58 protein-coding genes (2 of these 58 running past the window's edge) are annotated in these 56,340 nt (G+C 70.4%); 24 read left to right on the top strand and 34 right to left on the bottom strand.

The genetic code is table 11. From position 1 onward, the window contains the following. Together DN771_RS01925 and DN771_RS01920 are read right to left on the bottom strand one after the other, a co-directional pair. Positions 1-158 carry the start of an FAD:protein FMN transferase gene (locus tag DN771_RS01925; RefSeq protein ID WP_116995618.1) on the bottom strand. The gene continues 790 nt to the left of window position 1, outside the view, so the window shows 158 of its 948 coding nt (coding positions 1-158); it begins with the start codon at positions 156-158; the stop codon falls past the left edge of the window. A gap of 344 nt (positions 159-502) precedes the next feature. Continuing rightward, positions 503-1,066, bottom strand: a complete 564-nt coding sequence (locus DN771_RS01920; RefSeq protein ID WP_116995617.1) for an ATP-binding protein — start codon at positions 1,064-1,066, stop codon at positions 503-505. Positions 1,067-1,167: 101 nt separating this feature from the next. On the opposite strand from DN771_RS01920, the gene DN771_RS01915 reads away from it, so the two are divergent. From DN771_RS01915 to DN771_RS01895, 5 genes are all read left to right on the top strand, one after another. Further along, entirely contained in the window at positions 1,168-1,839 is a 672-nt protein-coding gene (locus DN771_RS01915) for a response regulator transcription factor (protein ID WP_116995773.1), read from the top strand. Further along, entirely contained in the window at positions 1,836-3,212 is a 1,377-nt protein-coding gene (locus DN771_RS01910) for a sensor histidine kinase (protein WP_116995616.1), read from the top strand. The genes DN771_RS01915 and DN771_RS01910 overlap by 4 nt, the downstream gene beginning before the upstream one ends. A 159-nt stretch (positions 3,213-3,371) precedes the next feature. Further along, on the top strand, positions 3,372-3,845 hold the full coding sequence (locus tag DN771_RS01905; RefSeq protein WP_162941436.1) for a pyridoxamine 5'-phosphate oxidase family protein: 474 nt from the start codon (positions 3,372-3,374) through the stop codon (positions 3,843-3,845). Positions 3,846-3,986: 141 nt separating this feature from the next. Further along, complete coding sequence (locus DN771_RS01900) at positions 3,987-4,376, top strand: translational machinery protein (protein ID WP_116995614.1); 390 nt, start codon at positions 3,987-3,989, stop codon at positions 4,374-4,376. Positions 4,377-4,488: 112 nt separating this feature from the next. After that, on the top strand, positions 4,489-4,953 hold the full coding sequence (locus DN771_RS01895; RefSeq protein WP_162941435.1) for a pyridoxamine 5'-phosphate oxidase family protein: 465 nt from the start codon (positions 4,489-4,491) through the stop codon (positions 4,951-4,953). Here DN771_RS01895 and DN771_RS01890 read toward each other — a convergent pair. Next, positions 4,928-6,511 (bottom strand): aspartate-alanine antiporter-like transporter, encoded by a 1,584-nt coding sequence (locus DN771_RS01890; protein ID WP_162941434.1) that lies wholly within the window; start codon positions 6,509-6,511, stop codon positions 4,928-4,930. The two genes, DN771_RS01895 and DN771_RS01890, sit on opposite strands and share 26 nt — an antisense overlap. Before the next feature lie 191 nt (positions 6,512-6,702). Between DN771_RS01890 and DN771_RS01885 the strand changes: the two genes are divergently transcribed. From DN771_RS01885 to ligD, 3 genes are all read left to right on the top strand, one after another. Beyond that, positions 6,703-7,908 (top strand): NAD-dependent epimerase/dehydratase family protein, encoded by a 1,206-nt coding sequence (locus DN771_RS01885; protein WP_116995611.1) that lies wholly within the window; start codon positions 6,703-6,705, stop codon positions 7,906-7,908. A gap of 179 nt (positions 7,909-8,087) precedes the next feature. Next, positions 8,088-8,855 carry a DUF72 domain-containing protein gene (locus DN771_RS01880; RefSeq protein ID WP_116995610.1) on the top strand — a complete coding sequence of 256 codons (768 nt, stop codon included), beginning with the start codon at positions 8,088-8,090 and terminating at the stop codon, positions 8,853-8,855. A 58-nt stretch (positions 8,856-8,913) separates the two neighbouring features. After that, entirely contained in the window at positions 8,914-10,476 is a 1,563-nt protein-coding gene (ligD, locus tag DN771_RS01875) for a non-homologous end-joining DNA ligase (protein ID WP_116995609.1), read from the top strand. A gap of 11 nt (positions 10,477-10,487) precedes the next feature. Here the strand turns inward: ligD and DN771_RS29135 are convergent, their stop codons facing one another. From DN771_RS29135 to DN771_RS01860, 4 genes are read right to left on the bottom strand one after another with little or no spacing between them, the layout of a single operon-like run. Continuing rightward, positions 10,488-10,658, bottom strand: coding sequence for a hypothetical protein (locus tag DN771_RS29135; protein ID WP_162941433.1), 171 nt, complete (start codon positions 10,656-10,658; stop codon positions 10,488-10,490). Between the two features lie 9 nt (positions 10,659-10,667). Further along, positions 10,668-11,450 carry a metallophosphoesterase family protein gene (locus tag DN771_RS01870; RefSeq protein ID WP_116995608.1) on the bottom strand — a complete coding sequence of 261 codons (783 nt, stop codon included), beginning with the start codon at positions 11,448-11,450 and terminating at the stop codon, positions 10,668-10,670. Beyond that, a complete protein-coding gene (locus tag DN771_RS01865) occupies positions 11,447-11,728 on the bottom strand; it encodes a hypothetical protein (RefSeq protein ID WP_162941432.1) in 282 nt (93 codons plus the stop codon). The genes DN771_RS01870 and DN771_RS01865 overlap by 4 nt, the downstream gene beginning before the upstream one ends. Further along, positions 11,725-12,309, bottom strand: coding sequence for a nucleotidyltransferase (locus DN771_RS01860; RefSeq protein WP_116995606.1), 585 nt, complete (start codon positions 12,307-12,309; stop codon positions 11,725-11,727). Before DN771_RS01860 ends, DN771_RS01865 begins: the two co-directional genes overlap by 4 nt. A 153-nt stretch (positions 12,310-12,462) precedes the next feature. Here DN771_RS01860 and DN771_RS01855 point away from each other — a divergent pair, with 153 nt between their 5' ends. Further along, positions 12,463-13,389 (top strand): exodeoxyribonuclease III, encoded by a 927-nt coding sequence (locus DN771_RS01855; RefSeq protein WP_116995605.1) that lies wholly within the window; start codon positions 12,463-12,465, stop codon positions 13,387-13,389. On the opposite strand, the gene DN771_RS01850 is transcribed toward DN771_RS01855, so the two are convergent. The 6 genes from DN771_RS01850 to DN771_RS01825 all read right to left on the bottom strand — a co-directional run bounded on the left by DN771_RS01850 (position 13,309) and on the right by DN771_RS01825 (position 18,245). Then, the gene (locus DN771_RS01850; RefSeq protein WP_116995604.1) at positions 13,309-13,656 is read right to left on the bottom strand and encodes a hypothetical protein; all 348 of its coding nucleotides are present in this window, start codon (positions 13,654-13,656) and stop codon (positions 13,309-13,311) included. The genes DN771_RS01855 and DN771_RS01850 overlap by 81 nt on opposite strands. Positions 13,657-13,702: 46 nt before the next feature. Then, positions 13,703-15,373: an alpha-amylase family protein gene (locus DN771_RS01845; RefSeq protein WP_116995772.1), complete on the bottom strand. Its 1,671-nt coding sequence runs from the start codon at positions 15,371-15,373 to the stop codon at positions 13,703-13,705. Then, on the bottom strand, positions 15,370-16,329 hold the full coding sequence (locus DN771_RS01840) for a TIGR03885 family FMN-dependent LLM class oxidoreductase (RefSeq protein ID WP_116995603.1): 960 nt from the start codon (positions 16,327-16,329) through the stop codon (positions 15,370-15,372). Before DN771_RS01840 ends, DN771_RS01845 begins: the two co-directional genes overlap by 4 nt. Then, complete coding sequence (locus DN771_RS01835) at positions 16,329-16,994, bottom strand: UdgX family uracil-DNA binding protein (RefSeq protein WP_116995771.1); 666 nt, start codon at positions 16,992-16,994, stop codon at positions 16,329-16,331. The genes DN771_RS01840 and DN771_RS01835 overlap by 1 nt, the downstream gene beginning before the upstream one ends. Before the next feature lie 65 nt (positions 16,995-17,059). After that, on the bottom strand, positions 17,060-17,356 hold the full coding sequence (locus DN771_RS01830; protein ID WP_116995602.1) for a hypothetical protein: 297 nt from the start codon (positions 17,354-17,356) through the stop codon (positions 17,060-17,062). Positions 17,357-17,450: 94 nt separating this feature from the next. Beyond that, a complete protein-coding gene (locus DN771_RS01825; protein ID WP_162941431.1) occupies positions 17,451-18,245 on the bottom strand; it encodes a YbaY family lipoprotein in 795 nt (264 codons plus the stop codon). Positions 18,246-18,326: 81 nt separating this feature from the next. Between DN771_RS01825 and DN771_RS01820 the strand changes: the two genes are divergently transcribed. Both DN771_RS01820 and DN771_RS01815 read left to right on the top strand, forming a co-directional pair. After that, on the top strand, positions 18,327-19,136 hold the full coding sequence (locus tag DN771_RS01820; protein WP_116995600.1) for an enoyl-CoA hydratase/isomerase family protein: 810 nt from the start codon (positions 18,327-18,329) through the stop codon (positions 19,134-19,136). 50 nt (positions 19,137-19,186) lie between these two features. Beyond that, positions 19,187-19,975, top strand: coding sequence for a tyrosine-protein phosphatase (locus DN771_RS01815; RefSeq protein WP_116995599.1), 789 nt, complete (start codon positions 19,187-19,189; stop codon positions 19,973-19,975). Between the two features lie 348 nt (positions 19,976-20,323). On the opposite strand, the gene DN771_RS01810 is transcribed toward DN771_RS01815, so the two are convergent. From DN771_RS01810 to DN771_RS01785, 6 genes are all read right to left on the bottom strand, one after another. Next, entirely contained in the window at positions 20,324-20,956 is a 633-nt protein-coding gene (locus DN771_RS01810; RefSeq protein ID WP_116995598.1) for a TetR/AcrR family transcriptional regulator, read from the bottom strand. Positions 20,957-21,033: 77 nt separating this feature from the next. After that, positions 21,034-21,819: an SDR family NAD(P)-dependent oxidoreductase gene (locus tag DN771_RS01805; RefSeq protein WP_116995597.1), complete on the bottom strand. Its 786-nt coding sequence runs from the start codon at positions 21,817-21,819 to the stop codon at positions 21,034-21,036. Beyond that, entirely contained in the window at positions 21,819-23,117 is a 1,299-nt protein-coding gene (locus tag DN771_RS01800; protein WP_116995596.1) for an acyl-CoA dehydrogenase family protein, read from the bottom strand. Before DN771_RS01800 ends, DN771_RS01805 begins: the two co-directional genes overlap by 1 nt. A gap of 24 nt (positions 23,118-23,141) precedes the next feature. Continuing rightward, positions 23,142-24,143: a phosphotransferase family protein gene (locus tag DN771_RS01795; RefSeq protein ID WP_116995595.1), complete on the bottom strand. Its 1,002-nt coding sequence runs from the start codon at positions 24,141-24,143 to the stop codon at positions 23,142-23,144. Positions 24,144-24,273: 130 nt separating this feature from the next. Then, positions 24,274-24,861, bottom strand: a complete 588-nt coding sequence (locus DN771_RS01790; protein WP_162941430.1) for a MarR family transcriptional regulator — start codon at positions 24,859-24,861, stop codon at positions 24,274-24,276. Positions 24,862-24,887: 26 nt separating this feature from the next. After that, complete coding sequence (locus tag DN771_RS01785; RefSeq protein ID WP_162941429.1) at positions 24,888-26,138, bottom strand: ABC transporter substrate-binding protein; 1,251 nt, start codon at positions 26,136-26,138, stop codon at positions 24,888-24,890. Positions 26,139-26,341: 203 nt separating this feature from the next. Between DN771_RS01785 and DN771_RS01780 the strand changes: the two genes are divergently transcribed. Genes DN771_RS01780 through DN771_RS01765 form a run of 4 tightly spaced genes read left to right on the top strand, consistent with a single transcriptional unit; the run spans position 26,342 to position 30,518 of the window. Then, a complete protein-coding gene (locus DN771_RS01780) occupies positions 26,342-28,444 on the top strand; it encodes an ABC transporter permease (RefSeq protein WP_162941428.1) in 2,103 nt (700 codons plus the stop codon). Next, positions 28,441-29,145: an ABC transporter ATP-binding protein gene (locus tag DN771_RS01775; RefSeq protein ID WP_116995591.1), complete on the top strand. Its 705-nt coding sequence runs from the start codon at positions 28,441-28,443 to the stop codon at positions 29,143-29,145. The genes DN771_RS01780 and DN771_RS01775 overlap by 4 nt, the downstream gene beginning before the upstream one ends. After that, complete coding sequence (locus DN771_RS01770) at positions 29,142-29,894, top strand: ABC transporter ATP-binding protein (RefSeq protein ID WP_205528362.1); 753 nt, start codon at positions 29,142-29,144, stop codon at positions 29,892-29,894. Before DN771_RS01775 ends, DN771_RS01770 begins: the two co-directional genes overlap by 4 nt. 51 nt (positions 29,895-29,945) lie before the next feature. Further along, positions 29,946-30,518, top strand: coding sequence for a TetR/AcrR family transcriptional regulator (locus DN771_RS01765; protein ID WP_162941427.1), 573 nt, complete (start codon positions 29,946-29,948; stop codon positions 30,516-30,518). 61 nt (positions 30,519-30,579) lie between these two features. Here DN771_RS01765 and DN771_RS01760 read toward each other — a convergent pair whose 3' ends face one another. From DN771_RS01760 to DN771_RS01740, 5 genes are all read right to left on the bottom strand, one after another. Then, on the bottom strand, positions 30,580-31,590 hold the full coding sequence (locus tag DN771_RS01760; protein ID WP_116995589.1) for a DUF7064 domain-containing protein: 1,011 nt from the start codon (positions 31,588-31,590) through the stop codon (positions 30,580-30,582). Then, on the bottom strand, positions 31,587-33,200 hold the full coding sequence (locus DN771_RS01755; RefSeq protein ID WP_116995588.1) for a PEP-utilizing enzyme: 1,614 nt from the start codon (positions 33,198-33,200) through the stop codon (positions 31,587-31,589). The genes DN771_RS01760 and DN771_RS01755 overlap by 4 nt, the downstream gene beginning before the upstream one ends. After that, a complete protein-coding gene (locus DN771_RS01750; RefSeq protein WP_116995587.1) occupies positions 33,197-34,423 on the bottom strand; it encodes an amidohydrolase family protein in 1,227 nt (408 codons plus the stop codon). The genes DN771_RS01755 and DN771_RS01750 overlap by 4 nt, the downstream gene beginning before the upstream one ends. Positions 34,424-34,588: 165 nt before the next feature. Further along, positions 34,589-35,560 carry a hypothetical protein gene (locus tag DN771_RS01745; RefSeq protein ID WP_116995586.1) on the bottom strand — a complete coding sequence of 324 codons (972 nt, stop codon included), beginning with the start codon at positions 35,558-35,560 and terminating at the stop codon, positions 34,589-34,591. A gap of 68 nt (positions 35,561-35,628) precedes the next feature. Then, complete coding sequence (locus DN771_RS01740) at positions 35,629-37,254, bottom strand: alpha/beta fold hydrolase (protein WP_116995585.1); 1,626 nt, start codon at positions 37,252-37,254, stop codon at positions 35,629-35,631. 48 nt (positions 37,255-37,302) lie between these two features. Here DN771_RS01740 and DN771_RS01735 point away from each other — a divergent pair, with 48 nt between their 5' ends. After that, positions 37,303-39,174, top strand: coding sequence for an ABC transporter ATP-binding protein (locus DN771_RS01735; protein ID WP_227462243.1), 1,872 nt, complete (start codon positions 37,303-37,305; stop codon positions 39,172-39,174). Next, a complete protein-coding gene (locus DN771_RS01730; protein ID WP_116995584.1) occupies positions 39,171-40,310 on the top strand; it encodes a CaiB/BaiF CoA transferase family protein in 1,140 nt (379 codons plus the stop codon). Before DN771_RS01735 ends, DN771_RS01730 begins: the two co-directional genes overlap by 4 nt. A 134-nt stretch (positions 40,311-40,444) precedes the next feature. Here the strand turns inward: DN771_RS01730 and msrA are convergent, their stop codons facing one another. The 4 genes from msrA to DN771_RS01710 form a co-directional block, all read right to left on the bottom strand. Beyond that, complete coding sequence (gene msrA / locus DN771_RS01725; protein WP_116995583.1) at positions 40,445-41,092, bottom strand: peptide-methionine (S)-S-oxide reductase MsrA; 648 nt, start codon at positions 41,090-41,092, stop codon at positions 40,445-40,447. A gap of 226 nt (positions 41,093-41,318) precedes the next feature. Then, on the bottom strand, positions 41,319-41,525 hold the full coding sequence (locus DN771_RS29935) for a hypothetical protein (protein WP_205528361.1): 207 nt from the start codon (positions 41,523-41,525) through the stop codon (positions 41,319-41,321). A 140-nt stretch (positions 41,526-41,665) separates the two neighbouring features. After that, on the bottom strand, positions 41,666-42,880 hold the full coding sequence (locus tag DN771_RS01715) for a pyridoxal phosphate-dependent aminotransferase (RefSeq protein ID WP_227462242.1): 1,215 nt from the start codon (positions 42,878-42,880) through the stop codon (positions 41,666-41,668). Continuing rightward, the gene (locus DN771_RS01710; RefSeq protein WP_116995582.1) at positions 42,880-44,043 is read right to left on the bottom strand and encodes a GGDEF domain-containing protein; all 1,164 of its coding nucleotides are present in this window, start codon (positions 44,041-44,043) and stop codon (positions 42,880-42,882) included. The genes DN771_RS01715 and DN771_RS01710 overlap by 1 nt, the downstream gene beginning before the upstream one ends. 122 nt (positions 44,044-44,165) lie before the next feature. Here DN771_RS01710 and DN771_RS01705 point away from each other — a divergent pair, with 122 nt between their 5' ends. Next, positions 44,166-44,945, top strand: coding sequence for a hypothetical protein (locus tag DN771_RS01705; protein WP_162941426.1), 780 nt, complete (start codon positions 44,166-44,168; stop codon positions 44,943-44,945). An 18-nt stretch (positions 44,946-44,963) separates the two neighbouring features. Here DN771_RS01705 and DN771_RS01700 read toward each other — a convergent pair whose 3' ends face one another. Continuing rightward, positions 44,964-45,671, bottom strand: coding sequence for a 5' nucleotidase, NT5C type (locus DN771_RS01700; RefSeq protein ID WP_116995580.1), 708 nt, complete (start codon positions 45,669-45,671; stop codon positions 44,964-44,966). Between the two features lie 93 nt (positions 45,672-45,764). Between DN771_RS01700 and DN771_RS01695 the strand changes: the two genes are divergently transcribed. From DN771_RS01695 to DN771_RS01675, 5 genes are all read left to right on the top strand, one after another. Continuing rightward, positions 45,765-46,148: a PASTA domain-containing protein gene (locus tag DN771_RS01695; RefSeq protein ID WP_162941425.1), complete on the top strand. Its 384-nt coding sequence runs from the start codon at positions 45,765-45,767 to the stop codon at positions 46,146-46,148. Positions 46,149-46,409: 261 nt separating this feature from the next. Then, complete coding sequence (locus DN771_RS01690) at positions 46,410-48,185, top strand: methylmalonyl-CoA mutase family protein (protein WP_116995578.1); 1,776 nt, start codon at positions 46,410-46,412, stop codon at positions 48,183-48,185. After that, entirely contained in the window at positions 48,182-50,356 is a 2,175-nt protein-coding gene (scpA, locus tag DN771_RS01685; RefSeq protein WP_116995577.1) for a methylmalonyl-CoA mutase, read from the top strand. The genes DN771_RS01690 and scpA overlap by 4 nt, the downstream gene beginning before the upstream one ends. A 91-nt stretch (positions 50,357-50,447) precedes the next feature. Beyond that, positions 50,448-51,479 carry a methylmalonyl Co-A mutase-associated GTPase MeaB gene (meaB, locus tag DN771_RS01680; RefSeq protein ID WP_116995576.1) on the top strand — a complete coding sequence of 344 codons (1,032 nt, stop codon included), beginning with the start codon at positions 50,448-50,450 and terminating at the stop codon, positions 51,477-51,479. A gap of 132 nt (positions 51,480-51,611) precedes the next feature. Then, on the top strand, positions 51,612-52,742 hold the full coding sequence (locus DN771_RS01675) for a hypothetical protein (RefSeq protein WP_116995575.1): 1,131 nt from the start codon (positions 51,612-51,614) through the stop codon (positions 52,740-52,742). Between the two features lie 17 nt (positions 52,743-52,759). On the opposite strand, the gene DN771_RS01670 is transcribed toward DN771_RS01675, so the two are convergent. The 5 genes from DN771_RS01670 to DN771_RS01650 form a co-directional block, all read right to left on the bottom strand. Next, entirely contained in the window at positions 52,760-53,659 is a 900-nt protein-coding gene (locus DN771_RS01670; protein WP_116995574.1) for a hypothetical protein, read from the bottom strand. Next, positions 53,644-54,105 carry a hypothetical protein gene (locus DN771_RS01665; RefSeq protein ID WP_116995573.1) on the bottom strand — a complete coding sequence of 154 codons (462 nt, stop codon included), beginning with the start codon at positions 54,103-54,105 and terminating at the stop codon, positions 53,644-53,646. Before DN771_RS01665 ends, DN771_RS01670 begins: the two co-directional genes overlap by 16 nt. An 80-nt stretch (positions 54,106-54,185) precedes the next feature. Further along, positions 54,186-54,737, bottom strand: a complete 552-nt coding sequence (locus tag DN771_RS01660) for a TIGR03086 family metal-binding protein (RefSeq protein WP_116995572.1) — start codon at positions 54,735-54,737, stop codon at positions 54,186-54,188. After that, the gene (locus tag DN771_RS01655; protein ID WP_116995571.1) at positions 54,738-55,223 is read right to left on the bottom strand and encodes an SRPBCC domain-containing protein; all 486 of its coding nucleotides are present in this window, start codon (positions 55,221-55,223) and stop codon (positions 54,738-54,740) included. Beyond that, positions 55,220-55,606 carry an ArsR/SmtB family transcription factor gene (locus DN771_RS01650; protein ID WP_116995570.1) on the bottom strand — a complete coding sequence of 129 codons (387 nt, stop codon included), beginning with the start codon at positions 55,604-55,606 and terminating at the stop codon, positions 55,220-55,222. The genes DN771_RS01655 and DN771_RS01650 overlap by 4 nt, the downstream gene beginning before the upstream one ends. A 264-nt stretch (positions 55,607-55,870) precedes the next feature. Here DN771_RS01650 and DN771_RS01645 point away from each other — a divergent pair, with 264 nt between their 5' ends. Next, positions 55,871-56,340 carry the 5' portion of a prenyltransferase/squalene oxidase repeat-containing protein gene (locus DN771_RS01645; RefSeq protein WP_116995569.1) on the top strand. The gene runs 757 nt beyond the window's last position, so the window shows 470 of its 1,227 coding nt (coding positions 1-470); its start codon is at positions 55,871-55,873; its stop codon lies beyond the right edge, outside the window.

Raw genomic sequence — 56,340 nt, 5'->3', positions numbered from 1 at the left:
ATCCGAGCGACGTCGCTCGATGGCACGAACCTGCTCCAGCGCTGCTCGAGCTCGGAGAGTCGGCCGACCGCCATCGAGACGTGACCGTCGTCGCCGCCGACCACGACGACGTGGGCCTCGCTGGCCATGCAGCGGAAGCGCCCCTCAACGACTGCCATGAGTCCTCGCCACGGGCGGAGCCGTCGAAGCTGGTACCAGATGAACCGTCGGCGCCGTCGAACCGCCGACGACCGAAGCGACGCTGCCGGCAGCGGGCGGCGTCGCCTTCGTCGGCGTCGTCGTCGGCGTCGACCCGTCGCCGCGCGGGGGCGACGCCTGCGATGGCGGAGCGAGCAGGGCCATCGTCCCGACGAGCCCGAACACTCCCGTCAACCCGACGCTTGCGGCCACGACCCTGGCACGAGCCGCGACGTGTCGGCGGCGGCCGCTCGGCCGGCTGGGCCGGCTGAGCCGGCTGGGCCGGTTCGTCGCAGCGCGACGCGACCCGGCCGGGCTGTTCGGCTCAGTCATCGTCCTCGCCACCCTCGTGCTCGTGGTCCTCGTCCTCGTGCTCGTCCTCGTCGTCCTCGTCGTCGCTGTCGTGCTCGTCGAACCCATCCGCCGGCGACGCCACGGCACTCTCGCTGGTCGCCTCCACGTTGGCCGCCAGTGAGCCGTCGGTGTTTCGCCGCGCCGTGAACAGGAGGTGCTGTCCGCCGCCGTCCAACGCCACGACGAGCTCGGATCCACTGGGCTGGGTCGACGTCCACGACCAGCCGTCGGCGACCACCACGTTGTCGAGACGAAGCCCGTCCGCGCTGGCGACGACCGTGACCGTGCCCGCCGAGCCGACATCGAACGACTGGGTCACACCGTTCGTCAGGACCGCGGGCAGCACCGTGCTGGCGGGTTGTGCGGAGGGAGCCGCGAGATCCCCGGTTGCCGACAGCTGACCGATGTCGTGGTCCGAGGACGCGTCGAGGATGCCGATGTTGGCGGCGACGGCGATCGCCGCGGCGACGACGACCGCAGCGATCGACCCTGCGGTGAGGAAACGGCCCTTGGCCGATCGAGAACCGGTGTTCATGAGTACGACGGTACGGATGGGTCGGTGAGCGGCCGGTCAGCCGATGGCAAAGCTTTGGTAAGGAGCGCGTCCATCGACCGGCCGGGCGCCAGACTGTGATCGTGCGGCTTCTCGTCGTGGAGGACGATCCGGCGATTTCCTCACCGTTGGTCGAAGGCCTGGTCCGCGAGGGCTTCGACGTCGACCTGGCGCCGAACGGCAAGGTAGCCCTCGACGCTCCACCTGCGGATCTCGTGCTGTTGGACCTCGGCCTTCCCGACCTCGAGGGCCGGGTGGTGTGTCAGGCCCTTCGCGCCCGAGGCCCGGTTCCGATCATCGTCGTGACCGCTCGCGACGACGAGCTCGATCGCGTGATGCTGCTCGAGCTCGGAGCCGACGACTACATGGTGAAGCCGTTCGGCTTTCGCGAGCTCGTCGCCCGGGTGCGGGCCGTGCTGCGACGGTCGTCGGCCGCAGGCGCCCAGGCTCCCGTCGTCTCCGTTGTCGGCGCCCTCACGATCGATCATCGCACGAGAGTCGTCACCTTTCGGGGCCAGCTGGTGCCGCTGACTCCCAAGGAGTACGACGTACTCGCCTATTTGGCTGCCGATCCCGGCGCCGTCAGAACGCGCAGCCAGCTGATGCGCGACGTCTGGGACGAACACTGGTGGGGGTCGACCAAGACCCTGGACGTCCACATCGCGTCGCTCCGCAAGAAGCTCGACGCCGACGTCATCGAGACGGTGCGCGCTGTCGGCTACCGACTCGTCGATCCCAGCTCGCCGGCACCATGACCAAGCGACTGCTGGTCAGCTATCTGCTCGTCACCGTCGTCGTGCTGCTGCTCCTCGAGCTCCCCCTCGGAGTCCTCTACGGGAAGCGGGAGCGCGAACGCATCTCCACCGATCTCGAGCACGACGCCACCGTCATCGCCTCGATCTACGAGGACGCACTCGAGAGTCAGACCCAACCGGACACGCGCGCCGCCGACGAGTACGGCCGACGCACAGGCGGGCGCATCGTGCTGGTCGATCGTGACGGCATCTCCGTCCTCGACACCGGCGGCCCCGTCGACCGGGACTTCTCGACCCGCCCGGAGGTCGCCGCCGCCCTCGCCGGCACCGTCGTCTCCGGGGAGCGCCCCTCGGACACCCTCGGCACCGATCTCCTCTACGTCGCCGTGCCGGTTGCGTCCGGCGGCAACGTGCACGGCGCCTTGCGCGTCACCATCGACAACAGCGAGGTGCACGAGCGGATCCAGCGGTACTGGCTCGGCCTCGCGGGCATCGCCGCAGTCACGCTGGCCGTCGTCGCGATCGTCGGCTGGGCGATCGCCCGCTCCGTGACACGCCCGATACAGCGTCTGCAAGCTGATGCCGCTCGTTATGCGAAGGGTGAGCTCACCGGGGCCGCCACCGTGATGACCGGACCAGCAGAGTTGCGCGACCTGTCCTCGGCGATGGCAGCGATGGCCCGACAGCTCGACGACCTGCTCGCCGCCCAGCGGTCGTTCGTCGCCGACGCGTCCCACCAGCTCCGGAGCCCCCTCACGGCACTCCGGCTCCGGCTGGAGAACCTCGAGCCCGTCCTGCCGGCTCACCAGGCCGACCGGCTCGACGCAGCGATCGACGAGGTGGACCGGATGACACGGCTCGTCAGCGATCTCCTACGACTCGCACGAGCCGACGAACGCCCCGCCACCGAGGTCGTCGATGCCGCTCGGATCATCGCCGATCGTCTCGACACATGGACCGCCGTGGCGGAGACCCGCGGCGTGACCCTCCGCTCACACGGCCTCGACCAACAGGCCTTCGTCCATGCTGTCTCCGGTGGCGTGGAGCAGATCATCGACAACCTCATCGACAATGCACTCAACGCGTCGGCGTCGGGCGGCACGATCACCGTCACGGTCGCGTCAACGCCCGATGGCGTCGACCTCGCGGTCAGCGATCAGGGTCCCGGGCTCGACGACGGGCAGAAGGTCGCCGCCCTCCGGCGCTTCTGGCGGGGTGACACGTCAGCGGGCGGCACCGGCCTCGGACTCCCCATCGTCGCCGCGCTCACGGCCGCATCGAACGGACGGCTCGCCCTGACCGACGCCAGCGGTGGCGGCCTCACCGTCGCCGTCCGGCTCGTGCGACCCACCGACGAGAGATCCGAGGTGTGACCGGCGTCGCCGGGTCCGAATCCGGAGCGTGACGGTCCCGGCGCTCGCCGAGGTGGCGATGTGTTCTACCCGTCAGGACCACCCGGATGGGCCGATTGCGGCTGTGGAGATGTCGTTCGGCCCTACGACGTCCCACCCCGCCGGAGCAACCTGATCGTAGTGAAGCAATGGACGACGACCCGCACCCTGGAACGAGACGCTTGTCTCGCTCTCCTGCAGACCAAGTCGCTCGGACGGGTCGCGCTCTCCGACCGAGCGTTGCCGGTCATCGTTCCTGTCGTGTACCGCACGGTCGGTGACGCCGTCGAGTTCGAGACGAGCGGCCGCCTCCTGACGGCGGCGGCCCATGCCGGTCATGTCGTGTGTTTCGAAGCCGACGATGTCGACTTCGTCGCCGGCACCGGATGGAGCGTGAACGTGGTCGGCCCGCTTCACATCTCCGCACCATCACTCGTCGTTCCCGGCCGGCCTTGGCGACACGGTGCGCGAGGCACCACGGTGCAGTTGCTGACCAACGTCGTCAGCGGGCGCGAGGTCCTCTGCAGCCGACCGCCAGGAGATGCCGGCTCGGCGAGCGACGGCGATCTCGCGGCACGTTCGGTCAGCGGCATCTCGGTTCTCGCGCCGACGTAGGGCTCCGTCGCCAACCGTGGGTGCCACGCCCGGCGCGGGACCTTCGCCTCTGGTCGGGTTCGACCGCGTCGGCCACGCTGGAGCCCAGGAGTCTCCATGAGCGCAGTCGTGCGTGAGCTCGCCACGACAGAGAGGTGACAAATGCGCCACGTCCATGCCATCGTCTGGATCGACCATCGGGAAGCGACCGTGATCGGCTTCTCGCTGGACCGCCAGGACACGGTCAAGCTCCAGAGCGAGCGGCCGCGGGAACGCCTGCACCGGAAGGAGGGTGCCGTCGGGTCGGGACGCGTCGCCGACGACCACGAGTTCTTCGACCAGATCGCCGGAGAGCTTCGCGAGGTGAACGAGATCCTGGTGGTCGGGCCCGGCACGGCGAAGACCGCCCTCGAGACCTACCTCCGCGACCGTCACCGGGCAACGGCAGATCGCATCGTCGGCGTCGAGACCGTGGATCATCCGAGCGACGGCCAGCTGCTGGCGTTCGCCCAGACGTTCTTCAAGCGGGTCGATCAACTCAACCCCGGGTGATCGCCGACTCCGAGCGTGACGTGCGAACGCGTCGATGAACGCGACCCGCGAGCGCCGACGCGTGGGACATTCGGCCCTACCCGCCGCCGGCGATTCGGCCCAGCATGGTCGGGTGGACCGCAACGGACTCGAAGTACTCGCCGAGGACGAGTGTCTTTCACTGCTCGCAACCGCGTGGCTCGGCAGGATCGGGCTCAGCATCGGGGCGCTCCCGGCGATCCTGCCGGTCGCCTACGCGGTCGACCAGCGCACCGTCGTGTTCCGCACGGTCGCAGGAAGCAAGCTCGACGCCATCGGGCGGGGTGAGGTGGTGTGCTTCGAGGTGGATCACGCCGACGTCGACACCAGCAGCGGCTGGAGCGTCCTGATGGTGGGCCGGGCGTCAGAGGTCACGGATGCGACGGAGCTTGCTGCGCTCGACCGCCTCGGAATCGCCTCGTGGGCGGTCGCCGCCGATCGATACATCCGCTTGGATGCGGCGATCACGTCAGGTCGCCGCGTGGTCCGGGCGGCGTGGCCCCAGCCGACGGCCCTACCACGGCCGCCCGAGTTCACACGAGGAACTGGACCACGATGAGCTTGGCGATCATGGCGACCGGGAACACCAGCGCGTAGGCCTGGCTGAGACGCTCGTCGCCGCTGCGTTCCAATCCGTAGGCGAGCGCCGCCGGCTGGGTCTCGATGCCGGCCAGCATCCCGGCCGTCTCCACCGAGTCCCTGCGCACCGCGACGACGAGCACGAGGGGGATGATCGCGGCGAAGAGCCCACCGAGGACCACACCGGCGGCGGCGACCTCGAGGCCGTGGCGGGTGACGACGGCGTCGGCGAACGCGCTTCCCGACGCGAGTCCGGCGCAGGCCAGGAACAACAGGATCCCGACCTGCCGCAACAGTTGGTTGGCGGCATGGGGGATCTGCCAGGTGATCGGTCCGCTGCGGGCGACCACGCCCAGCACCAGGCCGACCACCAGTGGGCCGCCGCCGATGCCGAGTCCGAGATCGAGGGGCCCGACGCCGATCGATACCTTGCCGAGGGCGATGCCCGCCGCCGCCCCGAGGGCGAGACCGACGGCGTCGATCTCGGCCAGGCGCCGTTCCGAGTCACCGAACAGCCGGGCGACCTCCACCAAACGATCGGTCGGACCGACGATCCGGACCCGATCGCCGAGGCCGAGCTCGAAGTCCTCGGCGGCCACGATGTCGTCGTCACCGCGCCGGACGCGCGTCGCGACCACGCCGTAGCGGTGCGTCAGGTCGAGATCAGCGAGCCGGCGGCCGGCCAACTGCCGGTTGGAGACCAGGATCCGCCGGAAGTCGATGGTGCCCCGATCGAGCGGCAGGTGAACGTCGCTGCGCTGCCCGGCCTCCCGGGTGAACGCCTGCACGGTCGACTCGGGACCGACGACCACGACGACGTCACCGGGTTCGAGCCGCTGCTCTTCGGTCGCCACGCGCACCGCACCGTCCCGCCCGATCCGTGAGAAGCCCAGGCCCCGGTGCCGCTGACGGAGCTCGGCGAGCGTGGGAAGGCCGGCGGCGGTCACCACGACGGTCCAGTTGATGATTCGCTCCGGACGAGGCGCCGTCGGGACCTCCAGTCGGACCGGCAGGGGCGGCCGGCGGATCAGCACGAGCGTCGTCATCACCAACATCGCGATCACCGCCGTCGGATAGGCCAGCGAGTAGGCGACGACCGGGTCCCCCGACTCGAGTCCGTCGCTCGCCGCCTGCAGCGCCGGCGTGTTCGTCGACACTCCGGCGAACAGACCGGCTCGATCGGCCGGCGTCAGGTTCAACAGCGCGGCAAGGCCGGCGCTTGCCGCGCCCAGCGCGGCCACCAGCACCACGGTCGTCCCGATCGCCGCGGCACCGCCTCTCCGCACCCCGTTGGCGAACGACGGTCCCGATGCCAGCCCGACGGTGTACGTGAACAACACCAACCCGAACTCCCGGAGCAGCTCCAGCCCGGCTGCCTCGCTCCACGACTCGTCGATCGCCCCCGCGGCGAGGCCGACGAGCAGCGCAGCGGCGGGCCCCAGCGACAGGCCCTTCACACGGACGGCGCCGATGCCGGCGCCCAGGCCGACGACGATCAGCGCGAGGAGCAGCGGTTCGTCGGCGAGCACGTCGGCCACCGCCCGACGATACCGACCCCGGCACGAGGGCCCGCGGAGGGGAGGCGTGGTCTCGGTCTGCACGCAGCGCTGCGGATCAACAGCGCGTGGGACGGGTAGTTGCTGGCCAACGCCTGAACACGAACGGGAGGCGTCATGACCATCCTGCGTACCGTCCGCGATCGCGTCGACAACCAGCGAGAGTCGGCCTGATGCGCGTCGCCGTCACGGGCGCGACCGGCAATGTGGGGACCGCAGTCGTGTCGGCGCTGTCACAGCATCCCGACGTCGACGAGGTCATCGCAATCGCTCGTCGTCAACCGGACACGTCACCGCCAAAGACCGAGCACGTCGCCGCTGACATCGCCGCCGACTCGCTCGCCGCACAGTTCGCCGGAGCCGACGCCGTCATCCACCTGGCCTGGCGGTTCCAGCCGACCCATCGGCCGATCACCACCTGGCAGACCAACGTCATCGGCACGGTCCGTGTCCTCGACGCAGTGGCGGCGGCGGGCGTGCCCTCGTTCGTCTACTCCTCGTCGGTCGGCGCCTACTCGCCACCGCCGGCCGACGACCGGCCGGTCGACGAGTCGTGGCCGACCCACACCACGCCGACGGCGATCTACGGTCGGGAGAAGGCTTACGTCGAGCGCATCCTCGACGAGTTCGAGGTGGTCCATCCCCACATCCGCGTGGCGCGACTGCGGCCGGCCTTCATGTTCCAACGGCGATCGGCGAGCGAGCAGCGACGGATCTTCGGGGGGCGGTTCCTGCCGCGCCGCCTCTTCGACCACGGATTCCTGCCGATCGTCCCCCTCCCGAGGGGGCTGCGGTTCCAGGCGTTGCACACCGCCGACGCCGCCGAGGCGTTCGTCACCTGCGCGCTCGGCCGCCATCGCGGGGCGTTCAACTTGGCGGCCGACGGTGTCATCGACGCCACGGTCCTCGCCGAGACGCTCGGCACGCGGAAGATCGACGTGCCGCTCCCGTTGGTGCGCGGCGCCGTGGCCGCGGCCTGGCGTGTCCACGCCGCGCCGGTGGAGCCAGGTCTGATCGACCTCGTGATGCGGCTTCCACTGCTCGACACGACTCGCGCGATCTCCGAGCTCGGGTGGCGACCGCTCAGGTCCGCCCACGAGGCGCTCGCCGAGCTGTTCGGAGGGATCAGCGACGGGGCCGGGGCGCCGACACCCCCGTTGCACGCCGACGTCGAGATCGCAACGCCGTCCGACATCGGCGGCGCCGCGGTCCACGGTGCGGATCGGCCGGCCTCGACGAAGAGCACGCAAAGCGAGGACGCCGCCTTGCCCGTGTCGCGCCGCACGACCCCGGAGTCCGAGTTCACCGCCACGCTCGCCGCCGGGGGCCACGGGATCGACCCTCAGACCACCCAGGTGGAGGGTCCCAACTCCCTCTGATCCGTGCTGTTTGTCGGTGCGCCATGCGCCGATGCCCACGCGGCGGCGCCGGCGAAGGCGTCACCAGAGTGGCGGCGAGTGCGAGGTTGGGGCCGGACGGTGATGGGTACGGGAGACGGTGGACGATCGAGCCGTGATTCCTGCCGGCGGCGCCGGCGTTCGAGGAGGTCCCGCCATCCATGTCCGTTGATCGCGGAGAGCTCCGGGTCGGTTGCTCGGGGTGGCAATACAACGACTGGCGAGGGATCGTCTACCCCGAGGGCCTTCCCCAACGACGCTGGTTCGAGCACTACCAGACGTTGTTCGACACCGTAGAGCTCAACTCGACGTTCTACCGGCTACCGGCACCGTCAACCGTCGAGAAGTGGGCGGCCGCCGCGGCGCCGAACTTCGTGTACGCCGTCAAGCTCGGGGCCTTCGGGTCTCACCGGATGAAACTGCGCGATGCCGCTTCGTGGCTGCCCAATCACCTGGACCGGACCGAGCGCCTCGGAGACCACCTCGGTCCCACGCTCGTCCAGCTTCCACCGCGGTGGAAGCGCAACGTCGACCGGCTGGACGAGTTCCTCTCCGTGGCCCCGCCCACGACGCGGTGGGCCGTGGAGCTGCGCGAGCCGTCCTGGTTGCACGACGACGTGTTCGAGACCCTGCGCCGGCACTCGGCAGCGCTGTGCGTCCACGATCTCCTCGCCGACCATCCGTTCCTGCTGACGACGGGCTGGACCTACGTGCGATTCCACGGACCCGACGCGCTTCGTCGCCCGTATCACGGGTCGTACGGACCCGCTCGGCTGCAGTCGTGGGCCGATCGCCTCGGGCCCGTGCTCGACGACGGTGTCGACGTGTTCGCCTACTTCAACAACGACTGGTACGGCCATGCCGTCCACGACGCCGCCGACCTGCGCGACCGGCTCGGTCTCTTCGACGGCGCGAGTGCCCGGACGTGACCCGACGATCGGAGTTCGGCGCGGCACTGCGGACCCGAGTGACCGGGTAGACAGAGCCATGGCCGCCGCTGCCGCGCCGTCCGGGTCGCCGAAGCTGCGCTCCTACCGCGCCAAGCGAGACTTCGCCAAGACACCGGAACCGTCGGGCTCGAGCGCTCCCACTCCCGACGGTCATCGGTTCGTCGTGCAGCGTCACCGGGCCCGGCGCCTGCACTACGACCTTCGCCTCGAGCTCGACGGCGTGCTCGTGAGCTGGGCGGTGCCGAAGGGCCCGACGCTCGACGCCGACGTCAAGCGCCTCGCCGCCCACGTCGAAGATCACCCGCTGGACTACTTCGACTTCGAGGGAACCATCCCCGCCGGCGAATACGGCGGCGGTGATGTCATCGTCTGGGACTGGGGAACGTGGACGCCGGCACCGGGGACCGACCCCCAACGCGCCCTGCGCCGCGGGGACCTCCACTTCGACGTCGCCGGCATCAAGCTCGCAGGCCGCTTCGCCCTCGTCCGCCGAGGGCAGGACGACCGGTCGTGGATGCTCTTCAAGAAGCACGACGACCACGCCGTCGCCGGATGGGACCCCGAGCAGCATCCCCACTCCGTCAAGTCCGGACGCACCAACGACCAGGTCCGCGACGCGCCGGCGGCCACCTGGTCGTCTCACGACGTCTGGTCGGCGCCGAGCGCCGATGAGCTCGACGCCCTCGACGACCTCCCGACGTCGGGCACGTGGGCGTTCGCCGGTCATGAGCTCCGGCTCACGAACCTCGACAAGGTGATGTTCCCCGGCCGCGGGCCGTACCGGTCGCTGACCAAGCGCGACCTCATCCGCCACTACGCCCGAATGGCGCCGGTGATGCTGCCGTACCTCGCCGGTCGGCCGGTGAACCCGCATCGTTACCCGGACGGCGTGAGCAAGCCGGGGTTCTGGCACAAGGCCGCTCCCGATCACGCACCCGATTGGATCACCCGCTGGCGAAACCGGGACGCGGACGCCGGCGAGACCGAGGTGTATCTCGTTCTCGACACACCGGCCGCCCTTCCGTGGGTCGCCAACTTCGGCGCGATCGAGCTGCACCCGTGGACGTCAACGGCCGACCACCCGCACCGACCGACGTGGGCGCTGTTCGACATCGACCCCGGCGAGCGCACACGGTGGGCCGATGTCCTCGCCGCGGCGAGACTCCACCGCACGGCGCTGGAGCACCTCGGCGTCCAGGCGATGCCCAAGGTGACCGGACGGCGCGGCATCCAGATCTGGGTGCCGGTGGCCGACCGGTACACGTTCGAGGAGACCCGCACCTGGGTCGAAAGGGTGTCGAGGACGATCGGTGCGATGATTCCCGAGTTGGTCAGTTGGCGATGGCACGTGAGCGAGCGGGCCGGCAAGATGCGACTCGACTACACCCAGAACGCCATCAACAAGACGCTGGTCGCGCCGTGGAGCGCCCGCCCTGGTCTGGGCGGGCCCGTGTCGGTACCGATCAGGTGGGGCGAACTCGACGACCCAGAGCTGCGACCGAACCGCTGGCGTCTCCACAACGTGGCCGAACGCATCGAGGAGGCCGGTGATCCCCTCGCCCCCCTCGTCGGGCGCCGTCAGACCCTCCCGCGGCTCTAGTGGTCTGTCGGTCAGGCCGGCGGATCGTTCTCGCGGTTCTTGCGAGCCTCGTCCTCACCGGTGCGGTTGCCGCCGGCGTCGGGATTCTCGCCGTTGGCGACATCCGCCTCGCGCATGTCGTCGGGTTGTTCGGGCTGGTCGGGCTGCTCGGCGTCATCGGAACGAGAAGAGGTGTCACTCATGGACGTGAACTACCCCACGTGGCGAACGGCAGACGCGTCATGCTCGTCAGCCGGCGCGACCGGCATCGGCACGGCCAGTTCGTACACGCGATAGGCGGCGCGGATCACCGGCATCGCGACGTTGCGGACCGGCACTCCTCCCGGCGTGCGGCCGCGTTCGGTGCCCATGTGCGCGTGTCCGTGGATGGCGAGATCGGCGCCGCCGACGTCGACCGCCTCGGCAAGGTGCTGGCTGCCGAGGAAGGGGAAGAGCTCGAGTCGCTCGCCGGCCAATGTGTCCGGACTGGGTGAGTAGTGAGTCAGCGCCACCCGCCGGTCGCAGCCCGCCTCGGCGAGACGTGCAAGGGCGTCGGAGAGGCGGCGGGCGACGTGCTCCGAGTGGTGGACGAACGCCTTGATCTCGGCCTCGCCGAATGCCGTGGCAGACGCGCCGGCGAAGCCGCCGCCGAAGCCCTTGATCCCTGCGATCCCGAGCCGATACCCGCCCACCGTCAGCACGACCTCGTCGCCGTCGAGCACGATGATCCCGTGGTCGGCGAGGCGGCGCGCGACGTCGTCGGGCCGGCCGGCGTGGTGATCGTGGTTGCCGAGGACAGCGACGATCGGCACGGCGACCTCGGTGAACTCGTCGAGGAACCGTCCGGCCTCCTCCGGCGTTCCGCACTTGGTGAGGTCGCCGGCGACGAGCAAGACGTCGGCATCGTCGTTCACCTGGGCAAGCTTCGCCCGTAGCCCCTCGGGCGGGCCGTCGGTGCCGACATGGACGTCGCCGACGGCAGCGATGCGGATCACAACGTCTCCGTTGCTCCGGGCTCGGGTCGCGCCACGGGGGTGAGGACCGTGTCGTCCACGACGACGCAGTCGATCTCGAGTTCGGCGAGCATCTCGGCGGCCACCTCGACGACATGGGACTTGCGCTCGGCCGTACTGACCGCGCCGCCGATCACGATCTCCTCGTAGCCGTCACGAGCGAGGCAGCGCACCTCGAGGCCGAGCTCGCCGACCCGGCCGTCGGTGGCCAGGGCGTCGCGGATGTGGGTCAGCACGTGATCGGAACAGGGCCGGCTCACCGGGCGCCCCCGTCGTCGCCTGCGACCCCTCCCTGGACGATGTCGAGCTCGTCGAGCAGGGCGAAGAAGGCGCGCGCGAACGGGCTCGACCGCGTCCGTTTGCGAACGGCGAGCCAGTTCACCTGCTCGCGAAGCGCTCGTGAGATCTCCAGCACCGGACCGAGGTCGAGCACGTGCTCGGACAGCGCGAGCAGCTTGCTCGTGAGCAGGTCGTCGACCGGGAGGACTCGCATCTCCACGGCGCTGACCTGCATCACGTCGCAGGCGCACAGCAACGTGTCGTCCACCTCGACTCCCGACGGCCGGAAGATCACGTCCACGAGAACGCCGTCGTCGAAGGCCTTCACCAGCCACCCCTCGGGCGGGATCTCCGTCGTCATGCCCACCGCCGTCAACGCTCGGAGTGCAGCGTCTGCGTCCTGCTCGCGGACGAAGACGTCGATGTCCTTCTCGGTGGGCGGACCGCCCCGTGCCCACGCCGCCATCCCTCCGGCGAGGGCAAAGGGCACACCGGCGTCGCGCAGTGCAGCCGCCGTGCGCTTCAGCGTCGTGAGCAACCGCTCGTCCTGGACTGCGGGCATGACGTTGGGTACCCGGCGGCACCGAGCCGCAGCCCTCGCCCTCCGACGACGTCGCTGAGTGGGCGCGGGACCCCGCGTCTGCGGGGCGCCCGCCCGGGGGTATCGACACCGGGTGAACGACGCCGTCAGGAACCCGTCGGGACGGCGGCGCTGATGCCGACCAACTCGGAGCGCGAGGCCCGCCGCCGGCGGCGTGAAGCGGCCTTGGCGCTGCGTCCGTCGATGTCTCCGACCGGTCCGGCTGATGGGCACTTCCGCGTCGCCACATGGAACGTCAACTCGCTGAACGTCAGAGCCGCGGCGTTGCGCCGATTCCTCGAGCGGACGGGCGCCGACGTCGTGCTCCTGCAGGAGACGAAGTCCGCCACGATCTCTCCGTCGGCCACGAAGGTTCTCGAAGCGCTCGGCTACCACGTCGTTCACGCCGGCACCGGGGCCTACAACGGGGTGGCGATCGCATCGACGCGCGAGCTCACCTCGGTCGTCGCGTCGTCCGACTTCGGTGACGAGCACCTCGATCGGGAACCGCGTCTCATCTCCGCCGTCACCCAGGCACCATCGCCGACGCGTCTCGTCAGCGTCTACGTGCCCCACGGTCGAGAGATCGGCCATTGGCACTACGAGTACAAGCTGGCGTTCCTCGAAGCGCTCGAGGACCAGGTGGCGCGCTGGCTGGACGAAGGCTCCTTGATCGTGGGTGGAGATTTCAACGTCGCGCCGACCAACAGCGATGTGTTCCATCCAGCACCGTTCGCCGGTCACACGCACGTGTCGAGCGCAGAGCGAGAGGCTCTGGACCGGCTGGTGTCAGCTGGGCTGGTCGATCTCGATGCCCGCCGGTGGGGTGCCCACGAGCGTCGCTTCACGTTCTGGCGGCACGGGTTCCACTACGAACGCAACCTGGGCATGAGGATCGATCTGCTGCTCGCCGACCGCGGGCTGGCAGCCCGCCTGGCGACCACGTGGATCGATCACACCGAACGCGGTGGCGAACGCCCGTCAGATCACGCCGCCCTGCTCGCCGACTTCGTCGCCGACCCATCGACGGCGGAAGTAGTGCGCGACCACCAGGACGAGTAGCAGGCCGACGTCTTCCACGCCGCCGGGATCCACCTCCGGAGCGCGGATCACCTCGTCGCGTCGGCAACGGATGTGAACGATTCGGTCGGCGACGTCGATGTCGTCGATCCGACTGCCGGGGACGGCTCGAAACCGCTCCCCGCCCACATCGACGACGAGGATGCCCGAGACGGCACCGTCGGCCGTCGGACTGCTCCCCACCACGTCGGCGAGCCGGCCCGCCGGCCCGTCGACGGCTTCGACGTGGTAGTCCAGGACGGCCGGCACGAACCGGGCGTACCCGCATCGCTGCCCGACCAAGCACGACGCTCGGTCACGGGGCGGTGTCGCCGGCCGACTCGCCGAGCCTCAGCCAGCGGTACCCGTACGCCCCGACGGTGAGCTCCAGGTCGTCACCGACGCGGCGGATCTCGTCGCTCCCGCTCCCGAAGACGTCCCGGATCGACTCCTCCCAGCGGCACTGGCCCCGTGCGATGCGCACGGAGAAGGCCTCCTGGCAGAAGTTGTGCACCGCCAAGGTGGCGTGATCATGCCAGCGACAGAGATGGGCGAGGATTCCCGGGTGATCGGTGCGCAGAACCTCGGGCTCGCCCCAGCCGAGCTCGGGGAGGGCCCGCCGGAGCCGGATCGCCTTCGACATCCACGACAGCATCGAGTCGTCATCGCCTTGTTGGTCGGCGACGTTGACGGCGAGTGGCCCGAACGGGCCGACGACCACGGGGCGGGTGAGCCGTGACGGCGCCGCCGTCGAGAAGCCGGCATTTCGATCGTCGCTCCACTGCATCGGCGTGCGGACGCTGAGCCGGCCGGGAACCTCGAGGTTCTCGCCCATCCCGATCTCCTCGCCGTAGAACAGCACGGGCACTCCGGGCATCGTGAGGAGCAGGCTGTAGGCCATGCGGATCCGTCGGGGGTCGCCACCGAGCATCGGCGGGAGACGCCGGCGCAGGCCACGGCCGTAGATACGCATCTGCTCGTCCGGACCGAACGCCGCGAACACGTCCTCGCGCTCTCGGTCGCTGAGCTGGTCCAGGGTCACCTCGTCGTGGCTCCGGAGGAAGTTCGCCCACTGCGAGTCGTCGGGAGGGCGAGGCTGACGCCGCAACGCCGTGGCGAGGGGCCCGGCACGGCCGCGAGCGAGCGACAGGTAGGTCGCCTGCATCACCGGGAAGTTCAACAGGAGCTGCATCTCGTCGCCCTCCCGCCCGAAGTACTCGACCGCCGCCTTCGGTGGCAGGTTGACCTCACCGAGGAGCACGGCGTCACCACGGCGGCGGGAGAGGAAGCGCCGGAGGTCACGAAGGAGGCGGTGGGGATCGCTGGCCAGTTCCGGGGGCATCGAGTCCGGCTCGATGAGGAACGGCACGGCGTCGACGCGGAAGCCGTCGACGCCGAGCTGCAGCCAGAACCCCATGATCTTGGCGATCTCCTCGACCACCGCACGGTTGGCGAGATTGACCTCGGGCTGGTGACTGTAGAAGTGGTGCAGGTAGTACTGACCGGCCTGTTCGTCCCACGTCCACACGTCGTCCTCCTCGCCGGGGAAGACGGTCGGCTGCTTGGGCGCTCGCTTGCGATCACTCCACACGTAGTAGTCGCGGAACCGCGACGTCCGGCTTCGCCGCGCCGCCCGGAACCACGGGTGTTGGGTCGAAGTGTGGTTGACGACGAGGTCGATGATCACGCGCAGCCCGCACGCCTTGGCCACCCGCACCAGCACGGCGAAGTCGCCGAGCGATCCGAAGCGTGGATCGACGCCGTAGTGATCGGTGACGTCGTACCCGTCGTCGAGGTGGGGCGACGGGTGGAACGGCATCAGCCACAGGCACGTCACGCCGAGATCGACGAGGTACCCGAGGCGGTCGATCAACCCCGTCAGGTCCCCGTGGCCGTCGCCGTCGGTGTCGGCAAACGTCTCGACGTCGAGGCAGTAGACGACGGCGTTCTTCCACCACAGGTCGGTGAGCTCGGGCTCACTCGTCATCGGCACCGCGGGAGCACCTCGGCGCCGAACACGTCGATGAACCGCTCCTGGTCTGGGCCGACGTGGTGGAGGAAGATGGCCGCCGGCTCGAGCGACATCAGAGAACCGATCCACTCGACGTGCTGCGCCAGGTCGGGCGACACGTGGACGACCGAGCGGATCTCGTCGCGGTCGACGCCGGCGACCGCCTCGTCGAAGTCGTCGGGGAGGGCGAGATCCCATGCCGGTCCGGGCGGCACCAGCCCGTTGCGCCACTGGTGGTATGCCACCTCGACCGCCTCCTCCGTGGTGGGCGCCCAGGACAGGTGCGCCTGGATGAACACCGGGCGCTCGGGACCCGCCACGTCGCGGAACGCCTCGATCGTCCGCCGCAGCGCAGGGAGCGGCTGAGACACGGTGATCAATCCCGCAGCCCACGAGGCAACGCGTCGGGCGGTCTCAGGGCTCACGGCCGCGGCGAAGACCGGCGGCCGCGACTCGGGCAGGCTCCAGATGCTCGCCCGGTCGACGCGCACGAGGCCCCGGTGCGTCACCGTCTCACCGGCCAGCAGGCGGCCGATGACCTCCGCACACTCGTCGAGCCTCATGTCGCGCAGCTCCTTGCAGGGCCAGCGGTCGCCGGTGATGTGCTCGTTGAGGTTCTCCCCGCTCCCGAGCGCCACCCACAACCGCTCCGGGAACATCTCGGCGAGCGTGGCGATCGCCTGCGCCGTGACCGCCGGGTGGTAGCGCTGACCGGGCGCGGTGACCAGGCCGAAGGGGAGCAACGTGGCCTGCATCGCCGCGCCGAGCCACGCCCACGCGTGACCAGAATGACCCTGTCGTGCGCTCCACGGCGCGAAGTGGTCGCTACACATCGCCGCGTCGAAGCCGGCACTCTCGGCCGCCACCACGCAGCGGACGAGGTCGCTCGGCGCGTGCTGCTCGTGCGATGCGTGATAGCCGATGGTGGGCATCACGATGCCGCAGCGTTCGCGCGTGCTCCGCCGCCTTCACGGCGGGCGAGTTGCCACGAGCGGCGGAGGTCTTCGGTCAGCGCCGCCTCGATCGGTGGGGGGTCGTCGGCGCGGAGCACGGCCGACGGGTGATAGGTGGCGACGAGGTGGGCGTCTCCGAGCGTGAGCTCTTGCTCGCGGGCGGCGTCGATCGTCAGCGGGCGGCCGAGCAGCGAGCGCAGGGCGACGGTGCCGAGAGCGACGATCACGGGTGGCCGGAGGATCGCCAGCTCGGCCGACAGCCAGGGCAGGCAGGCGTCGATCTCGGCCGCGGACGGACGTTGATGGATCCGCCTCTTGCCCCGTTGCTCGAACTTGAAGTGCTTGACCGCGTTGGTCACGTAGATCGCCTCCCTCGGTATCGCCGCCTCCTCCACGCAACGCCACAGGACGCGGCCGGCCGGGCCGACGAAGCACCGGCCTTTGCGGTCCTCGACATCGCCCGGCTGTTCACCGACGAGCACCACGACCGCATTCCTTCGACCGTTCCCGAACACCGTCTGCGTCGCGTGTTCGAACAGCGCGCAGCCGCGGCACGCGGCGGCGGCCTCGCTGAGCGTGCGGAGCGACCGGGTCTCGGGCACGAACGGCTGGGCCGACGGGTGCTCCGCCGGGCTGGTGGCCATGGCGATCGGGTACCCGCCTCGGATGACCGCCAACCGGCTCGACGAGGTCTCCGGGTACGAGTGTCCTACGAGTTGTACGGCGCCTGCGAACTCAGTTCCCCGAGATTGCTGCCCTGCACCTCGGGTTCGGCGATCGAGTTCGTGACGTCGACGTTGCCCTCCGGCGTCTGGTTGGCTCCCGTCGGGCCGGGACTCTGCTGCTCGCTCGGAGTGCCGTCGTCATCGTCGCCGCACGCGGCGGCGGAGAGCCCGAACAGACACACCACCGCCGTGGCTCCGACGATGCGACGCGCCGGCCTGCGCGTCGCCGACGACGGTGACGCGCCGAGGTGTCGGGGCTGATGACGAGGTGGGGTGAGCATGGGCTCTCCCCTACCCCGTCATGCCGACGCCCAGACCGCGCCGACCACCGCGGAACACCCCCGGTCACCGGGCGGTCCGCGAGCTGTGAGCGGATCAGGAGCCGGCGCTGACCAGGACGACGTCGGTCGTCTGCACCGCTGGTTCGCTGGTCACCGGAAGGCTCTCGTCGGACACGAAGAGCAGCTGGTCGCCGACCGAGATCCGGATCGACAACGAGTAGGTGTGCCCGGCTTCGAACGCCGACGTCGACACGGCGATGGCGTAGGGGATCGGCACCTGGTGGGTCGGCACGATGGTCGTCTCGGCGAGCAGGACGGCCGGTGCGTCGGCCACCGACACGTCGTTCACCTGCACGATGACGACCGCGTCGGGGGGCAGCGCGATGCGCTCTCGATAGGTGACCGTGCCGTTGATGGTGACGATGGAGTCGGCTCCGGCTGGCGTGATCCGGTGGAGTTCGACGGCGCCATCGCCCGATCCGACGATGAGCACGTCATCGGCGATCGCGACCGGCTGGACGCCGCTCAGGACGTTGAGTAGCGCCTGCTCCGCCTGCATCGCCGGCTCCGGTCCGGCCATCAGCGTCGCCGCCACGGCACCGAACTCGACTGATCCGTCGCCCTCGGTGTAGGGGCCGTGGAACGAGTTGACGCCGCCGAACCCTTGCACCTCGCCGTCGTCGGTGAACTCGACGAACGCGCCCAGGGCCGACACGTCTTCGGATCCGATCATCACGACGTTCCAGGCTCCGACGACCCCGCCCGTGTGCGTGTCGTCAGCGGGAGCAGAGGGCGTGGAATCGTCCGGCGGCGCCGTTGCGCCTGCGGCGGACCCGAAGGCGATCCCGGCGACGGCGATCGCGGCGGCAAGGACGGTTCTGCCGGTCATCGGCGCAACGCTAGCCATCCCCTGGCTCGGGGTCAGCTGCCGGGTCCGGCGTCGCCGATCGCGCGGTCATAGGGTGCTCGGATGATCCGACTGCTCGCCGAGCGCGGCGTCGCCCGCATCGTCATCGACCATCCGCCGATCAACCTCATCACGGTCGACGTCTTCGTCGCCCTTCGTGACGCCGTCCGCGCCGCGGAGGCCGATCCCGCCGTCCGAGCGATCGTGCTGTCCTCCGCCAATCCGGAGTGGTTCGCCGCCCACTACGACGTCGAGGCGATCCTCGCTATGGAGCCGTTGCCGGAGGCGCCCGCCACACTCAGTGCGTTCGACCGGCTGTGCGAGCAGCTCCGCACGATGCCGAAAGTGACGATCGCCGAGCTCGACGGGCGCGTCGGCGGAGGCGGCTCGGAGATCGCCCTCGCCTGCGACATGCGTTTCGCCGGACCCGACGCCGTGTTCAACCAGCCGGAGGTGGCCATCGGGATCCTGCCGGGTGGCGGCGGCACGGCGCGGCTCCCCCGGCTGATCGGCTCGGCCCGGGCAATGGAGATGGTCCTCGGCTGCGTGGACGTTGACGCCGTCACAGCGGAACGGTGGGGTCTGGTGAACCGGCTCCTCCCGTCGGGCGAGTTGACCGGGTTCGTCACCGCCCTCGCCGAGCGCATCGCCGGATTCCCGGACGCCGCGGTCGCCGCAGCCAAGGCCTCGGTTCGCGACGCCGACATCCAAGTCGCCGAGCACGTCGCCCGCGAGACCCAGCGTTTCGGCGAACTCCTGCCCCGGCCCGAGTCCCGCCGGGCGATGCAGGCGTTCCTCGACCAGGGCGGCCAGACCCCCGATGGCGAGCGCCGGCTCGGCAACCTCGTCGGCGAGCTGTCACAACGGCTCTGAGGCGCTCTCCGGCGAGCGCCGGCGGGAATCATCCCTGTACGGTCACGGGCATGACCGAGCTGACCGATCAGGCGACCGCGTCCCGTTGGCTGGCCATGGAGGGCGCTCACAACGTGCGCGACCTCGGCGGCATCGGCCTCACCGGCGGCGGCGTCACTCGCCATGGCCGCCTCCTTCGGGCCGACGCACTCGACGCGCTCACCCCGATCGACGTCGAGTTGCTCGCCAGCACGTTCGGCCTGCGCCACGTGATCGACCTGCGCTCGTCCACAGAGCGGGCCGAACGCGGTCGCGGCCCGCTCGGCACGCTCACGGCGCTGTCGTACACCGAGGTCGAGGTGATCCCGGCCGAGGCCCTCTCCCACCGGCGGGACGCCCGCAGTGCGGCGTTCGAGCGCGGCGACGACACCGACGTGATCATGGGCGACGGGTACGTGGAGCTCCTCGAGCTCGGGGCGCCAGCGTTCCGGTCGGCGCTCACCGCGCTCGCCGACGTCGACGGCGTACCGGGCCTGTTCCACTGCTCGGCCGGCAAGGACCGCACGGGTGTCCTGGCTGCGCTGCTGCTCGATCTGGCCGGCGCCGACCGCGAAGAGATCATCGCCGACTACGCCCTCACCGAGGAGCGCGTCCCGGCCATCGTCCTGCGCCTCACCGGAGCCGCCAGCTTCGACGAGCTGGCCAAGCAGCTTCCGGTGTTCAGCTTCCAGGCCAAGGCGGGCACGATGCGCCACTTCCTCGGCCGCCTCGACGCCGAGTGGGGAGGCGCCGCCGGATACGCGTCGTCGATCGGCGTCGACGACGACCGCATCGCCGCCCTGCGCTCGCTGCTGATCTGACCACGACCGCGACCTGACGGGATGTGCCAGGGGTGAGTGGGTAGGGCATCTGGTTGTCGTGAGGCGGTGGGTGATGTGGATCATGTCGGTGACCTCCCCCGTCGGGTAGATGGTCGTCTCCTGTCACAAGAGCACGGGCCATACGCACGGCCGGTGGATGGTCACGATCCGCGTACTCCCGGGCACTCTCTCGCCGCGGGGACACCGACAGGTACGAACGGGAGGGTAAATACCCCACCGAAGCGTCCGGTATTTACCCTCCGGTTGGGACGGCGACCAGCGGACGGACCTCCGGCTCGCACGCCCTTTCCGCTCACCTCCCAGGCACTCTCACCGCGCGAGGCGAGGTCAGCGACGGCGGTGGCGGAGGAGGGAGCGGGTCTCGTCCGAGGGAGGCGCGGCGAGGATCGCCGTGACGTTGTCCACGAGCGAGCTGACGAACAGGCGATGATCGCCCTCGCGTTCGGCGCGGGCGCGTCGGGCCAGCTCCGTGATCGTGTGCAGGATCGCCATGAACCTCCGGTGGAGGCGGATCGCGTCGGCGTCGAGCATGGGCTCGATCAACATGCGCCACCGATGGAGCGACGTACCGGGCTCCCCGATCTGCGCCAGATCGAACAGCGGGTCCGGTCGTGTCAGCGCGTCGCCATAGATCTGGAGGTACTCCGGGCCGCCGTCGGGATCGGTGAGCTTGGCCGCCCATGGACGGACGAGGGCGCCGGCGAGACCGCGCAGTCCGTCGGCCCCGTCGGCCTCCCAGCGATCGAGCAGTTCGTCGCGTGCGATGTCGACGTCGGGCGCGTGCCGGCCGAGCACGGCCCGGATGAGGCCGTCCCGGTCGGAGAAGTGGTACTGGATCGCCCGCACGTTGCGGGCGCCCGACTCGCGTGTGATCTCCCGCAGGCTCACACCGTCGATCCCGTGTTCGGCGAGCAGCCGCTCCGCGGTGCGGAGCAGCCGCTCCCGAGTCGCGTCGCCCACGGCGACGCGCTTGCCCCGATCGCCTACGGCGACGCGCCTGCCCCGATCGCCTACGGCGACGCGCCTGCCCCGATCGCCTACGGCGACCACACCACCCCGCCGTCCACCTTGAGGACGGAACCGGTCGTGTAGCTCGACGCGTTGGTGGCCAGGTACAGCGCCGCACCGATGATCTCGTGGGGCTCGCCGCCCCGCTGCAGCGGGAACTCCTTGGCCCGCTCGTTGAACGCCGCGAGATCCCACGCCTTGGAGATGTCGGTGAGGAACGCGCCGGGCATGATGCCGTTGACCCGCACCGTGGGCCCGAACATGTGGGCGAGGGCGACGGTGAGGGCGTTGAGGCCGGCCTTGGCCATGGCGTAGGGCACCTCTCGGTCCGAGGGCTGCTTGGCGGCGATGCTGCTCACGTTGATGATGCGGCCGCCGCCGTTGGCCTGCATGTGCTCGGCGGCGAGCGCCGACAGCCGGAACGGTCCCTTGAGGTTGACGTCGAACACCTTGTCGTACAGGTCTTCGCTGATCGCTCCGAGCGATGGGTAGAGCGGCGACATGCCGGCGTTGTTCACCAGCACGTCGAGCCGGCCGAATCGCTCGAGCGTCGCCGCGACGAGCGCGTTGCAGTCGTCCCAGCGCCCGACGTGGCAGGCGATGGGGAGGGTCTCGACTCCAGCGGGAATCGACTCGTCGGCGGCGACCTCGGCGGCGAGCGCCTCACAGGAGTCGATCTTCCGGCTGGCGATCACCACGCTGGCGCCGTGCCGGGCGAACTCCAGGCACATCTCGCGGCCGAGACCGCGTGAGCCGCCGGTGACGACGGCGACCTGGCCCGTCAGGTCGTAGGCGGCGTCCGTGTACGCGCTCATCAGTACTGCGCCACCTCGTGCTCGAGCAGCTCGGCGAACTTCGCCTGGGCAGCCTCACGGCGCCGCAGTAGGTGGTACTCGGGGAAGAGGTCCTCCGACGGCGTGTACTGCTTGAGGATCTGGCGGGCGAGCGTCACCTTGTGCACCTCGGTCGGTCCGTCGGCGAGGGCGAGCATCTCGGCCGTCACCATCATCCGCGAGAACGGCATCTCGTTCGACAGGCCGATCGAGCCGTGGAGGTGCATCGCCCGTAGCACCACGTCGTGGGCCACCTTGGCCATCGCCACCTTGACCGCCGAGATGTCGCCACGAACCCGCCGGTAATCCTGGTACTTGTCGATCAGCCACGCCGTGCGCAGCACGAGGAGGCGGAACTGCTCGATCTCGATCCAGCTGTCGGCGACCTTCTCCTGCGTCATCTGCAGCGAGGCCAGTGGACCGGTGCGGGTCTGGCGGGATACGGCGCGCTGGCACATCATGTCGAAGGCCTGCTTGGTCATGGCGATCGTCCGCATGGCGTGGTGGATGCGCCCGCCACCGAGACGGGTCTGGGCGATGACGAATGCCTGCCCCTCCCCGCCGAGGACGTGATCGGCCGGCACGCGCACGTCGTTGTAGCGCACGTAGCCGTGCGAGCCCTCCTCCTCGGGCTCGGTGCCGAGCCCGACGTTGCGCACGATCTCCACACCCGGCGTCTCGGCGGGGACGATGAACATCGACATGCCCTGGTAGGCGCTGACGTCAGGGTTCGTCACCGCCATCACGATGTAGAAGCTGGCGAAGCGGGCGTTGGACGAGAACCACTTCTCACCGTTGATCACCCACTGGTCGCCATCGCGTTCGGCGCGGGTGACGAACAACGTCGGGTCGGCGCCGGCGTGCGGCTCGGTCATCGAGTAGCACGAGGAGATCTCACCGTCGAGCAGCGGCTGGAGGTACCGGGCCTTCTGCTCGTCCGTGCCGTAGTGGGCGAGGATCTCGGCGTTGCCCGAGTCCGGCGCCTGGCAGCCGAACACCGACGGCGCCCAGCTGGCGCGGCCGAGGATCTCGTTGAGGAGCGCGAGCTTCACCTGGCCATAGCCGGGTCCGCCCAGCTCGGGCCCGAGGTGGCAGGCCCACAGGCCGTGCTCGCGGACCTGCTCCTGCAGCGGCCGGACGATCGCCATCGCCCGCTTGTCGCTCTTGTCGTAGGGATCGCCGAGCACGTGACTCAGCGGCTCGACCTCCTCACGCACGAAGCGGTCGGCCCAGTCGAGCTGGGCCTGGTACTCAAGGTCGGTTTCGAAGTCCCATGCCATGCGGGCGACATTAATGCAGATGTATCAATCACCGACGAGCCGGAGGGCTTGCTCGAACAACCCGACCGTGTGCTCGTGGAGACGGTCGCCGATCTCGCGCGGCGCGAGACCGGCGTCGGCCCGGGCGTTGCTGCCTTCGAGGATGATGCCGAGGCGGTAGCAGGCGAGCACGCGGAACCAGGGCAGATCGGCGAGGTCCCACCCGGTCAGCTCCCCATAGCGGGCGATGACCTCGTCGGTCGAGGGCAGGTAGCTCGAGCCGACCGGGGTCACGTTGACCGCGCTCGCGCCCGGCCACGTCGCCAGGAGATGCCCGAGATCGAGCAGCGGATGGCCGATCGTCGCCAGCTCCCAGTCGACCACCGCCGACACCACACCGGCGACCGGATCGATGAGGACGTTGGCGAAGTGGAAGTCGCCGTGGATGATCCCGATGCGCATCTCGGTCGGACGGTGCGCCTCGAGCCACGCGGCCACCTGATCGACGCCGGGGATGTCGGGCCCGCCGTAGCCCTCGAACTGGGCATACGAGTCGAGCTGCTTGCGCCAGCGCGGCACCTGCCGTTCGAGCCACCCTTCCGACCGTCCGAGATCGGCGAGCCCGGCCGCGACCGGGTCGACCGTGCCGAGGGCGGCGATCGCCGCCGGCATGGACAGGCCCATCGACCGCTGCAGCTCGGCCGACGAGGCGAGGGGTTCGGGCATCTCGACGGTGACGTTGACGCCCTCGATCGGCTCCATCAGGTAGAAGGCCGAGCCGAGCACGTCGAGCCCCGGCTCAGCAGCGATCAGCCCGGGGTGGGGAACCTCGCTGCCGGCCAGGGCGGCGAGCACTCGGGCCTCGCGCCGCATCGTCTCGTCGCTGTTGTCGCGCTTGTGGATCGGCGGGTGGCGCAACACGTAGCTGCGACCGTCGCGCGTGAACCGCACGAGCACGTTCTGCGTCCCTCCGGCGAGCAGTTCGATGTGAGTGAGCGGACCGGACCCGAGTCCCCGCTCGTCCATCCAGGCGGCGAGGCGGTCCATATCGACAGGAACGTCGACAGGAACGTCGACAGGAACGTCGACAGGAGCGGCGGGGGCGACTTCGGAGGCGTCAGGCACCCGACGATCGTAGGAACTCGGGCTCGTTCGGGTCTGATCGGGATACCCCGGTTCAGTCGCCGTCGGCAGCGTCTCGTTGCCGGTCGAGCGTCAGCAGCAGGTCGTGATGGAGCTCCATCCAGACGTCGTGGTAGCTCCCGGTCAACGGTGCGGTGAACGCCGACGTGTCGCCCGCTCGGAGGCGGTCGAGCGCGGCAACGAACCGCTGCTCGTAGCTGGCGAACCGAGGCGCCGGCTCGGCAGCAGCGGCCACGACACGCAGCGCCGATGCGTGGATGACGGCGAGCTCGCCGATGCACGCCGGGGGCTGCCCATCGGTCTGCCAGCGCGTGCACAGCACCTTGAACGGCTCGTTGAGGGCGACGAACCCCTCGTACGCAGCGCCGAGCGCCGCGGCGTCGAGCGCCGCCAGCTCCTCGGCGAGCAGGGCGGCGTGCACCTCGCGACCGTCGGCGGTGAGCCGCCATCCGCTCACCATCCCGTCGCGGCGGGTCGCCTGCCCAGCGGCGACGGCAGCCTCCAGCCGCGTCTCGACCACAGCGAGGTCGAGACCCGTCGCCTCGGCGACCGCACCGGCGCCGGCGAATCCCTTCACCCGGAGCGCGTGGAGAACCGGCAACCCGGCGGTCACGGCATCCATCGATCCGTCGTCGAGCCGTTGCGGTGTCACTGGTCAGCCGTGGTGCCCGGAGTAGCAGATCCCGCCGGTGCCGAGGCGACGGCCGGAGCAGCGGTCGGGTCGATGACCTCGCCGTTGTTGGCATCGACGACCACGTCGCCGACGATCTGGAAGATGCGCCCCTCTCCGGTGCACACGGCCGGGATGACCGGTCCCGGGCACGACACGGTGCGGGCACCGAGCGGCACCGGACCGGTGAACGCCGACACCGCAGCGTTGACGGACTCCTGGTCCAGCGCGTCACCGAGGCCGCCGAGCACGTCGGCGAGAGCGAGGATCGTGCCCCAGCCGTACGAGGCGAACGACTGCGTCGGCGCACCCTCGCCGTGGGTCGCGAACTGCTCGAGGTACTCGTCCACCTCCGGGTCGACACCGCTGCCGAGCCGGGCGTTCGAGCCGCCGTCGGCGAAGTACCAGCCGTCGACCTGATCGCCGGCGGACTCGATCACCGAGTCGTCCGCGCAGGGGGCGGTGCCGACCACGGTGCTGTCGAGCCCGAGCTGGCTGATCGCGCCGGCCGCCGCGATGCAGCCGCGCTGGTCGACCATGAGCATGAAGACGTCGGCGCCTTCGGCGCCAGCAGCGGTGATGGGAACCGTGAAGTCGGCAGCGCCGACCGGCACAGGGACGGACGTGACCGTGAGACCGGCCGCTTCGGCCGCATCGACGATCTGCTGGGCAGCACCGGCGGCGGCAGGGTTGTCGTCGTACACGACCGCGACACTCGCGACGTCGGGCAGCTGCGTGACGTACGCCGCGGCGGCGCCGATCTGTCCCAGAACGCCCGAGTTCCAGAAGACCACGCCGGGAGCGGCGAAGTCGGCGGCGGTCAGCGGGACGGCGCCGACGACCGTCCAGCCTTGACCCGACGTCGCCTGGAAGAACGGCCCGCTGAAGAGGTTGATGCCGGCGGCGATCGCCGTGAGCGACATGTCGTTGCCGAGCTGCTGTCCGCACGCCGCCGACGACGCCTCGTCGCCGGCCATCACGCAGGAGACGAGCTCGATCGGCCGACTGTTGATGCCGCCGTTGGCGTTCACGTAGGCGACGGCGGCTTCGGCGCCGGCGGTCATCCCCGGAAACGAGTAGCCGCCTTCGTCGGTGTTCGCCCATCCGATGCGGATCGGGTCGCCGGACGGCGCCGACCCGGCAGCGGCCGGCATCGCCGCCAGGGCGACCGTCGCCGCGGCCAGCGCAGCTGCTGCGGTCAGACGGACGCCTGCAGTGAGTCTCTTCACGGTGGTGGTACCCCTTGTCCACACGAGGCGCGCCGCGGCGGCCTTGGCTGATGTCGGTCACGTCGACGGCCCCCTGCCGTCGCCTCGCCAGTATCGGACACTTGACGAATTGCGTCAAGTGTTTCATCATGGCGACGTCGTCGGCGTGGCGTTCCCAGCCCTCGCCGTCACTGCGTCTACGCAACGTCCTGGGGGATCATCGGTTGCTTTCGGATCTGTGGCTCTTCGCCGTGCTCGGCTTCGGCACCGGTGCGCTGATCGCGGCCCTCGGCATGGGCGTCGCGCTGACCTACCGCGGGTCGGGTGTGGTCAACCTGGCCAGCGGGGCCGTGGCCATGTACACCGCTTACACGTACTGGGGCCTGCGGACCGGAGGGCGCTGGGCGATTCCACCCCTGCCCAACCCGCTGACGCTCGTGGAAGGGATCTCGGGCTGGTTCGGAGCGTCGCTCGCCCTTCCTGACTGGCCGACGTGGGTCACGATCGGTGACGGGTGGGCGACCACACCGGCCTTCGTCGGCGCGATCGCCACCGCAGCCGTCCTCGGCGTGGCCCTCCATGCGCTGGTGTTCCGGCCGCTTCGTGCCGCCTCCGCCCTGGCCAAGGTCGTGGCGACGGTCGGGGTCTTCCTCGTGCTCCAGGCCGTCGTGGTCCGCCGCTTCGGGAGCACAGCCCTCAGCGTCGAGCCGATGCTGCCCAGCTCGTCGGTCAGCGTGGCGGGCCGGCCGGTCACCGTCGATCGCATCTGGCTGGCCGGCCTCGCGGTCACCATGGCCGCGTGTTTGTGGGCCATGTTCCGCTTCACCCGCTTCGGACGGAGGATCCGAGCGGCGGCCGAGGACGAGAAGGCGGCAACCCTGCTCGGCATCTCGCCGCAACGACAGGCCGTCGCCACCTGGGTGACCGCGTCGGTCGTGATGGGAGCGGTCGCCGTTTTCGCCGCGCCGACCACCCAGCTCGACCCCAACACCCTTCCGTTCCTCGTCGTCCCCGCGGTCGGTGCCGCACTGCTCGGACGGTTCGTGTCGTTCCCGGTGACCGCCGCCACCGGAATCGCGATCGGGTCGATGCTGTCGATGATCACGTTCCTGCAGACCAAGGCGTGGTGGCCGCAAGCTGCCGGCCGACCCATCCCAGGAGTCGGTTCGCTCGTCACCTTCGTCGTCATCATCGGCGCGGTCACTCTGCGCGGCGGCAGTCTGCCGCGGCGCGGTCAGATCACCGAGTCGAGCCTGCCCGCGTGCCCGTCGCTCCGCCGGCCCGGTGCCACCATCGTGGGGCTCGGCTCGGTGGCTGCCGTGCTCACGGTGCTGGTGTCGTACGGCTGGCGCGAAGCCATCCTCAACTCGCTCATCACCGGGATGCTGTGTCTGTCTCTGGTCGTGCTCACCGGGATGGCGGGACAGCTCTCCCTGGCCCAGGTGGCGACCGCTGGTCTCGCCGGCTACTCCCTGAGCAAGCTTGGGACAGCGTGGGGATTGGGCTTCCCCATGGCCCCGCTGGTCGCCATCGCCGTCGCCACCCTCGCCGGCGTCGCGGCGGGGCTGCCGGCGCTTCGCGTGCGCGGGGTCAACCTCGCCGTGGTCTCCCTCGGGGCAGCGGTGGCGCTCCAGGAGTTCGTCTTCCGCAACCCGACGTTCGGCGACGGCTACGGAAGCGCGCCCGTCGACTCGCCGGCCCTGTTCGGCGTGGGGTTCGGACCGACCGACCGGTTCTGGCTCGGCGACGACGCAGTGCCGTCGCCGCGCTTCGTGTTGGTGGTGCTGGTCGTGTTCGCCGCGTCGGCCTACGGCGTCGCCCGGCTCCGATCGAGCGAACTGGGACGCGACATGCTCGCCGTCCGTGCCAACGAACGGGCGGCGGCCGCGGTGGGGGTCGACGTACGCGCGACCAAGCTCATCGCGCTCGCTGTCGCCTCGCTCATCGCGTCGACGAGCGGCACCCTCAGCGGGTACAAGCTCGGCCAGGTGACGCCCGCGACGTTCGGCGTCTTCGCCGGCCTGATGATCGTGGCGGTCGCCTACCTCGGCGGCATCACGTCGATCGGCGGCGCCGTTGTCGGTGGCGCGATGGCGTCGGGCGGCGTGGTGTTCTACGTGCTGCAGCACTACGCCGGCGTCGCCAAGGAGTTCGAGCTGATCGTCGGAGGCGTGGGCCTCCTGGCGACGGTCGTGCTCAACCCTGACGGCGTCGCCGGACGGCTGCGGCGCGCGCACGTGCTGGCCGATCGCCTGCGGGGGCCACATCGATCGCCGGCCGATCCGGCGACCATCGCCACCGTGATGACGGGAGGGGTACGACGATGACCGGGTTTCTCGTCGTCTCCGGCCTCAGCGTGCGATTCGGCGGCGTTCACGCGCTCGCCGGCGTCGACCTCGAGGTCGCCGAGGGAGCACTCGTCGGATTGATCGGCCCGAACGGGGCCGGCAAGAGCACCTTCATCGATGCCGTCACCGGGTTCCTCCGTCCGAGTGCTGGCCGGGTGCTGCTCGGTGCGCATCGCCTCGACGGCCTGGCACCGCATCGCCGGGTCACTGCCGGCCTCGGGCGCACGTGGCAGAGCGTCGAGCTCTTCGAGGACCTCACGGTGGTCGAGAACCTGCAGGTCGCCGCCCGCCACGGTGCTGGAGCCGACCTTCCAGCCGTGCTCCATCTGCTCGGTCTCGACGACGTCGCCCACCGGCGCGGCAAGGACCTCTCACACGGTCAACGCAAGCTCGTCGGGGTCGCTCGCGCCCTCGCCGGGCGGCCACGGCTGTTGCTGCTCGACGAGCCGGCTGCCGGTCTCGATACGGCGGAGAGCGCCGAACTGGGCCGGACGCTGCGACGCGTCTGCGACGGCGGTACGGCGATCCTGCTGATCGATCACGATATGGATCTCGTGCTGGGTACCTGCGACCACGTGTACGTCCTCGACCTTGGTCGCGTGCTCGTCGACGGCCCCCCGGCCGACGTGCGCGCCGACCCGCGGGTTGTCGCGGCGTATCTCGGTGCGGCCGCGACATGACGACACCGAGCGCCAGCGACATGACGACACCGAGCGCCAGCGACAGGACCGGCCTGCGTGTCGACGGCCTGGTCGCCGGCTACGACGGCCTGGCCGTGGTGCGCGACGTCACGATCGACGTGGCCCGCGGTGAGATCGTGGCGATCCTCGGCCCCAACGGGGCCGGCAAGACGACGCTGCTCACCACGATCGCCGGGCTGCTCTCACCGATCGCCGGGCGCGTCATGATCGACGGCGCCGACCTCAGCGGCCTCGCTCCTCATCGGGTCTCCCGGCGGGGGATCACGCTCGTTCCCGACGACCGCGGCGTGCTGTTCGACCTCTCCGTGGGCGAGAACCTCACGCTCGACGCCGGCACCGCCGTTCGTGATCGAGCCGTCGAACTGTTCCCCGAGCTCGACCCGCTGCTCGATCGACGAGCGGGTCTGCTGTCGGGCGGCGAGCAGCAGATGCTCGCCATCGGGCGAGCGGTGGCGCGCCGGCCGGCGATGCTCCTCATCGACGAGATGAGCCACGGGTTGGCCCCGATCGTGGTCGAACGGATTCTCCCCGTGCTCCGCGCGGCGGCCGACGCCGGCTCGTGCGGGATCCTCGTCGTCGAGCAGCACGTCGGCCACGCCCTCGCCCTCGCCGATCGGGCGGTGGTGTTGAGCCATGGGCGCACGGTGCTCGAGGGGAGCTGCGCCGCCTTCCGGGCCGACACCGACGCCATCACGCGCGCCTACCTCGGCGGCGCACCCGGTCGGTGAGGCGCCCGACCGAGTCCGGCTGCGTCGATACGCTCGAACAGAATGGATCGGATGTCCACGCAGCGTGAGCAGATCCTCGAGGCGGCCCGCCAGTGCTTCGAGCGTTGGGGGCCTGAGCGGACGCGGATGGACGACATCGCCAAGGCCGTCGGGATCGCCCGGCCCAACCTCTATCGGTACTTCCCGAGCAAGATGAGCGTGCTCGTCGAGGTCATCGGCAACGAGATGCGGGTCATCAACGCCGCGCGACGCTCGCGGCTGCCGATCGAGGGCGACACGCGGACACTGATCAGCCGCTCGATCTCGCTGGGCATCGAGCTCGCCCTCGAGGATTCCGAGCTGCTGTCGGTGATGCGGGCCGACAGTCTCGACCTCACCGCCGAAGCTCTCGTGACGCACACCTCCCTGATGGAGATCCAGGCCGAGTACTGGTCACCGATCTTCGAGCACGGACGATCGCGGGGTGAGATCCGGGCCGATCTCACCGACGACACGGAGATCATTCGGTGGATCCAGATCGTGCAGTTCATGTGCGTCGAACGGCGCGAGTTCTTCCCCGACATCGCCGCCATCACGCGACACTTCGACCGGTTCGTCGTTCCGGCGATCGTCGTTCCCGACTGAACGAACAACGCAGGGCCGACGGGACGCGCCACCGCAAAGCGCAGGCTGGCACCGCCCGATGTCAGCCGGTCACGAGGGCGTCGAGCTCGGCGGCCTCGTCCGGGGTGAGCACGTCGGCCCACTCCATCACCCCGAACCCGGCGCGACCATCGGGCAGCGTGACCGCCGAGATGGCGTTGTTGTCGTAGCGGCGCGGGCCGGAATGCGGCAGGTAGAACGGCCAGTGCACCTGAGTGGTCGCGCTGAACCTGAGGTCGATCGGCGCGCCGTAGCGAATCTCGGCGGCGTCGTAGGACGCCACGCCGGCCCGTGGTGCGTAGTCCGCGCCGACATCGGTGGTGAAGCGCACGCCGTCCGCATCGGCGACCGCCCCGATGCCGGCGACGCGGTCGCCGGTGGGGATGCCGATCGCGTTGGCGAACATGAGTGAGCCGTCTTCGGCGGCGACGCAGGTGGCCGTCCAGAACGCCTTGAAGTCGTTCTGCTCGTGCCGGACACCCCACGAGTGGTCGCGCACGAACAGTCCTGACCCGGCCACCTCGACGTCGCCGGTGGCGATCGTCCCCGACCAGCGGCCGCCCTGCTCGTAGTGGGCCTGGTCGCCCATTTGCGGACCGTCGGCGTTCGACCGCATGACCGCGGTCATCGCCCGCAGCCCTTCGGCGAAGTCGACGGCGGGCAGCTCGCTGGTGAGCTCGATGTCCACCCCCAGCCGGACGTCGCCGGCGCTCGGCGGATGCGTTGCGACGAACCCGAGCGGTCCGACCCCGTCGCGCGCGCTGAGGTCGGCGCCGAGCCGGATGCGGCGGAACGGCTCGACGACGTCGTAGTCGACGCCCGCGACCACACGACTCGCGTCGTACACGCCCTCCACGATCGCCGACGCCGTGCGGCCGCCGGTCGTCGCCACGAACCGGGCCTCTTGGTAGTCGCGCCCGGGCACTCGCTGGAGATGCACCATCAAGCCGGCGTGCCGGTCTCCGTCCCAGGCGATGACGAAGAGGTTCTCCTGCCACCGATCGGGCAGTGGTGACGGTGGATGGCGCAGCGTCTCGTCGGCCGGACCGATCATGACGTCTCCCCCCGCTTCAGGACGGTGACCGTGCCCGCCGTCCCGTCGAGGCGGACGAGGTCGCCGGTGCGGATGCGCGCCGTGCCGTCGTTCGTGCCGATCACGCACGGCACGCCGAGCTCGCGCGCGACGATCGCACCGTGGCTGGCCGGACCCCCGATGTCGATCACGAGGCCGGCGGCGATCATCATCACCGGTGTCCAGCTCGGGTCGGTGAACCGGCACACGAGGACCTCGCCCGGCTCGAGGTCGTCGTCGGGATCGAGCACGACTCGAGCCGGTCCCTCCACGCTGCCGGCAGCACCAGCGGCACCGGCGACGACGACGTCGGCATCCGCCTCGACCTGCAGATCACGCACGATCGGCGTGGGCGTCCCGGTGAACGTGACCGGCATCTCGAAGCGGCGGTACTCCTCACGCCGCGAGCGACGGAACGCCACGAGCCCGCGCGCGTCGACGGGGAGTCCGTCGCGGAGCTCATCGAGGGTGAAGTAGAAGACGTCGTCGACCTCGTCCAGTTCGCCACCGTCGACGAGGAGCCGGCCGAGGTCGCGCGCCGCGGCGCGGCCACCGTCGAGGGCCATGAGGTAGCCGGCCTTGCCGAGCTCGTTGTACTGGGTCGCCCGCACGAGGGCGGCGCAGGCCCTCGAGGCACTCCGTCTGCGCCACGCGGGGAGGCGCCCGAGCAGCGCGGTGACGGCGGCGGATCGCTGTGCGGTGTTCGCCGCCTCACGCTCGCGCGGCCGTTCGCTGTCGGGGCGCGTTCCGAGCGCGTCCAGCAGCTTCGCCACCGGGGTCGGATCCTCGCGCCACGCTCGCCCGGTGAGGTTGCCTTCGAACGGGCCGTGGAAGCCGTGCCTGCGGACGAACTCGTCGATGGAGAGGCGTCCTCTGCTGGCTTCCCACAGGTCGTCGGCGAGCGCCGTCTCGGCGATGCCGCCGAGACCGGTGAGCAACGGCATCAACAGATCGCCGGCATTAGCCGACGTCGCCAGCTTGGTGAGCTTGCCCTGCACCGCCATCAGCCCGAATCGCCCGGTGACGTGGATGTGGAACGCAGTGCGGAAGCGATCGGCGGCGTCGACCAGACGAACGCGGGGATCGCCCATCGCAGTTCGGTCTCGGACCTCGCGCTGCCACCACGCCTGCTGATCGGCATGCATCGCCCGCAGGCGGCCAGGGGTGCGGGCCATTGCCACCGGGGCCTTCGCCAGGATCACCGGGAGGCGCCGAAGCCGGCGCTCGGCCGGCAGGCCGGGACGGACGCGTCCACAGATGTCCCGCTCGAAGTCGTCGGCCGTCACACCCGGCATGGTGCCGAACAGCGGCCGGAGGAAATCGATGTTCATCGCCGGGCGGCCGAAGAAGTGAGCCGTCAGCAGCTGATTGGGATCGGTCGGGACGGCGAGCTCGCGGCGCGAGAGGATGCCGAAGTCGCAATAGGCGAGCCGACCGCCGGCTTCCATCGTCGGCCCCCAGAAGCTCCAGCACAGTGGCGACAGCACGTCCGGCGTGGCTTCGCCGATGTTGGCGGTGGTCCAGTAGCGACCGGGCTCGCTCTCGGTGGTGGTCGGGTCGGTGAACCCGGCGGAGATGGGAGAGGTGGTCATGACCCCGCCGACGCCGTGACGTCGATGCGGAACAGCGCCCGGGCGTTGTCGGCCATGATCTTCGCCTGCGCCTCGTGGCCGAGGCCGCTCGTCATCTCCACCGCCGTGTCGTAGCACGTCGGCCACGAGGAGTCGGAGTGCGGGAAGTCGGTCTCGTAGAGCACGTTGTCGACCCCGATGTGTTCGAGCAGCGTGAGGCCCACGGGGTCACGGAAGAACGTGCACCAGATGTTGCGGTCGAAGTAGAAGCTCGGCGGATTGGGCAGTGCACTCGTCGACACGTCGGTGAAGCCCACGCCCCGCATCTCGCTCCACACGAAGTCGGCGCGCGAGAGGACGTAGGGGATCCACGCCAACTGCGACTCGGCGAGCACCAGCTTGAGGTCGGGCAGTCGTTCGAGCAGGCCGGAGAAGAGCCAGTCGGTCAGCGTGTAGCCGGCGTTGAACGACGCCATCACGTTGGGCACGGCGCCGAGACTGTCCTTCGCCAGCATCGGGAAGCCGCCGGTGCCGATGTGCATCGACAGCACGATCTCGTTGGCCGCGCAGGCCGCGAACAGGTCGTCCCAGTGCCCCGAGAAGATCGACGGGAGGCCGAGCAGATGCGGCGCCTCGGAGAACGTGATCGAGCGGAAGCCCAACCCGGCGAGGCGCTCGACCTCGGCCACGGCGAGGACTGGGTCCCACAGCGGGACGATCCCCATCGGCACGAGGCGGCCGTTCGAACCGGCGCACCACTCGTCGACGATGAAGTCGTTGTACGCCTTGATGCAGAGCAGGGCGAGCGCCTTGTCCTCCGCCAACGAGAACGTCTGCCCGCAGAAGCGTACGAACATGTTGGGGTAGCACACGGATGCTTCGATGCCTGCGGTGTCCATGTCGCTGAGGCGCGCCACCGGGTCGTAGCAGGACTTCAGCATGTCGTCGTAGGTGACCGGCCGCCCGTCGATCTCGCCGCGGTCGATGCCGGCGGCGGCGGCGATGCGCACGAGCGGGATGCGCTTGCCGTCGTAGTGCCAGACATCGGCGAGCCGGCCGTCCTCACGCTCCACGAAGGAGATGTCGCCCTTGCCGAGGTCGGCGGCGCCGCGGAGACGCTTGATCGTCGGGCCGTCGTCGCGCACGGCAACCGGAAGGCGGTCGCGCCAGACGTGTGCCGGCACCTGGACGTGATCGTCGGGCGAGACGAGCCGCGGCAGGGTCGGCGTCGGAGCAGATGACATGTCGTTCCCCCAGGTAGACAACTGACACGAACTGTAATCTGTCTCACCACGCGGGGCAAGCCCGTGTCGGACGTGGCGCGCTGACGGTCCGACGCAGGGTGGACCAAGCGCCCGCCCGCCGCTCCGGTCGGCGCCAGCTCAGCTCAGTTCAGTTCAGCTCTCAGCTCAGGCAGCCTCGCGGGCGAGGGCGACGCAGTTGCGCAGCTGGTCGTGGACGAACGGCGGCAGCGTCTCGCCGTCCTTGGCCAGGAGGTCCTGGGCGATGTCCTGGATCACGGCGGCGATCGACGGGTTCTCGGGGTCCTCCTCGAGTGCCAGGATCACCTCGCCGAACGGACCACGGTCTTCCTTGGCCCCCGCCCCGACCGGCGCCCAGGTGTGCACGATGAGGGCCCGCACGGCAGCCAGTTGCCAGCCGGCGAGGATCGCCCGCAGCTGCATCGCGTACGTGCGGTAGTAGCCGAGGTGCAGTGACTCGTCGGCGCGCATCGGGGTGAACAGCGCGTCGGCGATCTCGTCGGCGCCGATCTCCTTGCAGATGCGGGCCATCTGCCCGTAGGCCCCGATGGCGAGGCGCTCGTTCATCGCCCCGATCGAGTGGTACGCCATCGACACGATCGTGTAGGCGTGCCGGGAGAGCCGCCCGAAGACACCGGCGACGCGGTTGTGCGGCGGCACGTGGTCGGGGTCGGCCGGCGGCGAGATCGGCAGGCCGATGTGGTCGAGCAGCACCTCTTGGGCGACGCCGTGACCCGACTCGTCGGGCACCCAGACCTCGAGGAACCGGCCGATGTGGTCGTTCGGAGAGTGCGGCAGCAGGGTGTGGATGCTCAGCCCGGCGACGTCGGCCTCGACGCGCTGCGAGTAGCGGACGGCCGGCCCGAGCCGCGCGCCGAACAGCTCCCGGTTGTCGATCCGCCCGATCGCCGCGGCGACGACGTCGAGATCGAGGGGACGCTTGCGTTCGAGGGCGTCGACCCGCCGCTCGATGGCGAAGTACTGGTCTCGGGTCAGAGCGATGATGCGACAGCAGGATAGGCGCAGAATCCGCCGGCCGTGGCGCCGTCGAGACGCACGGCCACGTCCCAGACGGGAGGGTATTTGCCCACCGTGGCACGCCGACCGGAGGGTATTCACCCCACCGAAGCGTCGGGTATGTACCCTCCGGTCGGTTCGGTGGGCAAATACCCTCCCGTCGTCCGACGTCAGCCGGTGGTTGCCGGGGTGCCGTCGGCCGGCTCCGTCTCGGCGGCGAGATCCTCGTCGACGCCGGGGCAGTTGGTCACCTCGGGCGGCACGACGAGGTCGACCAGGTACTCATCGATGATCTCGTCGCCACAACCGGACGGGTCGTTGCCGTAGCAGGTGTGACCGTCGTAATCGATGACGACGAGGCGCCCGTCCTCGAGCGCAGCGGCCATGTTGCGGGTGCTGGCGAGCGGCGTCGCGGCGTCGCCGTTGGCGCCACACACGACGATCGGACCGGCGCCGGCCCCCGTGATCTCGACCCGCGGGTCGGTGGACTCGGGGAAGAACGTGCAGAAGTAGGTGCCCGTCGTGTTCGGCGCATAGCGCGGGGCCACCTCCTGGTAGCGCTCGGCGTCGGCGTCCTCCTGCTCCACGGTCGGCCGGTCGGCGGTGTCCATGCAGACGATCGACTGGAACGCCTCGAGCGAGTTGTCCCACGTGCCGTCCGGCTGGCGCTGGTAGTACGCGTCGTACAGGGCGAGCAGACCTGACCCGTCACCCTCGGCGGCGGCCACCAGCGCGTCGGACAGCTGTGGCCAGCTGCTCTCGCTGTACATCGCCTCGGCCGTCGCCAGGAGGGCGACACCGCGGGTGACATCGGGGCGATCCGGCTCGCTGGGGATCGGCTTGGCGTCGAGCTTGAGCATCAGCTGGTCGAACGCGCCCTCGGCGTCACCGTCGTTGTGGAACGCACATGACGGGTCGGCGCTGCATTCGGCGAGGTAGGTCGTCAGCGTGCCCTCGAACCCCTCGGCCTGCTGGATGCCGCCCTCGGTGAGATCGGCGTTGGGGTCGGCCGCACCGTCGAGCACGGCGGCCCGCACGGTGTCGGGGAACAACGTGGCCCACGTGGCGCCGAGCTCGGAGCCGTAGCTCCAGCCGAAGTAGCTGATCGTCTCCTCGCCGAGTGCCCGGCGGATCGAGTCCATGTCTCGCGCCGAGTTGTTGGTGCCGATGAACTCGATGATGTCGGCGTTCTTCTCGGCGCACTGATCGGCGAAGTCCTCGGCGACATCGATGAGCTCCTGGCGCTCCTCGCCGTCGTCCGGGGTGATGTCGGTGCCCGCGAAGTAGGCGTCGTAGTCGTCGATGCAGTCGATGTACGGCTCCGACAATCCGGTGCCGCGGGGATCCCAGGCGACGATGTCGAAGGCGTCGAGCAGCGGCTGGTTGTAGATCTGTGACGCCGCCGACCCGAGGATCGAGCCGCCGAAGCCGGGGCCACCGGGGTTCACGAGCAGGGAACCGACGCGAGCCGAGGGGTCGGCGGCCGGCGTCCGGGTGACGTAGAGCTCGAACGTGCCACCGTCGGGGTTGGCGTAGTCGATGGGCACCTCGAGCCAGGCCTCCTGGGTGCCCGGCCACTCCTCCGACTCCTCCCACTCGATCGGCGCCGGCTGCCACTCGGCAGCATCGCTGGCCGCCATCGTGTCGCCGGAGGTGACGTCGCTCGTGGTCTCGACGGACGTCCCCGCAGGGCCACTGTCGTCCGGGGGGACCGAGGCAGCGGCGCGGGTGGACAGTGCGACGCCGCTGAGGGCGACGAGGGCGGCGGTCAGAACGGCGGATCGGCGTCGCATCATGGGGCCGGATACTAGGCGCGGCCGTCCGCTCCGTAGCCTCGGTACCGGATGCGAATGGGACCACCGAACCTGCGGCCGCGGGACGCCAGCGCCATCGCGGGCGCCGAGTTCTCGACGGCCACCCTGCGGCGCATCTGGGCGTTCGCCCGACCGTACCGCCGCCTGCTGTCGCTCTACCTCGCCGTGATCATCGGTGCCGCGGTGCTCGCCCTCGCCCCGCCGCTGGTGGTGCGCGCGATCATCGACCAGGCGATCCCGGACGGCAACCGGGGCCAGATCACGTTCCTCGCCGCGGTCGCCGTGGCCGCCGCGCTCGGCGACGCCGCGCTGAACGTCGTGCAGCGTTGGTGCAGCGCCACGGTCGGCGAGGGATTGATCTACGACCTTCGCTCGGCGCTGTTCCGCAAGGTCCAGCGCATGCCGATCGCCTTCTTCACCCGCACGCCGACGGGCGCGATCACGTCGCGCCTGAGCACCGACGTCGTCGGGGCCCAGACCGCCGTGACCAACACGCTCGGCACCGTCGTCAGCAACGTGATCGGGCTGACCACCTCGCTGGTGGCGATGCTCGTGCTCGAGTGGCGGCTCACCCTGCTCGCCCTGGTGGTCCTGCCGATGTTCGTCGTGCCCGCTCGCCGCGTCGGCCGGCGGCTGCAGAAGATCTCCCGCGAACAGATGGGCCACAACGCGGCGATGAACACCCAGATGACCGAGCGCTTCAACGTGGCCGGAGCGATGCTCGTGAAGCTGTTCGGCGATCCCCGGCGCGAGAGCGAGTGGTTCGAGCGGCACGCCGCAGGCGTGAGGGACACGGGGATCCGGTCGGCGATGTACGGCCGGGTCTTCTACGTGGCCCTGGCGCTCGTCGGGGCGATGGGCACGGCGGCCATCTACGGCGTCGGCGCCCACCTCGTCGTCTCGGACAGCATCTCCACGGGCACCCTGGTCGCCCTGGCGGCGCTGGTGGGCAGGGTGTACTTGCCGTTGACGTCGCTCACCAACGCCCGGGTGGACCTGATGACGTCGATGGTGAGCTTCGAGCGGGTCTTCGAGGTGCTCGACGCCCGGGAGGCGATCACCGATCGTCCCGACGCCGTCGAGCTCGGCACGCCGGCCGGCCGCGTGACGTTCGACCACGTCCGCTTCCGGTATCCACCGGCGGAAGACACGGCGATCGCTTCGCTCGAACAGCGAGCGCCGGAGACCGATCCCGACCGGGACGTCCTCGTGGACGTCTCGCTCGACATCGCCCCAGGCGAGACGATCGCTCTCGTCGGGGCGTCCGGGGCCGGCAAGACCACGCTGGTGTCATTGATCCCGCGCCTGTACGACGTCACCGAGGGGGTCGTCCGCATCGACGGCCACGACGTGCGCGACCTGACGCTCGCCTCGCTGCGGGGTGCCATCGGCGTCGTGGCCCAGGACCCGCACCTGTTCCACACGTCGATCGGCGACAACTTGCGCTACGCCAAACCCGATGCCACCGACGACGAGCTCGTCGCCGCCGCCACCGCGGCCCGCATCCACGACACCATCGTCGGGCTCGCCGACGGCTACGACACCATCGTCGGCGAGCGCGGCTACCGGCTGTCGGGCGGCGAGAAGCAGCGCCTCGCCATCGCCCGCTTGCTGCTCAAGGATCCGGCGATCATGATCCTCGACGAGGCGACGAGCCACCTCGACAACGACAATGAGGCCCATGTGCAAGCCGCCCTCGACGCTGCCCTCCACGGACGGACGGCCATCGTGATCGCCCATCGTCTGTCCACGATCCGTGGGGCCGACCGCATCGCCGTCGTCGACGAGGGCCGCATCGCCGAGATCGGGACCCACGACGAACTCGTCGCTCGCGGTGGACGGTACGCCGCACAGTTGCGGGCCGGCGGCGAGTCGACGGCGACCGTAGGGATCGGCACGTGAGCGACACGACGACGACGACGCCGCTCTCCGGCCTGCGGGTGGTCGACGTCTCGACGGTGATCGCCGGACCCAACTGCGCCCGCTACCTCGCCGACTTCGGCGCCGACGTGATCAAGGTGGAGCGCCCGGGCGGTGACGGCTTGCGCCGGATGGCGTGGGCCGATCCACGCGACGGCGAAGGGCTGTGGTGGAAGCTCGCCAACCGCAACAAGCGCACGATCGTCCTCGACCTCAAAGACGACGAGGACCGCGACCTGTTGCTCCGGCTCCTCGCTGACGCCGACGTGCTCGTGGAGAACTTCCGGCCCGGAACCCTCGAGCGCCTGGGCCTCGCGCCGGACGTGTTGATCGAACGGGCGCCTCGGCTTGTCGTCACCCGGGTCTCCGGGTTCGGTCAGACCGGTCCATATGCGGGCCGGCCGGGATTCGCGTCGGTCGCCGAGGCGATGTCGGGGTTCGCCGCGCTCAACGGCCTGCCCGGCGGGCAGCCGCTGCCGCCGCCGATCGCCCTTACCGACGAGGTGACCGGGCTGGCCGCGGCGTTCGCCACGATGGTCGCCGTGCACTCCGGCCGCGGCCAGGTGGTGGACGTCAACCTGCTCGAGACGGTGTTCCACATCATGGGCCCGTTGGCGTCGCTGTACGCCGTGAGCGGTCAGCAGCAGCCGCGCCTCGGCGCCGGCCTGCCGTACTCGGTGCCGCGGGGCACCTACCGGTGCGCCGACGGGCGCTGGATCGCCGTGTCGACGAGCAGCGAATCGGTCGCCGAGCGGATCCTCGCCGTCCTCGGAGCCGGCGACGACGAGCGATTCGCCACGTTCGCCGGCCGATCCGAGCACCGCGAGGATCTCGAACGGCTGATGGTCGAGTGGTGCGCGGCGCGCCCATCGGACGAGGCGGTGGGACTCCTCACCGCCGCTGACGCCGCGGTCGGGTTCGTCATGGACATGGCCGACATCGCGGCCGACCCGCACTTCGCGGCCCGGGACGCGATCGTCGATGTCGGCGACACGCCCATGCAGAACGTCATCGCCCGGCTCTCGGCCACCCCGGGCGTGTTGCGGTGGGCCGGCCGCCCGCTCGACGCCGACGGCGACGACATCCGCGCCAACGCCTGGCGCCGCCCTGACGACTGACCGACACCACGAAACCTTCTGCCGGCGCGAAAACGCCGTCGTCAGGCCTTTTCGCTCCACCAGAAACAACCCGGAACTTCTGCTGGCGCGAAAACACCGTGGCGCGGCCTTCTCGCGCCAGCAGAACGAAGCCGCTACCCCGCGGCGGGGATGCGGCAGCTCACGCCGGTGGCGTGGATGGGGCAGTAGCCGTTGGGGTTCTTGTCGAGATACTGCTGGTGGTACGGCTCGGCGTAGTAGAACTCGCCGAGGTCGGCGAACTCCGTGGTGATCGACCCGTAACCGGCGTCACGCAGCGCCGACGTCATCGCGTCACGGCTCGCCTCGGCCCGCTCACGCTGGCCGGGTTCGGTGAAGTACACGGCGCTGCGGTACTGCGTGCCGACGTCGTTGCCCTGCCGCATGCCCTGCGTCGGATCGTGATCCTCCCAGAACACCTTGAGCAACTCGTCATAGGTGACGACCGACGGATCGAACACGACGAGGACGACCTCGGCGTGACCCGTCCGGCCCGAGCACACCTCTTCGTAGGTCGGGTTGGGCGTGAACCCGCCGGCGTAGCCGACCGCGGTGGAATAGACACCGGCTTGCTGCCAGAACAGCTTCTCGGCCCCCCAGAAGCAGCCGAGACCGAACACGGCCGTCTGCAGGCCATCGGGCCACGGTGGGGTGAGCGGGGTGCCGAGCACGGTGTGGGTCGGGGGGACCGGCATCGACTGGTCGGTTCGCCCCGGCAACGCATCGTTCGGCGAGATCATCTCGGCGGACTTGCGGAACATCATGTGTTCAGGCTACGGGGCCACACAACCTGGTGGGGACGGGCGGAAAGCTGGCAGCTGCCGGCGACTCGGGGCGGACAAACCGAGTCGCCGGCAGCGCCGGAAGGGCACGGCACGGCGGATTCGACGTGCCCAAAAGGCGATGGGCAGTTGGTCGCGGGGTGGGAAGCGACCAACCGCCCATCGATCAGCCAAACCAGGTGGATGGTTCGGCTGACGGGGGGTTGACTCAGCCGGTTCCCTCCGGAACCGTCACTGCGTCAGCGGCTCCTGCCACCGTTCCAGCGCCGGCGTCGGCGACGGTCTCGGTGGGCGTGTCGCCACCGTCGTCGTCATCGTCGTCGCCGCATGCGGCTGCTGTGAGGCTCAACGCGCCGACGGCGGCGATTGCCACAAGAGCTCTGGACTTCTTCATCTGGTCTCCCTCGTTGTTCACGTTGGGTAGCTGCTGCTTCGACCCGGCGGACCGGACCTTGCGCAACCAGCGGGAGTCACCATAGCGCACACATTCGTTACAGTTTCGTCACGAAATGCGCAAGAACGGGGAAAACCCCGTGCGACCAGCATGAACGTCCTTCAGATTTTTGTCAAACGAGCCAGCCGGGAAGCTGCTTCGTCGAGAACAGAAAGCTTTTTGCAACACGCGAAGCGCACCAGGTGGCGGCCGAACTCGGGGCGGGCGTAGAACACCTCGTTGGGGATGGCGACCACCCCGCACCGCTCCGGCAGCGTCCGGCAGAACGCCATCCCGTCGCCCGTCGGGTCCAGCGGACGGATGTCCACGGTGGCGAAATACGTCGCCTCGGGCACGTAGGTCACCAGGCCCGCCGCCCGGAGGCCGGCCACGAGGTGGTCGCGCTGCGTGGCGAGCGTCGACGCCACCGACTCGTAGAACCCGTCGTCCAGGTCGAGACCGACGGCGATCGCCGGCTGGAATGGCGCGGCGTTGACGTAGGTGAGGAACTGCTTCGCCGTCCGGGCCGCGGCGACGAGCGGTTCCGGTCCACTCATCCAGCCGACCTTCCACCCGGTCGTGCTGAACGTCTTGCCCCCCGACGAGATCGTCAGGGTCCGCTCGGCCATGCCGGGCAGCGTGGCCATCGGGATGTGGACCGCTCCCGGGAACACGAGGTGCTCGTACACCTCGTCGGTGACGACGATCAGGTCGTGCTCGATGGCGACGTCGGCGATCACCGTCAATTCCTCGGCGTCGAACACCTTGCCGGTCGGGTTGTGCGGCGTGTTGAGCAGGATCATCCGCGTGGACGGGCTGACGGCGCCGCGCAGCTCGTCGGGGTCGAAGACGTAGCGACCACCGCCACCGTGCGTCTCGGGACGTAGGAGGACGGGCACGGCGCGGGCGCCGGCGAGGGCGATGCACGCCTGATAGCTGTCGTACATCGGCTCGAAGACGATGACCTCGTCGCCGGCGTCGAGCGTTCCGAGCAGCGCCCCGGCGAGGGCCTCGGTCGCCCCCGCGGTGACGAGCACCTCCCGATCGGCGTCGACGTCCAGTCCGTAGAACCGCTGCTGATGGCGGGCGATGGCCTCGCGCAGCACCGGCATCCCGGGCCCGGGCGGGTACTGGTTCTGGCCGGAACGGATCGCCTCGACGGCGGCGTCGAGTACCGCATCCGGGCCGTCCGTGTCGGGGAATCCCTGCCCCAGGTTGATCGCCCCGGTGGCCACGGCGAGCGCCGACATCTCGGCGAAGATCGTGGTCCCGAAGCCCTCGAGCTTGCTGGTCAGGGCGGGACGGTGGTGCATGCCGAACTGTGCGCGAGCGGACATCACGCCATTCTGCGGGCTGTGACCCGGGAAGCCGCGGGCTTGTTGCGGTACATCGCCCGGTCGGCGACCTCGAGCAGGTCGCGGACCGTGGTCCCGTCCAGCGGTGCCACCGCCGCTCCGACGCTGGCGGTCAGTTCGTCGCCCTCCGTGGTGGGGATGCCGCGCAGTCCGGCGGCGATCGCCGCCACCCGGTCGGGCACGGCGAGCGGGTCGCCCACGCCGGCCAGCAGCACCACGAACTCGTCGCCGCCCCAACGCCCCACGACGTCGCTCTCGCGCACGGCACGACGCAGCCGGCCGGCGGCTTCGATGAGTACCCGGTCGCCTGCCGCGTGCCCCGCGTTGTCGTTGACCGCCTTGAAGCGGTCGAGATCGACGAGCATCAGGCAGGCGCCCGTCCCGTCACGCACGGCGCGGGCGAGGAGCGCGCCGGCGCGGCGCTCGAACTCGGAACGGTTGGGCAACCCGGTGAGCGAATCGGTCGTCGCCTGACGTCGCAATCCCCTGTGGTCTCGCCAGAAGGCGACGAGCGCCGCTCCCGCGGCGACGAGACCGACGAGCGCCTGGAGGCCGACGGCGAGGCGGCCGCCAACGCCGAAGGCGGCGACGGCGGCGACGGAATCCTCGTCGATGGTGAGCACCCACCGTCCGGACACGAACTCGGTGTCGGGCTCGGCGGCCACGTCGGGAGACGACCGCATCGCGTGCAGACGGGCGCCGCTCGGCGCATCGTCGTCGGGTCGGGGCACCGGGACGACGGAGACGATCGTCGTGCCGTCCCGGTCGACACCGACCGCCACGTGCTCCGGATCGACCACGGCTGCGGCCGTCCCATCGGCCGCAGCCGATTCGAGGACGAGCTCGAGCGAGGCCCGTTCGACGCCGCACGGAGCGCCGTCGCCTGGTGTGTCGTCCGGCACGCACACCGGCTGGTCGAGTGTGCGGGACAGGCGATCGATCGAGAACGGCTCCGGTGAACGGGCGAGCGCGGCGGCCGTGCCGGCGATGCGGGCGTCGAGCCGTGCCGCCTCGAGGCGGGTCGTCACTTCGACGTTCGCGCGCGTGGCGTCAGCGGCGTCGGCGCGCCGCGACAAGGTGTCGGTGACGGCCACGCCGAGGAGACAGACTCCTCCGACCAACGCCGCAGCCTTGACGTAGCGCACTCCGATCTATCGGCAGAACGCGGCGAAAACCGCAGCAATTTCACCACGGTGCGCCGATCCGTGATGAGGACGGTCAGCCGGGGGGCAGTGAGCCCTCGCCGGCCATGGTGCCGGTGGGCGGGGTGGCCGACCGGACACTGACCGACAGACCCGCGCCGGCGGGCCCGGGGTCGGGCGCCGGCCCGTCGCCCCCGTCGTCGGCCGTGGTCGTCGGGCCCAATGTCGGCCCCGGTGGCTCGCTGGTCGTCGTGGTCGTGGAGGTGGTCGGCGGCTCGGTGCTCGACGTGGTGGTGGTGGTCGTCGTCGTGGTGGTGGTCGTCGTCGGACGCGTCGTCGTCGGTGGACGGGTGGTCGTGGGCGGTCGCGTGGTGGACGGGACCGGCCGCGTGGTCGGAGTGGTCGGCCGCGTCGTGCGCGGTGCGGTCGGAGCGGTCGTGGTGGACGTCGGACCGGTGGTGGACGTGCGGGGACGGGTGGTCGAGGTCGCGGCCAGGGAGGAGGTGGACGTCTCCTCGGCCGTGCTGCCCACCCCGGCGACCGATGTCTCGGGCTCGGAGGACTCCACCGGCTCGGACGACGACGACACCGACTCGACGGTGGACTCGGGGCATTCCTCCGGGACGGAGCTCTCCGGTGGGGTGCTGGGAGGCGCCGCTGCGGCCGACCCGATCGAGGCAACACCGACGGCGATGCCGCAGGCCAGCACGGCGACGGCGACCATCGGCGTGACCGCCCGTCCCGACCGACGCAGCAACAAGAGGATCGCCACACCCGACGCGAGCGCGACCGATCCCAGCGCGATGATCGGTCCGACCGACCCTCCGGAGATCGGGAGGTCGCAGATGTCTTCGGGCATGTTGACCAGCGGTTTCGTGGACTGCGCCGACCTCGTAGGCGGCTGAGAGCAGCCTACAGTCTTGTTACGGTCTCGTGTCGGTCGATTCGGAGGCGGCCGCATCGGCGGCGGCCACCTCGGGATCTCGGCGCTGCAGGAGGCGGTCGGCCCCGGCATCGATTCCAGGCAGTTGCATCGGCATCTGGCCGAACCGGTCGGCAGCGAGATCGACCACGATCGACTCGACCTCGGTCCAGTTCGCCGCGCGCGGCCCATCGACGATGTGCCGGTTGTAGGGCTGGTCGAAGACGATCACGGTGTTGCCCAAGGCCCGGAGCGCCTCGATGTTGTGCGCGGCGTCATCGACGTAGGCGTCGGCCTGGACCTCGGGTTTCGCGCCGAGGAAGCAGAGATCACGGTAGGGGATCTTGTGCTGATCGAGCCAGGCCGCGGTGTCGCCGACGGCTCGCTCGTGAGCCCAGTTCACGTAGAGACGGTGCGTGATGATCCGGATCCAGATGCCGGCGTCGGAGAGCCGCCACAGGGCGTCGGCGGCGCCCTCGATCACGGGCATCGTGAGGATCATGTCGTAGTCGGTGACGGCGAGCTTGTGGAGCCGCTCGTACTCGTCCGGGGCGAAGCCCCACTCGTGGAAATCCCACGACCGTTCCAACGGGAGCGTCTCGGGATCCACACCGCGGCGTTCGGCGACGATCTCGCGGAACCGGCCGGTGTGGTCGGCGACCACGCCGTCGAGGTCGACACCCAGGACGAACTGCGCATTCTCGGCCACCGAGCCAGCCTAGGAACTTCAGCGGCGACCACGTCACAGCGGGCCGACGGGCGATTGGGGGAACCGTGAGGTCGCTCTGCAAGTCTGATGGGCATGATCAGCACCAAGCGTGTCGCCTTGCCGGTTCTGCTGTTCGTCGGTGTGGCCGGCGGGCTCGCCGCGTGCGGTGACGACGGTCCCGAGACCCCGCCCACCACGGTCCCCGCCGAGACGGCGCCGGCGCCGACCGAGCCCGAAGCGACCGAGCCGGGCGACGACGCAGGCAGCACCGGCGACCTGCCGACCGAGGCGTCGGCGGCCGACCTGGTGGGCCTCACCGAGGAGGACGCCGAAGCCGCCGCCGAGGAGCTCGGCTGGACGGTGCGCGTCACCCGCCGTGACGGCGAGGACCTGCCCGCCACGATGGATCTGCGCGAGAACCGCGTGAACGTCGAGGTGACCGACGGCGAGGTCACCGCCATCGTGAACATCGGCTGAGCGAAGCGAGGCCGGACGACCGTGAGAGCGCCAGCGAGCCGGGCGTCGATGGGGTCCGGGGGCGCAGCCCCCGAGCAGTGCGGCTGAGCGAAGCGAGGCCGGACGACCGTGAGAGCGCCAGCGAGCCGGGCGTCGATGGGGTCCGGGGGCGCAGCCCCCGGGAGAGCACGGCTGAGCGAAGCGACGGCGTGACGGCCGTCACCCAGGGCCGCGAGAGGGTGAGCTTCGCCGGTGCAGGAGGCGATCCGTAGTGTTGCCTCGATGCCCACGACCGCACCGCTCACCCTCGCCGGCGAGTTCCCGACGGCGACCCGCGAGCAGTGGCTGGCGCTCGTCGCCAAGGCGCTCAAACGAGATCCGTCGCCGTCCGCCGGCGAGGAGGCGCTCGCCAAGCTCCGCACCACGACGTACGACGACATCGTCATCGAGCCGCTCTACACGGCGGCCGACGCCGTCGATCCGGCGCTGCTCGATGCGCCCGGGGGCCGGCCCCGCCGGCAGGGACAATGGGACATCCGCCAGCTCGTCGACGTCGCGGCAGATGCCGGCCGGGCCCTCGAGGAGCTCGAACGTGGCGCCGGCTCGATCTGGCTCGACCTGCGGGCCGTCGACGACGTCGCCGCCGCGCTCGACGCGGCGCTCGACGGCGTCCTCGTCGACCTCGCACCCGTCGTGCTCGCCGCCGGCGCCCGTTGGCCGGAAGCGGCCGAGGCGCTCGCCGCCCGGTGGACACGGCTCGGCACCAGCCCGGCCGCCGGCGGTTCGCTCGGCGCCGACCCCGTCGGGGACTGGGCATCCGACCGCGGCCGCGACCCCGACGCCGAGCTCGCCGTTGCCGCCGGGTGGGCGGAGCGGCTCGCCGCCGAGGCCACCGGAGTACGCGCCGTCACGGTCGACGGCACCCGCTACCACGACGCCGGCGCCAGTGACGGCCAGGAGCTCGGCGCCACCATCGCCGCCGCGGTCGCCACGCTGCGGGCGCTCGAAGCGGCCGGCGTCGCCGACCCGTTCGCCGCCGTCGAACTACGCCTCGCCGCCACGGCCGACCAGTTCGCCACCATCGCCAAGTTCCGAGCCGTTCGGCGGCTGTGGGCGCGCATCGGCGAGCTGGCCGGTGCGACCGACGCGGCGACCACCACGCCGGTGCACGCCGTCGGCTCGACGGCGATGATGACCCGCTTCGACCCCGCCGTGAACATGTTGCGGTCCACGATGGCCTGCTTCTCGGCCGGGGTCGCCGGAGCCGATGCCGTGACGGTGCTGCCCTACGACCAGCTGTCGGCCGCCGAGCCCAGCGAGCTGGGGCGACGCATCGCCCGGAACACCCCGTCGGTGCTGGCGCTCGAGTCGCACCTCGGTGCCGTCGCCGACCCCGCCGGCGGCTCGTGGTTCGTCGAGCATCTCACCACCGAGCTGGCCGAACGGGCCTGGTCCTTCTTCCAGGAGATCGAAGCGGACGGTGGGTTCCGGGCCGCCGTCGAGTCGGGTCTGCTCGACCGGGCCGTCGCCGAGACCCGCAGCCGCCGCGACGCCGACATCGATCACCGCAGGGCTCCGCTCACCGGCCTCAGCGAGTTCCCCAACATCGCCGAACCCCCTCCGCCCGCGGCGCCGGTCGAGAACCCGCCGGCGTCCGGCGGTCTCGCGCGCCATCGCTGGGCCGAGCGGTTCGAGGCCCTGCGGTCGCGCGTCGACGCCCATGCCGCCGCCGGCGACCGTCCTCGCATCTACCTCGCCACGCTGGGCACGCCGGCCGACTTCACGGCGCGCATGACGTTCGCCAAGAACTTCTTCGAGGTGGCCGGCATCGAGACGCTCACGGGCCCGGTCGACGGCTTCGCCGCCAGCGGCGCCAGCACGGTGTGTGCGTGCTCCAGCAACGCCGTCTACGAGACCGAACTCGACGACGCCGTCGCCGCCCTCACCGCTGCCGGCGCGACGACGGTGTACGTGGCCGGCCGCGATCCCGTCGTCGCCGGAGGCGATGCGCTCGCCGCTCTCACGTCCGTCGCCGCCCAGCTGGGAGTCCAGTCATGAGCCTGCCCGCCGACTTCAGCTCGATCCCCCTCGCCGGCGACGGTGCCGCCGGCGCCACGCCCGATGCGACCGGCGAGGTGTGGACCACGCCGGAGGGCATCGACGTCGCTCCGTCGTACACGGCCGCCGATCTCGACGGTCTCGATTTCGTCCCACCGGCCGGCGAGACGTACCCCGGCGTCACCCCGTTCCTGCGCGGTCCGTACCCGACGATGTACGTCAACCAGCCGTGGACGATCCGCCAGTACGCCGGGTTCTCCACCGCCGAGGAGTCGAACGCCTTCTACCGCCGCAACCTGGCCGCTGGCCAGAAGGGCTTGTCGGTCGCCTTCGACCTGGCCACCCACCGTGGCTACGACAGCGATCACCCCCGGGTCGCGGGCGACGTCGGCATGGCCGGCGTGGCGATCGACTCGATCCTCGACATGCGCCAGCTGTTCGACCACATCCCGCTCGACCAGATGAGCGTGTCGATGACGATGAACGGCGCCGTGCTCCCGGTGATGGCGCTCTACGTCCTCGCCGCCGAGGAGCAGGGTGTTCCTCCGGCCAAGCTCGCCGGCACGATCCAGAACGACGTGCTCAAGGAGTTCATGGTCCGGAACACCTACATCTATCCGCCGGGCCCGTCGATGAACATCATCTCGGACATCTTCGCGTTCACGTCTCGCGAGATGCCGAAGTTCAACTCGATCTCGATCTCCGGCTACCACATGCAGGAGGCGGGAGCGACCGCCGACCTCGAGCTCGGCTACACGCTCGCCGACGGCGTCGAGTACATCCGCACCGGGCTCGACGCCGGGCTGACCATCGACGCCTTCGCCCCACGACTGTCGTTCTTCTGGGCGATCGGCATGAACTTCTTCATGGAGGTCGCCAAGCTTCGCGCCGCCCGACTGCTGTGGGCCAAGTTGGTCAAGCAGTTCGAGCCACAGAGCGACAAGTCGCTGTCGCTGCGGACCCACTCGCAGACGTCGGGCTGGTCGCTCACCGCGCAGGACGTGTTCAACAACGTCGTGCGCACGTGCGTCGAGGCGATGGCCGCCACCCAGGGCCACACGCAGTCGCTGCACACCAACGCCCTCGACGAGGCCCTGGCGCTGCCGACCGACTTCTCGGCTCGGATCGCCCGCAACACGCAGCTGTTCCTCCAGCAGGAGTCGGGCACGACGCGGGTGATCGATCCCTGGGGCGGCAGCTACTACGTGGAGCGCCTCACGTACGAGCTCGCCGCCAGGGCGTGGGCTCACATCACCGAGGTCGAGGCCGCCGGTGGCATGACCGCGGCCATCAGCGCCGGGATCCCCAAGCTGCGCATCGAGGAGGCGGCCGCCCGGACCCAGGCCCGCATCGACTCGGGCCGCCAGCCGGTGATCGGCGTCAACCTCTTCCGCCCCGACCTCGCCGACGACATCGAGGTGCTCAAGGTGGAGAACACCGCGGTGCGGGCCAGCCAGGTGGCCAAGCTCGAGCGCCTGCGGGCCGAGCGTGACCAGGCGGCGTGCGACGAGGCCCTGGCCGCGCTCACCAACGCCGCCCGGCGCATCGCCGACGGCACCCGAAGCGACGACCCCGACCTCAACCTGCTCAAGCTCTCGATCGACGCCGCCCGGGCGCGTGCCTCGGTCGGCGAGATCAGCGCCGCGTTGGAAGAGGTGTTCGGTCGGCACACCGCCACGATCCGTACGATCAGCGGCGTGTATCGCAACGAGGTCGGCGAGTCCGAGGGTGTCGCCCGCGTCCGCGCCCTCGTCGACCAGTTCGCCGCCGCCGAAGGTCGCCGGCCGCGCATCCTCGTCGCCAAGATGGGCCAGGATGGCCACGACCGGGGCCAGAAGGTGATCGCCACGGCCTTCGCCGACCTCGGCTTCGACGTCGACGTCGGTCCCCTGTTCCAGACGCCCGCCGAGGTCGCCCGCCAGGCGGCCGAGGCCGACGTCCACGTGATCGGCGTGTCCACGCTGGCCGCCGGCCACTTGACGTTGGTGCCCGAGCTGCGCAAGGAGCTCGCCGAGGTCGGTCGCAGCGACATCTTGATCGTCGTCGGTGGCGTCATCCCGCCGCAGGACTTCGACGAGCTGCGGGCGGCCGGCGCGGCAGCGATCTTCCCGCCCGGCACCGTGATCGCCGACGCCGCCGAGGAGCTCCTCGCCGAGCTCACCAAGTCCTGACCCGCCCCGACCCATCCGAGTGTGGAACCGCGCCCGAGTGTGGGATGCCCCGGAAACGGGCGCGCCACACTCCGGTGGGTACGGTGACACGGTGCCGCGGCCGACGACACCATCACCCCGACCGATCGATCTCGACGCCCTCACCGACGGCGTGCTGGCCGCCGACCGCACCGCCCTCGGCCGGGCCATCACCCTCGTCGAGTCCACCCGGGCCGACCACCAGGAAGCGGCCCAGGAACTGCTGTCACGCCTGCTCCCCCACGCCGGCCACAGCCACCGGGTCGGCATCACCGGCGTGCCCGGCGCCGGCAAGTCGACGTTCATCGACGCCCTCGGCATGCATCTGATCGGCCACGGCCATCGCGTCGCCGTGCTCGCCGTCGATCCCTCGTCCACACGTACCGGCGGCAGCATCCTCGGCGACAAGACCCGCATGGCTCGCCTGTCCGTCGACGACCACTCCTTCATCCGCCCGTCGCCGAGTGCCGGCGTCCTCGGTGGCGTCGCCAGGGCGACCCGTGAGTCGATCGTCGTGATCGAGGCCGCCGGGTTCGACATCGTGCTCGTCGAGACCGTCGGCGTCGGCCAGTCGGAGACGACGGTGGCCAACATGGTCGACACGTTCCTCCTGCTGATGCTGGCCCGCACCGGCGACAGCCTGCAGGGGATCAAGAAGGGCGTGCTCGAGCTGGCCGACGTGATCGCCGTGAACAAGGCCGACGGCCCGCACGTGACCGACGCCAAGGCGGCGGCCAGGGAGCTCGCCGCCGCCCTCCACCTCGTCGCCCTGGAGAGCGGGCCTGACGGCAACCCCGGGTGGAGTCCGCCCGTTCTCACGTGCAGCGCACTGGAGGAGACCGATCTCGACACGGTGTGGGCCCAGGTCACGGCCCACCGCGAACACGGCCGGCGCACGGGGGCCTTCGGTGCTCGCCGTCGCCGCCAGGACGTCGCCTGGATGTGGGCGACGATCGACGAGCAGCTGCTCAGCCGCTTCCGCGCCTCCCCCGCGGTGCGGGAGCGGGTGGAGGCGGTGGAGGCCGCCGTCTGTGAGGGCCGCCAGACGCCGACGGCGGCCGCCCTCGAGCTTCTCGACGCAAGCGTGCTCGGGCGTCACGCCTGACCCGCCACCCCAGCAGCTCGCCCACCTCTCGACCGCCGGCCGTAATCTGGAACCGCCGATCACCAGCGGGCGTCGCACACTCCGGCCCCGCGAACCAGGCGCCTGGCCGACGCCACCAAGGGGGATACGTCCATGATCTACCGAGCCCGCCTCCTCGCCGCGATCACCTCGGCGGTGTCGCTCGCCGCCATCTCCGTCGGCTCCGCCACTGCCGACGGCGGGGCGACCACCGACGACGTGTACGGGTACGCCGACTTCTACGGCATCCCCCATCTCGGCACCGAGACCGTGTCCGGCTCAGGCTGCGGTGGCGACGGTTCGATCGGTGACGTGATCCCCGACGGCTACTGGCGGGGCTACGTCGCAGCCATCACCGGTGGGACGCTGCAGATCGATCTCGTCTGCGTCTACGGCGACGACGTCGATCCCGTCCTCGTCGCCGAGTGGACCGCGCAGCATCCCGGCCAGCCACAGCCGTGGGTCCCCGACGGCTTCATGGTCAACAACAGCGACCGTCTCCGTTCGGTCCCGACAGCGCCGACGTTCCTCGCCCACGGCGCCGCGTGGACGGGATCGTCGTGCCTCTTGAACAGCCCGTCCACACCGCCGGAGTTCGACCGCGACGTGTGGATCCGCATCGTCGGCGGCCAGGCACAGTGGGCCGTCTCGTCGTGCACGCCGGCTCCCGGCCAAGCACCGTCGGGCCCGTCAGCACCGGGCCCGACCGGGTACACGTTCCCGTACGCGACGTTCTACGACGTCCCGCGACTCGGCGTCGAGGAGGTGCTGGGCACGGGATGCGGAGGCAACGGCTCGCTCGGCGACACCATTCCCGACGGCATCTGGTTCGGCTGGATCGACAGCCTCGGGCCGTCGTCGCTGCAGTTCGACGTCGCGTGCATCTACACGGGAGCGGCGGCCGCGCGCTACTACGACGAGTATCACGCGTCGCCGGAACTGCAGGCCGACGACCCGTCCCCGTACCTCTACGGCTCCGGCCTCTGGCTGATCAACAACAACGACCGCACGAGGACCGTGCCGCTCGCGCCGGGCTACGTCACGGCGGTTGCCGCGATCGCCGACCCGACGGCACCGCATCCCAATTGGCCGAGCGCCGGGATCGACCACGCGTGCGTGCCGCCGATCGATCCGACGATCACGCCGGCGTACTACTCGCCCGAGCAGGCAAGCTGGACCGGGGCGTGGCTCCAGATCACCAACGGGCAGGCGCAGTACGCCCTCCTGGAGTGCCCGCACGACTGACGCCGAACGGGTCCTTGCTACGCCGACGGCGCGCTCGACGGTGCGGCCGGCGATCGGGTCGATGACGTCGCCGGCACCCGCGCCGGCCAGCGTGCCGCCAACCGTTCCACCGGCAGCATCGACGCGTAGGCGACCCCGACGATCGGATACGGGAACAAGATCGCCATCAGCGCCAGCACGCCGACGTGGAACGTCCACGCCAGGCCGATCCACGCGTAGCGCACTCGACGTCCGGCGAACAGCACGACCGGCGCGCCGAGCTCCACCACGACGGTTGCGATCGCGGCCACCTGGAACAGCCACGGGTGGCCCAGCACGTACTCGGCGATCGGCGAGTAGCGATCACCGAGCAGGTGCTTGCGCAGGTTGTCGTGGGCGACGAGCCGCAGCAGCCGATCGCCGTCCAGCCAGGCGAGACCGCCACCGAAGCGGAACTTGGCGAGGCCGGACACGAAGTACGTCGTCACGGTGACGGCGCTCATCACCCGCAGCGACCACCCGGCATCTCGGCTGCGTTCGCCACCCGACGGACCCGCAGCCAGCACGACGAGGTGGAGGGCGACGAGCTGCTCGGTGTGGAGGATCGCCCCCCACGATGCGCCGAGCGTCGTGAGCACGAGGAACCCGACGGCGAGCACCGGCGCGCTGAACCGCCACCCCCGGCCGGTGATGGCGACGGTTCCGGCGGCGAAGGTGGCGACGGCGATCACGGTGACTGCTCCGGGTCCGAGCGGGCCGACCGCTTCGGCGAAGGCGACCGGCTTCCACTGCGCTCGGGGCAGTGCGGCGAGGTCGCGCCAGAACGGGGTGCGCACCACGATCCACACGAGGGCGTAGGCGATCGTCAGGACCCTGACGGCCGCCAGTCGTCCCGCCGGCGCCGGGGCGACGAGCCGATCGATCAGGCGACCGGGCATTCGGCTCGCACCGTGCGATCGACGGGGACGGGCTCGTGGGCGCGGAGCGCCTCGACCACGTCGTAGGTCTCCGTGACGATCAGGACCGTCACGATCTCGGGCCGGTCGCGCCCAACACGGTCGGCGATCTCGGCACACATCTCGTCGCCGCGGCCATCGCGCAACGCTCGGTTCAACGTGCGATTGGCGTGGATCACCTCGACCGTGCCACCGGCGAGCATCGGCGGCAGCACGTCCTCGGTCCCGTCGCCGCGGACACCCACCGCTCGCACGAACGACGTCACCTCCGGCTGGTCGCTCGTGAACATCGGGTAGTTCGACAACGGGAAGCTGTCGTGGCGCAGGCTGCGCGTCAGCGGCCACAGCGCGGCGAGCACGGCGACGGTGGCGACCACGACGGGCCACCGCCACGGCCGTCGCGCCCGCGTCGCGTCGTCGCCATCCACCTCGTCAGCTTGCCAGCGCCCGGGCGGGCTCGGCGCGACGGTCGCCGACGTACCCCGATCCCAGATCGATCGTCAGGTGGCTACGGGGTCCGCCCGATGAACGCGAGCAGCTTGGTCTGCACGTCGGCGTCGTCGGCGACCTCCACCTTGGGGCCGTAGTGGCCGCTCTGGCGGAGCGCCTCGTCCATCGGCAGCATGCCGGCGAGCATCTCGGCGCACCGGCCGGGGTCGAGGCGCTCGTCCTGGCCGGTGGCCCGGGCGAGATCCCAGCGGTGCAGGAAGACGTCGCCGGTGTAGATCATCGCCACCGCCTGGCCGAGGGTCATCCGCCCGATGTGCGGCAGGTCGTACTCACGATCAGCGGTGGCCGGGTCGTCGAGCAGCGCTTGGACGGCGTCGGTGTGGGCGCGCCAGGCACCGCCCGGATCGTCGTCCACCGACGGTCTGGCCGGCAGGGTGATCCCCGTCGACCCCTCCAAGAACGCGGGGAACCACTCCACGAGGTGTCGCACGACGTCGCGGGCCACCCAGCCGTGGGGCGGCGCCGGCCGCTCCCACGCTGCCGGCGCGACCCCTTCGACGGTGGCCGTGAACTCGGCGGCGATGAGCCGGTGCTCGTCGGCCGGGTTCATCTACAGCTCGCCGATCAGGGCGTCGAGCTTGGCGTAGCCCTCCTCGACGCCGGTCTCCATGCCGCTGGCGAGCCACTGATCCCGTCCCTCGAAGCTGTCGACGAGCGACTGGGCATGCAGGCGCGTACGGCCGTCTCCGAGGTCCTCGAACGTGAGCGTCTCGAGCGCCACGTCGTCGGGCATGCCCTCGAACGTGAACGTCTGCACGATGCGGTCGTCGCCGACCTGGTGGAAGCATCCGCGGAAGTAGTACTCCTCGCCGTCGCGGCGGGCGACGTAACGCCACCGTCCTCCATCGGTTGCGTCCCAGTCGAGGATCTCGGTGTCCATGCCGTCGGGGCCGACCCAGCGGGCGAACAGCGCCGGATCGGTGTGGGCCCGCAGCAGCTGCGCGGGTGTGGCGTCGAAGTCGCGGGTCATGTGGATCATCGGGACCTTGGCGTCGGCCTCGATGGTCACCTGGTAGCGGGGGTGGGTGGTGTTCATGCTGATTCTCCGTGTTCGTGTCGTTGGTCGGTTCGTTCGTCGCCTCGCAGTTCGGCGAGGACGGCGTCCAAGCGCTCGTAGCGCGCCTGGGCTTGCTGGCGGTAGCGCTCGATCCATTTCGTCATCAGGCTGAAGACCTCCGCCTCGAGATGACAGGGGCGGCGCTGGGCATCTCTGCTCTGGGTGACCAGTCCGGCGTCGGTGAGCACCTTGATGTGCTTCGACACGGCCTGCATGGAGACGTCGTAGGGCTCGGCCAGCTCCTTGACCGTCGCGTCGCCCGTCGACAATCGGGCGACGATGTCGCGTCGCGTCGGATCGGCGAGGGCGGCGAAGACTCGGGACAGTTGGTCCTCGACCACGGACGCACTCGCTTGGCTCATCGGCTCCCTTTGCCCCTCGTAGTCGTGGATCTTGCTCGTGGATCTGACTGGACTCGACCGCTCGTTGTACTCAACTGCTTGGTTGAGTACAACGTAGAGTGCTTTCGATCAGTTGTCAACCAAAAGGTTGAGGATGGCGAGCAGCGCCGTTCGCGGATCTGACGGGATGTGCCATGACGGGGTGAGCCACGCACATCCAGTGAGACCCACCGGTTCCCGCGGCGTCCGCCTGACGTCACGTTCGGTTGGTTAGCGTCGGCCCGCATGGGTCGGAGCGTCGCGGGCATCGTCGGCCGCGGCGCATTGCTGTGGGGCGTGACGCTGGTCGGGCTCCGCGCCGTCGTCGTCCAGCCCGAGCACTGCGGCGATCCGGACGTCGCGTCGCTGACCGCCTCGGCGCAGGCCGCCGTCGACTGGTTCGTCGACAACCAGCAACCCGACGGTCAGTGGCTGTATCGCTACGACCGCGACGCCGACACCGATCTCGGCGGGTACAACGTCGTGCGCCACGCCGGTGTGACGATGAGCCTCGAGCAGGCCGCCCGGCACGGCCTCGACCGTGCGGCCGATGCGGCCGACGCCGGGCTGGACTGGGTGCTCGACAACCTCTACGAGGGGCCAGGCTGGAAGGCCCTGGCGCCACCGAACGACGACGGTGAGGTGACGTCGGTGCGCGTCGGGGCGACCGGACTCCTCGTCGCCGCCCTCGTCGAACGCCGCGATCGCACGGGCGA

This window comes from Desertimonas flava, assembly GCF_003426815.1.
GTDB lineage: Bacteria > Actinomycetota > Acidimicrobiia > Acidimicrobiales > Ilumatobacteraceae > Desertimonas > Desertimonas flava.
This window is presented reverse-complemented; position numbering and strand designations above follow the sequence as displayed.

Coding starts and splice junctions, on each gene's coding strand:
- DN771_RS01900 (WP_116995614.1), top strand. CDS start 3,987: ATGCGCCACGTCCATGCCATCGTCTGGATCGACCATCGGGAAGCGACC.
- DN771_RS01860 (WP_116995606.1), bottom strand. CDS start 12,309: ATGCCCGCAGTCCAGGACGAGCGGTTGCTCACGACGCTGAAGCGCACG.
- DN771_RS01750 (WP_116995587.1), bottom strand. CDS start 34,423: ATGTCATCTGCTCCGACGCCGACCCTGCCGCGGCTCGTCTCGCCCGAC.
- DN771_RS01835 (WP_116995771.1), bottom strand. CDS start 16,994: ATGGCCACCAGCCCGGCGGAGCACCCGTCGGCCCAGCCGTTCGTGCCC.
- DN771_RS01760 (WP_116995589.1), bottom strand. CDS start 31,590: ATGATCGGTCCGGCCGACGAGACGCTGCGCCATCCACCGTCACCACTG.
- DN771_RS01800 (WP_116995596.1), bottom strand. CDS start 23,117: ATGGCATGGGACTTCGAAACCGACCTTGAGTACCAGGCCCAGCTCGAC.
- DN771_RS01845 (WP_116995772.1), bottom strand. CDS start 15,373: ATGACGAGTGAGCCCGAGCTCACCGACCTGTGGTGGAAGAACGCCGTC.
- DN771_RS01765 (WP_162941427.1), top strand. CDS start 29,946: ATGTCCACGCAGCGTGAGCAGATCCTCGAGGCGGCCCGCCAGTGCTTC.
- DN771_RS01830 (WP_116995602.1), bottom strand. CDS start 17,356: ATGCTCACCCCACCTCGTCATCAGCCCCGACACCTCGGCGCGTCACCG.
- DN771_RS01920 (WP_116995617.1), bottom strand. CDS start 1,066: ATGAACACCGGTTCTCGATCGGCCAAGGGCCGTTTCCTCACCGCAGGG.
- DN771_RS01670 (WP_116995574.1), bottom strand. CDS start 53,659: ATGCCCGGTCGCCTGATCGATCGGCTCGTCGCCCCGGCGCCGGCGGGA.
- DN771_RS01825 (WP_162941431.1), bottom strand. CDS start 18,245: ATGACCGGCAGAACCGTCCTTGCCGCCGCGATCGCCGTCGCCGGGATC.
- DN771_RS01660 (WP_116995572.1), bottom strand. CDS start 54,737: ATGAACCCGGCCGACGAGCACCGGCTCATCGCCGCCGAGTTCACGGCC.
- DN771_RS01815 (WP_116995599.1), top strand. CDS start 19,187: ATGACCGAGCTGACCGATCAGGCGACCGCGTCCCGTTGGCTGGCCATG.
- DN771_RS01715 (WP_227462242.1), bottom strand. CDS start 42,880: ATGTCCGCTCGCGCACAGTTCGGCATGCACCACCGTCCCGCCCTGACC.
- DN771_RS01855 (WP_116995605.1), top strand. CDS start 12,463: ATGCCGACCAACTCGGAGCGCGAGGCCCGCCGCCGGCGGCGTGAAGCG.
- DN771_RS01690 (WP_116995578.1), top strand. CDS start 46,410: ATGCCCACGACCGCACCGCTCACCCTCGCCGGCGAGTTCCCGACGGCG.
- DN771_RS01885 (WP_116995611.1), top strand. CDS start 6,703: ATGCGCGTCGCCGTCACGGGCGCGACCGGCAATGTGGGGACCGCAGTC.
- DN771_RS01840 (WP_116995603.1), bottom strand. CDS start 16,329: ATGCCCACCATCGGCTATCACGCATCGCACGAGCAGCACGCGCCGAGC.
- DN771_RS01650 (WP_116995570.1), bottom strand. CDS start 55,606: ATGAGCCAAGCGAGTGCGTCCGTGGTCGAGGACCAACTGTCCCGAGTC.
- DN771_RS29135 (WP_162941433.1), bottom strand. CDS start 10,658: ATGAGTGACACCTCTTCTCGTTCCGATGACGCCGAGCAGCCCGACCAG.
- DN771_RS01755 (WP_116995588.1), bottom strand. CDS start 33,200: ATGACCACCTCTCCCATCTCCGCCGGGTTCACCGACCCGACCACCACC.
- ligD (WP_116995609.1), top strand. CDS start 8,914: ATGGCCGCCGCTGCCGCGCCGTCCGGGTCGCCGAAGCTGCGCTCCTAC.
- DN771_RS01880 (WP_116995610.1), top strand. CDS start 8,088: ATGTCCGTTGATCGCGGAGAGCTCCGGGTCGGTTGCTCGGGGTGGCAA.
- DN771_RS01775 (WP_116995591.1), top strand. CDS start 28,441: ATGACCGGGTTTCTCGTCGTCTCCGGCCTCAGCGTGCGATTCGGCGGC.
- DN771_RS01770 (WP_205528362.1), top strand. CDS start 29,142: ATGACGACACCGAGCGCCAGCGACATGACGACACCGAGCGCCAGCGAC.
- scpA (WP_116995577.1), top strand. CDS start 48,182: ATGAGCCTGCCCGCCGACTTCAGCTCGATCCCCCTCGCCGGCGACGGT.
- DN771_RS01655 (WP_116995571.1), bottom strand. CDS start 55,223: ATGAACACCACCCACCCCCGCTACCAGGTGACCATCGAGGCCGACGCC.
- DN771_RS01675 (WP_116995575.1), top strand. CDS start 51,612: ATGATCTACCGAGCCCGCCTCCTCGCCGCGATCACCTCGGCGGTGTCG.
- DN771_RS01805 (WP_116995597.1), bottom strand. CDS start 21,819: ATGAGCGCGTACACGGACGCCGCCTACGACCTGACGGGCCAGGTCGCC.
- DN771_RS01735 (WP_227462243.1), top strand. CDS start 37,303: ATGCGAATGGGACCACCGAACCTGCGGCCGCGGGACGCCAGCGCCATC.
- DN771_RS01795 (WP_116995595.1), bottom strand. CDS start 24,143: ATGGACCGCCTCGCCGCCTGGATGGACGAGCGGGGACTCGGGTCCGGT.
- DN771_RS01820 (WP_116995600.1), top strand. CDS start 18,327: ATGATCCGACTGCTCGCCGAGCGCGGCGTCGCCCGCATCGTCATCGAC.
- msrA (WP_116995583.1), bottom strand. CDS start 41,092: ATGATGTTCCGCAAGTCCGCCGAGATGATCTCGCCGAACGATGCGTTG.
- DN771_RS01695 (WP_162941425.1), top strand. CDS start 45,765: ATGATCAGCACCAAGCGTGTCGCCTTGCCGGTTCTGCTGTTCGTCGGT.
- DN771_RS01910 (WP_116995616.1), top strand. CDS start 1,836: ATGACCAAGCGACTGCTGGTCAGCTATCTGCTCGTCACCGTCGTCGTG.
- DN771_RS01740 (WP_116995585.1), bottom strand. CDS start 37,254: ATGATGCGACGCCGATCCGCCGTTCTGACCGCCGCCCTCGTCGCCCTC.
- DN771_RS01790 (WP_162941430.1), bottom strand. CDS start 24,861: ATGGATGCCGTGACCGCCGGGTTGCCGGTTCTCCACGCGCTCCGGGTG.